Source organism: Streptomyces sp. NPDC051738, assembly GCF_044453205.1.
Classification (GTDB): Bacteria; Actinomycetota; Actinomycetes; order Streptomycetales; family Streptomycetaceae; genus Streptomyces.
Genome location: NZ_JBITCM010000025.1, coordinates 1 through 56,058, shown reverse-complemented (window position 1 = coordinate 56,058; position 56,058 = coordinate 1). Strand labels below are relative to the sequence as shown.

The window sequence follows — 56,058 nt, the reverse complement described above, 5'->3', positions numbered from 1 at the left end:
CGGACGGGTTGGAGATACGGATGTCCCGGTCGAGGGTGAAGGGATCGAACCCGGTGACAAGGACCCGCTTGATCCCCGTGCCTCCCTCAGTCCCCTTGCCCCCCTTGATCCCTTCGCTGCCGTGCGGGTAGCGAATGTCCCCCTGCCCGCGCGAGCCCCGCTCCAACGCGTCCAGCAGCGCCCCCCGCTGACCGTCACTCAACCCGAACCCCGGCTCCCAGGTCCGCACCTCCCGCGTCATCGACAACCGCGCCCAGTACAACGGCCGATCGTCGCCCCGGCTCAGATCACCGCCCGCCGGTCCCCGGCCCTGCACCCGGTCGACGGCCCGCCGCCACAGCGCCGACCCCTCGCGTACGACGACGAGGCGGGCCTGCGCGTAGGAGCGCGCGGCACCGAGGTCACGGGCGAACTCCGCCGTGGCGGCGTCGAATCCGGAGCGGCGCAGGATCTCCTGCGGGACCGCCTTGTCGAGGCGCTGTTCCTCGACGGTCGGCGTGGGCGCCGTCTCGGCGGCGGCCGCCCCGGTCGTCGGGGCCGAGAAGCCGGCCAGCAGGGCGAGGCCGAGGACGCCGATCCGAACACGTATGGAATTCAAGGGAGTTCCGGTCCTTCCGTCACGGTGGGGGGTGAGCAGTGCGTGCGTGGTGCGGGACGCGGGAAGTATCGCGTGGCGGGAGTGGTCTACGCCATGGCCCACGAGGGGGGGGGCGCGACCGGCACGGCCCGCCCGACACCCCCGGCCGGAGGCCCCCGCCGCCGTCAGTCCGGATCCGTCGGGCTCTCGCCCAGCAGCCTGAGGAAGTCGCGGAACGCCCCCGGCATGTCCACCGACTCGGGGTCCAGGAGCCACTGGTACTGCAACCCGTCCATCACGGCGACCAGCAACGGAGCCGTACGCTCCGGCGTCAGCCCGTTCGGGAGCCGGTCGCCGTACTCGGCGCGCAGGACCTTCGCCATGCTCGCCCGCACGCGCGTGTAACGCTCGGTGAAGTACTCGCGCGCCGGGTGCCCCTCCGTTACGCTCTCGCCGAGCAGCGCCGAGAAGGTCTGGATGATCGCGGGGCGCATCGCGTTGTACTCGACGAGTGAGGCGAGCAGGTCGACCCGCCACCGGGTGTCGGGCACGGCGTCCCACTGGTCCCGCTCCTGGAGCACGGCGACGAGCAGCGCGTCCTTGGTCGGGAAGTAGTGCAGCAGCCCCTGCTGGGTGAGCCCGACCCGCTCCGCGACCGCGCCCATGCTCGCCCCCCGGTAACCGCGCTCGGCGATCACCTCCAGCGCCGCCCGGACGATCTCGGCACGGCGCGCCCCTTTTTGCGGCTAAACCGCCGCCGCTCTCGCGGACGTGGTTGCTCGCCGTGGGGGGTTCCTCAATTGATGGTTGCGGTTTCGAGGCCTTCGCAGGTGCCGAGGAAGGATGGAGACACGCCCGGACTCAACGAGGAGGCACCGCGATGGCGGGAACCCGCACCCAGGCCGACGCAGCACGCGAGGCGGTCGTCGAGGCCGCTCTCGCCCGGCTCGACCTCGACGCGAAGGCGCGGCTGCTCTCCGGCCAGGACACCTGGACCCTGCCCGCGCTCCCCGAGATCGGCCTGCCCTCCCTTGTCATGTCCGACGGCCCGATCGGCGTCCGGGGTGTCCGCTGGACCGCCGACGACCCGTCCGTCGCGCTGCCCTCACCCACCGCCCTCGCCGCCACCTGGGACCCCGAACTCGCCCGCAGGGCAGGGGTGTTGCTCGCTCAAGAGGCCCGCCGCAAGGGCGTCCATGTGCTGCTCGCCCCGACCGTCAATCTGCATCGCTCCCCGCTCGGCGGCCGGCACTTCGAGGCGTACAGCGAGGACCCGTATCTGACGGGGGTGATCGGCGCGGGCTATGTGAGCGGCGTCCAGTCCGGCGGCGTCGGCACCACCGTCAAGCACTTCGTCGCCAACGACGCCGAGACCGAGCGCTTCACCGTGAACAACACCGTGAGCGAACGCGCCCTGCGCGAGCTGTACCTGGCGCCCTTCGAGATCATCGTCGAGAACGCCCACCCCTGGGGCATCATGACCGCCTACAACACGGTCAACGGCACGACCATGACCGAGCACCACCACCTCGTGAACGAGGTCCTGCGCGGCGAGTGGGGCTTCGACGGCTACAACGTCTCCGACTGGACGGCAGCCCGCAACACCGTCGCCGCCATCGAGGGCGGCCTCGACGTCGCCATGCCCGGCCCGCTGACCGTCTACGGCGAACCCCTCGCCCAGGCCGTCCGAGACGGCAAGGTGGCCGAGGCCAAGGTCGACGACGCCGTACGCAATGTGCTCCGGCTGGCCGCCCGCGTCGGCATCCTGCGCGGCGCCGAACCGGTCGTCACCGACCTGCCCGACGCCGTCGACGGCACCGCACTGGCCCGCGAGATCGCCCACCGCTCCTTCGTCCTGGTCCGCAACCAGGGCGCCCTCCCGCTGCGGCCGAACGGCACGGTCGCCCTCATCGGCGCCGCCGCCCGCGACGCCCGCGTCCTCGGCGGCGGCTCCGCCACCGTCTTCCCCGACCGCATCGTCTCCCCACTCGACGGTCTCACCGCCGCCCTCCCCGAGGGCGCCGTCAGCTACGCCGTCGGCGCCGACCCGAACACCGAACTCGGCGTCGCCGACAAGGGCTTCGAGCTGCGCGCCGTCTGCCGGGACGCGGACGGGAACGTCATCGGCACGGGGTCGGCGCCGAACGGGCTGATCCAGTGGATGGGCTCCGACCTCCCCGAGGGCGTCACCCACGACACCCTGCACACCGTCGAGCTGACCGGCACCTTCACCCCGCGCGACACCGGCCCGCACACCTTCGGCATCAAGGGCATCGGCTCCTTCACGCTCACGGTCGACGGCACGACGTACTACGACGACGTCCAGCGCCCCGCCAAGGACGACCCCTTCGCCGCCTTCTTCGGCGCCCCCGTACCCCGCGCCCGGCCCGAACTCACCGCCGGCGAACCCGTCGACGTATCCCTCACCCACGCCGTCGAGTTCCCCGAGGACACCCCGATGAAGGTGGTCGGCTTCACGCTCGCCCACCAGGAGCCCCAGCGTGACGCCGACGAGCTGATCGCCGAGGCCGTCGAGGCCGCCCGGGGCGCCGACACGGCCGTCGTCGTGGTCGCCACCACCGACCGCGTCGAGTCGGAGGGCTTCGACCGCACGGACCTGACACTGCCCGGCCGCCAGGACGACCTGGTCCGCGCCGTCGCCGCCGCCAACCCGAACACCGTCGTGGTCGTCAACTCCGGCTCCCCGGTGGAACTGCCGTGGCGCGAGGACGTCGCCGCCGTGCTGCTCAGCTGGTTCCCCGGCCAGGAGGGCGGCGCGGCCCTTGCGGACGTCCTCACGGGCGCGCGGGAGCCGGGCGGCCGACTGCCCACCACCTGGGGCTCCCTGGCCGACGCCCCGGTCAGCCAGGTCGTCCCGTCCGCCGGTGAACTCCCGTACACCGAGGGCGCCTTCATCGGCTACCGCGCCTGGGAGAAGGCGGGCCGCCTCCCGTCGTACCCCTTCGGGCACGGCCTCGGCTACACCGACTGGACGTACGAGTCCGTCGAGGCCGAGGGTACGACGGTCACGGTCCGCGTCCGCAACTCCGGCGAGCGCCCGGGGCGGGAGGTCGTGCAGGTCTATCTGGCGCCGGTCGAGCCCGACGCCGACCGCCCGGCGCGGTGGCTGGCCGGGTTCGCGGGTGTGGAGGCGGGGCCGGGGGAGACGGCCGAAGCGGTGATCGACCTTCCGCGCCGTGCCTTCGAGACATGGGACGAGACGGCCAATTCGTGGACCTATGTGAAGGGTTCGTACGAGATCCAGGTGAGTCGCTCGATCACCGACCGCCGAGTGACGGCGACGATTAACGTCTGACCCGGGAGAAGTACCCCAGGAACAGTCCCGGTCCGGGTCCTGACGCCCGGGCCGGGGCTTCTGGCGGCAACTCAGCGGGCTGAGAAGCCGTACACCGTCTCCGAACGGAACACCTCACCCGGCCGCAGCACCGTGCTCGGGAACTCCGGCCGGTTCGGGGAGTCCGGGAAGTGCTGCGTCTCCAGCGCGATCCCGTCGCCCGGGGCGAACGGCTCGGTCAGATGGTCGGCCGTGTAAAGCTGGAGGCCGGGCTCGGTGGTCGCCACCGTCAGCGCCCGCCCGGTCGACGGGTCGTACAACTCCGCGACCTGCTCCGGGCTCCCCGTCACCCCCTTGTCGAGCACGAAGTTGTGGTCGTACCCCGCGCCCACCTTCCGAGCCTCCCGGAAGTCGAAGCGGGTGCCCGCGACCTCGTCCAGGGAACCGGTCGGGATGAGATCCGCGTCGACGGGGGTGAACCGGGAGGCGGCCAGCCGCAGTTCATGGCCGCCCGCGCTGCCGGACCCCGCCCCGGCGAGGTTGAAGTAGCCGTGGTTGGTCAGGTTCACCACGGTCGGCGCGTCCGTCACCGCCTCGTACGCGATCCCGAGCGCGCCGTCGGACGACAGGGTGTACGTCGCCGACACCTCCAGCCGCCCGGGGAAGCCCTCCTCGCCGTGCGGACTGACCCGGCTGAGCCGCACCCCGTGCTCGACCGGCGTCACCTCCCACACCCGCTTGTCGAAGCCGTGCTCTCCGCCGTGCAGGGAGCCTGGCGGGTTGTTGGGTTCGAGGGCGTACGTCACGTCGTCCAGCGGGAAGCGACCGCCCGCGATCCGGTTGGCGTACCGCCCGATGAGGGCGCCGAAATAGGGCCCCGGGTGGGACAGATAACCGTCGAGGTCGGCGAAGCCCAGGACCACGTTCGCCGTACGCCCGTCCCGGTCCGGCACCTCCAGCGACTGCACGATCCCGCCGTACGACAGCACCCGTACCCGCACGCCCGCGCGCTCCAGGGTCCAGCGCCGGATCTCGGTGCCGTCGGATAGTGTGCCGAAGTGTTCGCTCATGAGCGAAACACTAGTTCGTGACGGTCCGGTAGGCGATCTCGGCCAGCCGCGCCTGACCGTCCACACTCGGGTGGAACCAGTCCCACTGGCTCAGTTGCCGGGCGCCGAAGCGGAACTCGTACACCGCGCCGTCGTCGAAACGACACCGGCGGTCCTTCTCACAGATCTCCTCCAGCACCTTGTTGTACGCCTCGACCCGCCCCTGCACCGACGCGCGCCGCTGGTTCGCCGTCGTGGTGAGGGAGTCGGGGTCACCGAGCATCGACGGGCAGATGCCGAGCTTCCACACCTGCTTGCTCAGCGGGTTCGTACGGCCCTGCTCCCACAGCCGCTTCAGATCCGGCACGCTCGCGACGTACACCTGCGCCTTCGGCAGGGCGTCCCGCAGAGTGCTCATGGCGTCCTCGAACTGGGTCCGGAAGTCGGCTACCGAGGTCATCGCGTCGGCCGTGTCCCGGCAGGCGTCGTTGGCCCCCGCCATCACCGCAACCAACTCCGGCTTGTGCGTCACCGCTCGGCCCATCTGCCGGGCCACGTCCGCCATCCGCGCCCCGGTCACCGCGTAGTTCCAGCTCCGCTCGGCCGCCTTCGCCTTCCCCAGCAGCCGTACGGCCAGACTGTCGACCTGCGCACTGCTGCCCGTCGCCCACGAGACCTCGGGGCAGTCCGACAGGACCGTACAGGCGTCGAAACCGGTCGTGATGGAGTCGCCCACGGCCGCGATCGACGCGGGGCTGCGGTCCCAGGCCGGGGTCGGCTTCGGCGACGGCCGCGCGCTCTGCGCCTCGGTGCCGGACGGGGCGGGGGAGTTGCCGCCGACGGCGTCACACCCGGCGACGCCCAGCACGGCCCCCGCGGTCACGGCGGCGAACACAGCACGCGCAACGTGCCGACGCTTCCGCATACCTGGTCCATCCCCTCGTAAGCCCCGTCATGGTTTCCAACCAATAACAACGCACAAGGGTTCCCACCCGGCTCATGCAACGGCTCACACCCGTACAAGCGTCCTGCCGGGTGAATGGCGGACGTTTGGCGGCATCGGGAGCGACGGTACGTCACACTCCTTGCGCCGCCGCACGGTAGCCTCGCCATCAACGTGGCTGCCCGGCCACGATCGTCCGCCAGTTCGCAAGATGTCCGCTCTGCCCGGAGGTACCGGTGACGACACGTGGAGTTCTGTACGTGCACTCCGCGCCGCGCGCGCTGTGCCCGCACGTCGAATGGGCCGTCGCCGGCGTCCTCGGCACGCGCGTCAACCTCGACTGGATCCGGCAGCCCGCCGCGCCCGGCACCTGGCGCTCGGAGTTCAGCTGGCAGGGCGAGGTCGGCACGGCCTCCAAACTGGCGTCGGCCCTGCGCGGCTGGCACTTGCTGCGCTTCGAGGTCACGGCCGAGCCCTGCCCCACGGCCGAGGGCGAGCGCTACAGCTGCACGCCCGACCTGGGCATCTTCCACGCGGTGACGGGCATCCACGGCGACATCCTGATCCCCGAGGACCGCTTGAGGGCGGCCCTGGCCCGCTCACAGCGCGACGAGACCGACCTGGAAGCGGAGATCGCCAAGCTCCTGGGCAAGCCGTGGGACGACGAGTTGGAGCCGTTCCGGTACGCGGGCGAGGGAGCCCCGGTCCGCTGGTTGCACCAGGTGGTCTGAAGCTCGGACACATGAAGGGCCCCCACCTTTTCGGGTGGGGGCCCTTCATGTACGTATGGACGCTTCTCAGATGGTCCTGAACGCCAGCACCACGTTGTGCCCACCGAACCCGAACGAGTCGTTCAACGCGGCGATCCGCCCATCCACCGGCAACTTCCGCGCCTCACCACGCACGACGTCGGCATTCGCCTCGGCCTCCGGGTCGAGGTTCTCGACGTTGATGGTCGGCGGAGCCACCCGGTGGTACAGCGCCAGCACCGTCGCCACCGTCTCGACACCACCGGCACCACCCAGCAGATGCCCGGTCATCGACTTGGTCGCGGACACCGCCATGTGATCGGCATCGTCGCCGAACACCTTCCGCAGCGCCTTCAACTCGGCGATGTCACCGGCAGGCGTAGACGTCGCGTGCGCGTTGACGTGCACGATCTCCGCCGGGTCGAGGTCGTTGCGGTCCAGCAGGTTCTGCAGGGCCTGCGAGATGCCGCGCCCCTCGGGCTCCGGCTGCACGATGTCGTGCGCGTCGGCGGAGATGCCCTGCCCGACCGCCTCGGCGTACACGCGCGCACCGCGCTTCGCGGCGTGCTCGGCGGATTCCAGGACGACGACACCGGCGCCCTCACCGAGGACGAAGCCGTCGCGGGCGACGTCGTAGGGACGCGACGCGCCCTGCGGGTTCTCGTTGTTCTTGGACATCGCCATCATGTTGCCGAACGCGGCGATCGGCAGCGGATGGATCGCCGCCTCCGTGCCACCCGCGACGACGATGTCGGCGCGGCCGGTGCGGATCATCTCGATGGCGTAGCCGATGGCCTCGGCACCCGACGCGCAGGCGGAGACCGGCGTGTGCACGCCCGCACGGGCGCCCACGGCCAGACCCACGTTGGCGGAGGGGCTGTTCGGCATCAGCATGGGGACGGTGTGCGGGGAGACGCGGCGTACGCCCTTCTCCTTGAGCACGTCGTACTGGTCGAGCAGCGTCGTCACGCCGCCGATGCCGGAGGCGATGACCGCACCGAGGCGGTCGGGGTCGACGGTCGGGTCCTCGCCGGCCTTGGCCTCGAACCCGGCGTCCGCCCATGCCTCCTTGGCCGCGATCAGCGCGAACTGCGCCGAGCGGTCCAGTCGGCGGGCCTGCGGCCGCGGGATGACCTCGGTCGGCTCCACGGCGACCGGCGCCGCGATACGGACCGCCTGCTCGGCGGCCCACTCCTGCTCCAGGGGCTTGACGCCGGAACGTCCGGCGACCAGGCCCTCCCAGGTAGAGGCTACGTCGCCACCCAGCGGTGTGGTTGCGCCGATACCGGTGACGACCACGGTGCGATTGGTCGAGCTCACGGGAATTCTTTCTCCAACGGAATGGGGATTCAGCGGCGCCACCGCCGGGTGGCGGGGCAGTTCAGCCCGAAGGCCTGATCGGTGGGATCAGCCCTGGTGCTTGAGGATGTAGTCGGTCGCGTCGCCCACGGTCTTGAGGTTCTTGACGTCCTCGTCGGGGATCTTGACGTCGAAGCGCTCCTCGGCGGCGACGACGACCTCGACCATGGACAGCGAGTCGACGTCCAGGTCGTCGGTGAAGGACTTGTCCGACTGGACGTCCTCAACCGGGATGCCGGCGATCTCGTTCACGATGTCGGCGAGACCGGCGACGATCTCTTCCTGAGTGGCGGCCATGTTGGCGCTCCTTCGTAGTTGTTCAGGGTTGTTCAGCGAGCTGGCGCCCGCCGCGGCAGCGGCAGGTGGTGCCTTTTCCCGTACCGGTTCGCATGATCCGGCACGGAGTGCCTAGGGGAGAGTAACGACCGTGGCGGCGTATGCGAGACCCGCCCCGAATCCGATGACCAGTGCGGTGTCGCCGCTCTTCGCCTCGCCGGTCGCCAGGAGCCGCTCCATCGCGAGCGGGATCGAGGCGGCCGAGGTGTTGCCGGTGGTGCGCACGTCGCGGGCGACCGTGACGTGCTCCGGCAGCTTGAGTGTCTTCACCATCGAGTCGATGATCCGCTCGTTGGCCTGGTGCGGAATGAAGACGTCCAGGTCGTCCGGGGTGATCCCGGCCGCGTCCAGCGCCTGCTGGGCGACCTTCGCCATCTCGAACACGGCCCAGCGGAACACCGCCTGGCCCTCCTGCGTGATCGCAGGGAACTTGTCGACCGCGCCATCGCGGTAGTCCGTCCACGGCACCGTCTGCCTGATCGCATCGGACTTGTCGCCTTCGGAGCCCCACACGGTCGGGCCCATGTGCGGCTCCTGGGACGGGCCCACGACGACCGCGCCGGCACCGTCGCCGAACAGGAAGGCCGTCGCCCGGTCCTCCAGGTCGGTCAGGTCGGACAGCCGCTCCACGCCGATGACGAGGACGTACTCGGCGGAGCCCTCGACGATCATGCCCTTGGCCAGGGCGAGGGCGTAGCCGAAGCCCGCGCAGCCGGCGGAGATGTCGAAGGCGGGGGCCTTGTTCGTGCCGAGCTTGTCGGCGATCTCCGTGGCGACGGCCGGGGTCTGCTTGAAGTGCGAGACGGTCGAGACGATCACGCCGCCGATCTGCTCGATGGAGATCCCGGCGTCGGCGATCGCCTTGCCGGACGCCTCGACCGACATCGCGGCGACCGTCTCCTCGTCGTTCGCCCAGTGCCGCGTCTCGATGCCGGAGCGCGAACGGATCCACTCGTCGGACGAGTCGATCGTCTCCAGGATCACCTCGTTGGGCACCACCCGGGTCGGACGGTAGCCGCCGACACCGAGGATGCGCGCGTACGGGGCGCCCTTGCTGGGCTTCAGCTTCGACATGCTCTCGGGCTCCTTGTCAGGCACTGTGCTCTGCGATGAGCTCGCGAGCCGCGTCCAGGTCGTCGGGGGTCTTCAGCGCCAGGGTCTGCACGCCGGGCAGCGCACGCTTGGCCAGACCGGTCAGGGTGCCGCCCGGGCACACCTCGATCAGGGCCGTGACGCCGAGCGCCTTGAAGGTCTCCATGCACAGGTCCCAGCGGACCGGGTTGGCGACCTGCCCGATGAGGCGCCGCAGCACCTCGGCGCCGGTGGCGACCGCCTGACCGTCCTTGTTGGACACGTAGGTCAGCTTCGGGTCGGCGGGGGCGAGCCCCTCGGCGGCCTCGGCCAGCTTGTCGACGGCGGGGGCCATGTGGAGCGTGTGGAAGGCACCCGCCACCTTCAGCGGGACGACCTTGCGCACGCCCTCGGGCTTGTCCTCGTTCAGCGCGGCGAGCTGCTCCATCGTGCCGGCGGCGACGATCTGGCCGGCGCCGTTGATGTTCGCCGGGGTCAGGCCGAGCTTCTCCAGGTGCGCGACGCTCACCTCGGGGTCGCCGCCGAGCAGCGCCGACATACCGGTCTCGGTGATCGCGGCGGCCTCGGCCATGGCCAGGCCACGGGCGCGCACCAGCCGGACGGTCTCCTCGTCGGGGAGCACCCCGGCGAGCGCGGCCGCGGTCAGCTCACCGACGCTGTGCCCCGCGATGGCGCCGACCTTGCGCGGCAGCTCGGCGGGGTCGTCGAACAGCGAGTACGCGGAGGCCAGTCCGGCGGCCACCAGCAGCGGCTGCGCCACCGCGGTGTCGCGGATCTCCTCCGCGTCGCCCTCGGTGCCGTAACGGACGAGATCGAGCTGCACGGCGTCGGACCATGCCTCCAGGGCACCGCGGACACCGGGCAGTTCGAGCCAGGGGGTGAGGAAGCCGGGCGTCTGGGCGCCCTGGCCGGGAGCGACGAGTACGAGCACTCTCACACTCTCTCTTGGGGACGGCCGACGCCGCCCGTGGGGACAAGGACGAAGAACACGAGGGGGTTTTGTGGGCCCCCGACAAAAGCCTAGAGCTGGAGATCGCCGTCGACCAGACGCCCCAGGATCAGCGCGATGCGCAGAGTGAACGCGGAGCGTACATCGGACGGCGACCAGCCGGTGACGTCAGTCACACGTCGAAGCCGGTAGCGCACGGTGTTGGGATGCACGAAGAGCATCCGCGCCGCGCCCTCCAGACTGCTCGCCTGTTCGAGATAGACGGACAGCGTCTCCAGAAGAGCCGACCCGGCCTCCTCCAGCGGTCTGTAGATCTCCTCCACCAACTGCTCGCGCGCGCTGGGATCGCCCGCGATGGCGCGCTCCGGGAGCAGATCGTCGGCGAGCACCGGCCGCGGGGCGTCCTGCCAGGCGGTGCACGCCTTCAGCCCGGCCGCCGCGGCCTGCGCGGACCGGGTGGCGGCCAGCAGATCGGGTACGACGGGCCCCGCGACGACCGGCCCGGCGGCGTACGGCCCGATCAGCGACTTGGCCACGGCGATCGGATTGTCGCTGCCGCCCGCGATGACGACGAGCCGGTCCCCGAGCACCCCGGTGAGCACCTGGAGCTTGGCGTGCCGGGCGGCCCGCCGGATCGCCTCGACGGTCAGCTCGCTGTCCCCGTCGGGCGCCGTCCCGAGCACCACGCACACATGCTCGGGCGAGTTCCACCCGAGGGCGGCGGCCCGCGACACGGCACCCTCGTCGGCCTCGCCGCTGAGCACGGCGTTCACGACGAGCGACTCAAGACGCGCGTCCCAGGCACCGCGTGCCTCGGCGGCCTGGGCGTAGACCTGGGCGGTGGCGAAGGCGATCTCCCGGGCGTAGACGAGCAGCGCCTCCCGCAGCACGTTCTCGTCGCCGGGCGCCGCCACCTCGTCGATGGCCGACTCCATGACCTCGATGGTCGTCCGGACCATCTCGACGGTCTGCCGCAGCGTGATGGCCCGGGTCAGCTCGCGCGGGGCCGTCCCGAAGACGTCCGTGGAGATCGCCTGCGGCGCGTCCGGATGCCGGAACCACTCGGTGAAGGCGGCGATACCGGCCTGGGCGACGAGACCGATCCAGGAACGGTTCTCCGGGGGCATGGCCCGGTACCACGGCAGTGTCTCGTCCATCCGCGCGATGGCCTGCGCGGCGAGAGAACCGGCTGACTTCTCGAGCCGCTTCAGGGTCGCGGAGTGCGCGTGGACGTCGTGCACGGAGGCTGGGGACTTACTGGCTTCGGGTTCGGGCACGGGGACAAGACTGCCTTATCCGGACGCGAGCGCGTGCCAGAGGGGTCGCGGGTGAGCTCCTCGGCAGGTCCCGGACAAGGTCCCCGATGGGTCTACGGTGGTGCCCGTGATGGACGTACGGCGCGCCGCGGAGCGCTACCCCGGAGGGGATGAGGCAGCGGGCATCGCGTCACGCCACGCCTTCTCCTTCGGCCCGCACTACGACCCCGACAACCTCCGCTTCGGCGCGATGATCGCCTGCAACGAGGAGCGGCTCGCCCCCGGCGCCGGCTTCGACGAGCACCCGCACAGCCACACCGAGATCGTCACATGGGTGGTCGAGGGCGAGCTGACCCACCGAGACTCCACCGGCCACGAGACCCGGGTCCGCCCCGGGGACGTCCAGCGGCTCAGCTCGGCGGGCGGCGTACGGCACGTGGAGCGCAACGACGCCGAGACGCCGCTGACCTTCGTGCAGACCTGGCTGGCCCCGCTGTCGCCGGGCGGCGACCCGTCGTACGAGATCGTCCACGGCATCGCGGACTCGACGCCGTACGCCGTCCCGGAGGCGGGCGCGATGCTCCATATACGGCGGCTGGGGGCGGGGGAGCGGACGGCGGTGCCGGACGCGGCGTATGTGTACGTGCATGTCGTGCGCGGTGAAGTGCGCCTGGACGGCGAGGAGTTGGCGGCCGGCGACGCGGCGCGCGTCACGGACGCCAAGGACGTGGAGGCGGTGGCGGTGAGCGCGGCGGAACTGCTGGTCTGGGAGCTGGCCGGATAGGCGTGGGGCCCGAGGTGCCGCAGTGGTCCAGGGGGCGTCCAATGGCCCGCGCTGGGCGTCAACGGCAAGGTGCCCATCGAGAGCTATGTGCCGATGATGATGTTCGCCATCATCTTCGGGCTGAGCATGGAGTACGAGATCTTCCTGCTGTCCCGGGTGCACGAGGCGTGGCTGCGCACCGGGGACGCGAAGGGCGCGGTCGCGCACGCGCTGGAGATCACCGCGCGCGTGATCACCTGCGCGGCGCTGATCATGGTGAGCGTCTTCGCTGCCTTCATCATCGGCGACAACATCGTGGTCAAGATGCTGGTCCTGGGCCTCGCCGTCAGCGTGCTCATCGACGCCACCGTGGTCCGGCTGCTCATGGTGCCCGCCGTGATGACCCTGCTGGGCCGGCACGCCTGGTGGACGCCCCGGTGGCTGGACAGGATCCTGCCGCACATCGACACGGAGGGAACGGGCGAGGAACTCGGCGCCCTCCCGGAGCCCGGGGCGGACCGTCAGGGCGGCTGACCGCGCCTACCGCCCGACCTCGGCGAGCACCGCGTCCGTGAACGGCGGCCACACCTCGACCGCCCACGGCCCGAAGGCCCGGTCCGTCAGCGCGACACAGGCCGCGCCCGCCGCCGGGTCGATCCACAGGAACGTACCCGACTGCCCGAAGTGCCCGAACGCGCGCGGCGAGGACGCCGAACCCGTCCAGTGCGGCGACTTCCCGTCACGGATCTCGAAGCCGAGGCCCCAGTCGTTCGGGTTCTGGTGCCCGTACCCCGGCAGCACGCCCTTCGTCCCCGGGTACTGCACGGTCATCGCCTCGGCGACCGTCCTCGGGTCCAGCAGCCGCGGCGCCTGCACCTCCGCCGCGAACCGCAGCAGATCCTCGACCGTCGACACCCCGTCCTTCGCGGGCGAGCCCTCAAGACTCGTCGACGTCATCCCGAGCGGCTCCAGCACCGCCTGCCGCAGATACTCCGCGAACGGAATGTCCGTCGCCTTGGCGACATGGTCCCCGAGCTGCTCGAACCCGGCGTTGGAGTACAGCCGCCGCTCCCCGGGCGGGGCCGTCACCCGGTGCTCGTCGAAGGCCAGCCCCGAGGTGTGCGCGAGCAGATGCCGCACCGTCGCCCCCGCCGGCCCGGCCGCCTCGTCGAACTCGACCGCACCCTCCTCGTAGGCGACGAGCACGGCGTACGCGGCCAACGGCTTGGTGACCGAGGCGAGGGGGAAGCGGTGGGCAACGGGGCCGTGGGTCCCGAGGACCGTCCCGTCGGCCCGCACCACACCCGCCGCTGCGGTGGGAACCGGCCAGTTCTCGATCAACGCGAGGCTCTGCAAGGACATGGGAACGACCCTATGCCGCTCAGAGCGTCAGAATCATCGTGGGGTCCGGCTTGTGGACGAAGCCGAGGGAGGCGTAGAGCGGCTCGGCCTCAGCGGACGCGGTGAGCATCACCTGCCCGGCGCCCCGCTCGCGGAACCACGCCAGCAGTTCGTCCATGCACGCACGCGCGTACCCGCGACGCCGCGCCTCGGGATCGGTGGCGACGCTGAAGACGTACCCGGCCAGCCCGTGCGGATTGCCGGCCTTCCCGATCCGGTAGTCGACGGTCCCGACCACCAGCGCGGCCAGCGCCTCCGGCCGGTCCGGGTGGTCGACGACGAACGCGGCGAAATCCCCGTCCGCCTCGCTCAGCTTCCCTCTCAGCACCGGAAGGGACGCCGTATGCCACTCCGTGGAGCCGTCCCCACCGGGCAGCGAGTCGATCATCACCTGACGCAGACGCAACACTTCCTCCGCGTCCTCGGGCGTGGCACGTCGTACAAGACTCATACGCCGCACGCTAACCACGGCGATCACGCCACGTCCCCCGCTTTTCTTACCGTTTCCGCTTGCTTGGAGCGCACTCCAAGGCCATAGCGTTGAGCACATGACGGTGATGGAGACCACGAGTACCAGGACCGACAGCTGCGCCGCCCCGCCCCACCCGCACCGGCGCCCGGAAGGCCAGGACAGCTACACGATCAGCGAGGTCGTCGTCTTCACCGGTCTGACGGCCCACACCCTGCGCTGGTACGAGCGGATCGGCCTCATGCCGCACGTCGACCGTTCCCACACCGGCCAGCGCCGCTACTGCAACCGCGACCTGGACTGGCTCGACCTCGTCGGCAAGCTGCGGCTGACCGGCATGCCCGTCGCCGACATGGTCCGGTACGCCGAGCTGGTGCGCGAGGGCGACCACACCTTCGGCGAGCGGTTCGAACTCCTCGAAGAGACCCGCCGCGACGTCCTCGCCCGGATCGCCGAGCTGCAGGACACGCTGGCCGTACTCGACCGGAAGATCAGTTTCTACGCGGACGCGGGGCGTCTGTACGAGCAGGACAAGTACCAGCAGGACAAGCACCAGCAGGAGAAGACGGAGCAGGCCGGATGACGAACAGCAGCAGGATCGCGACCGCACGACTCGGCGCGCAGGGCCCCGAGGTGGGCGTCCAGGGCCTCGGCTGCATGGGCATGAGCTTCGCGTACGGCCCCTCGGACGCGGACGCGTCCAGGGCGACCCTGGAACGCGCACTGGAGCTCGGTGTCACCCTCTACGACACGGCGGACGCGTACGGCGCGGGCGAGAACGAGAAGTTCCTCTCCCCCTTCTTCAAGGCGCACCGCGACGAGGTCGTCATCGCCACGAAGTTCGCCCTGGCGATCCACCCGGACGACCCGACGAAGCGGATCATCCGCAACGACACGCCCTACATACGGCAGTGCGTCGAGGCCAGCCTGAAGCGCCTGGACGTCGACGCCATCGACCTCTACTACATGCACCGCCGCGACGTGAACGTCCCCATCGAGGAGACCGTCGGCGTCATGGCCGAGCTGGTCAGCGAGGGCAAGGTCAAGCACCTGGGCCTGAGCGAGGTGACGGCCGGCGAACTGCGGGACGCGCACGCCGTGCACCCGATCGCGGCCGTCCAGTCCGAGTGGTCGCTCTTCAGCCGCGACATCGAGGCGAACGTGGTCCCGGCGGCCCGCGAACTGGGCGTGACCCTGGTGCCGTACTCCCCGCTGGGCCGCGGCTTCCTCACCGGTTCCTTCGCCAAGGCCGAGGACCTGACCACGGACGACTTCCGCCGCCAACAGCCCCGCTTCACGGGCGAGAACGCGGCGGCGAACGCCGCCCTGCTGGACCCGATCCGCACGGTCGCCGAGTCCCACGGCGCCTCCCTGGGCCAGATCGCCCTGGCCTGGGTCCAGCAACAGGCGGCCGTACACCACCTCCCGGTCATCCCGATCCCGGGCACGCGCAAGCCGGCGCGGGTGGAGGAGAACACGGCGGCCGCCCGAATCGCGCTGACCGAGGACGAGTTGGCCCTGCTGGAGCCGATCGCATCGAAGGTGGCGGGCAACAGGTACACGGACATGTCCTTCACCTCGGCGGGCAGGGAGTAACGCCCCTCGGCGGGCAGGAGTATCGCCCTTCGAAGGGCGGGGAGTAACGCCCCCGCCCTTCCAGGCGCCGGGATCTGCAACGCCCTAAGGGGCGCGGGGAACTGCGCGACCAGCCACAACCGGCCCGCAGCCAACCGACAACCGCCCCCGGCAGACGCGTAGTCCTACAACTCCGCCAACAACTGGGCCTTCTTGGAGGAGAACTCCTCATCCGTCACCAGCCCAGCCTGATGAAGTTCCCCCAGGTGACGAATCCGCTCGGCGATATCGGCAGGATCCCGGCGCGGCACAGCCGCAGCCGGGACAGCCGCCCCACCCGCGGAGCGAACCGCCGCCAAGACAGCGGCAGCGAACGGCAACGACTCATGCACCGGCCCATACCCCAGCCCGAACACCACGGTCGCCGGATCCTGATCCGCCTGCACCGCCTGCCCCTCGCCCGAGTCCCGCCGCAACAGCCGTAGATGGCCCTCGAACACCTCCGGCGACCGCCACTCGACCCCACTCAGCTCGGCCACCGAAAAGCTCTGGTCCCCGGCCTTCCACTTCGCCGAGGACGCCCCCGTCCAGAACCACCGGAACCGAACGACGCTCCCGTCGAAGGACGCCTTCCCGTCATACGCCTTGAACTGCAACGGCACTTCGGGCGCGGCAACGAGGAACTCTTCCGTCGGTCCGGACTCCGTCAGCTGCGCCCGCAACTCGTCGGCGTAGTACTCAGCGAGAGCGTCCCGCTCGGCCGGCAGCACCAGCCGATAAGGATCCCCGCCCTCCTTCAGCTGCCCGGCCGCCGCCTCCATCAACGGATCGGCGCCCGCCCGCAACTCGATGCGCAGCGCGACGGTCCCGCGCTTCCCGGGCGACAGCGTCACCCCGGCGATCGCATCGAGGGGAACACGTCGTTCGCCCAAAGCCTGAAAGAGCTTGGGCGTTCGAATCCCCCGTTCGTAACGGATGAGCACGGAGTCGGACTCGAACTCCCAGGCGGCATGAAATCCGGCCAGTACGTCACCCATGCGGCTCATCGTATGCGGCACGCGCTCCTCCGTCGCCACCCCGCGCAGACCGCAGTTCCTGCGCTTCTACGCGCGTCCGGCCGACGCCGTGTCGGACAAACCCGCCCGACAGGCCTCGGCATCGTCAGCACACCGCACCGACCCGTACGCGCCAACCCCGATCTCGGCGAAGTTCGCCACGCTGTCCGTACCCGGCTCGAAATAGCCGCCGTGTCCCTTCGCCTCCCGGGCCGACAGCACCCGCGCCCCGAACACCGCCGACACCGGGTCCTCCCCGTGTCCCAGCCCGCCGACCTCCAGATACGGCACGTCCTGGACCCAGTCGTCCGCGTCCCGCATCGCCCACACGCGCGCGGACGTGCGCAGATGGGAGGCCTTGGCGACCCGCATGCCGGGGCTGCCGGCCACCGCTATGTCGGCCACCCGCTGGGGCAGCGTGCGCGCGGCCAGGCCGCACAGCACCGAGCCGTAGCTGTGGCAGAACAGGGAAACCGGTGAGCCGCCGGGCAGCCCCCGCACCAGCGCGTTCAGGCGTACGGCCCCGGGCGCGGCCCGCATCGCGGTCGCCGAGTCGATGCCGAGGCCGTCCGGCGCGGTGTAGTCGGCCCAGGCGATCACGGCCGTACGCGTCGAAGGGCTCGCCGCGCGCTCGGCCGCGTACAGGGACTCCGCCATGCCGACGGGGGCCGAGTACTTGCGGCTGGTGCGCTGGAAGTTCAGCAGGTTGGTGTCGACGCCGGGGACGACGACCGAGATCCGCTCGGCCTTCGTCAGGTCGCCGAACACCTCCGCGGCGCGCCCGGAACCCTCCGGGTCGAAGGCGAGGATGTGCCGGTCCGCGTGCATCATCGCCTCGAAGCGGTGCATACGGCGGCCCGCCTCACGCTGCCCGTCCAGCGTGAGCCCGCTGTCGTGCATGCGTTTGCGCTCGACCGTGCGCGCCTCGTCCAGCGCGATGCGGTTGGCGCGGTAGCGAAGCTCGACGGGGGCGCCGTTCATGTTGCCGACCGCGAGCGGGTAGCGGACGGCGAGGGTGCCGCGCTGCTGGTCGGTGAGCGAGGCGAAGAAACGGGCGAGCCGGGTGGGGGAGGAGTCCGCGGCCGGCAGCCGGTGTCCGGCGATGCTGCCGTGCTCCCAGGCGCTGAGCGAGGCCTGGAGCGGTGGGGTGCTCCGGTGATGGCGCAGGGCGGTCCAACCGGTGGTCGCCAGCATCACGAACACCACGGCCAGCGCGAGCAGTGCGCGCCAGACGTTCAGCTGCGGGGACGTGTCGAAGGAAGTCACTGGGAGGACACACTAGGAGAACGAGAGGGTCTCGCGTTAACCAAGTGACAGGTATCACGTTTCGATCACGGCCGCGTGAACGTGCCCATGACCTCAGCGTGTTCGCCAGCTCTCACTGAGTGCGGGACCCACCTGTTCGAGATGCGAGACGGTCAGTGCCCGCATGGCGTCGAGGCTGAAGTCCTCGCCCGTACTCCACTGACGCTCCGTCAGTCGCATCACCCCGCCGAAGACGGCCACCGCCAGCCGGGGCCGCGGATCGGCGTCGATGTCGACACCCTCGCGCTCGGCGAGGATACGCGCGATCGCCTCCTCGATCTCCACCGAGCGCCGCAGATGGGCGGCGAGCAGGACCGGCGTCGACTCGACCACCTGGTACATGCGCAGATACAGCCCGATCGGTACGACGGCCTCGATCACGTCGTTGAGTGTGTCCCAGCTCTCCAGTACGGACTGCCGCAGCGCCTCCATGGGTGCCTCGTGCGGCGGGCGCTCGCGCACCGCCTCCAGGAAGTGCGCGACCGTGATGTCCTGCAGGGCGAGGGCGGCCTCCTCCTTGCCGGCGAAGTAGCGGAAGAAGGTGCGCTGCGAGACGTCGACGGCGTCGGCGATGTCGTCGACGGTCGTGTGCTCGTAGCCCTGGGTGGTGAACAGCTCCAGCGCGGTGCGCAGCAGCGCGTCCCGGGTGCGCTGTTTCTTGCGTTCGCGCAGTGTTTCCATGGGTGTCAGTTACCGACTTGTGAATTGGTTTGTCAATTGTCAGTGGCTGTCATTAGCCTCGAACACATGACTAGTCAGACCACCATCGAAACGACGGGGTCGGGGGGCAAGGCACCAGCAGCTCCGTCGGACGCCGGGCCGGCCAAGGGGTTGCGCGGACACCCTTGGTTCACCCTGATCACCGTCGCAGTGGGGGTCATGATGGTGGCCCTCGACGGCACCATCGTGGCCATTGCCAACCCGGCCATCCAGAAGGACCTCGGCGCCACCTTCGCCCAGGTGCAGTGGATCACCAACGGCTACTTCCTCGCTCTCGCCGTCTCCCTGATCACCGCCGGCAAGCTCGGCGACCGGTTCGGGCACCGCCAGACCTTCCTGATCGGCGTGGTCGGCTTCGCCGCCGCCTCCGGTGCGATCGGGCTGTCCAGCAGCATCGGCGCGGTCGTCGTCTTCCGCGTCCTCCAGGGCCTGTTCGGCGCGCTGCTGATGCCGGCCGCGCTCGGCCTGCTGCGGGCCACCTTCCCGGCCGAGAAGCTCAACATGGCCATCGGTATCTGGGGCATGGTCATCGGCGCGTCCACCGCGGGCGGTCCGATCCTCGGCGGTGTCCTCGTCGAGCACGTCAACTGGCAGTCGGTGTTCTTCATCAACGTGCCGGTCGGCATCCTCGCCGTCGTCCTAGGCGTCGTGATCCTGCTCGACCACAGGGCCGAGAACGCCCCGCGCTCCTTCGACGTCTTGGGCATCGGCCTCCTCTCGGCCGCGATGTTCTGCCTCGTCTGGGCCCTGATCAAGGCCCCGGAGTGGGGCTGGGGCTCCGGCCAGACGTGGCTGTTCATAGCCGGGTCGGTGCTGGGCTTCGCGCTCTTCGCCTTCTGGGAGACGAAGGTGAAGGAGCCGCTGATCCCGCTGGCGCTGTTCCGCTCCGTCCCGCTGTCGGCGGGCGTCGTCCTGATGGTCCTGATGGCCATCGCGTTCATGGGCGGCCTGTTCTTCGTGACGTTCTACCTCCAGAACGTCCATGGCATGAGCCCGATCGACGCGGGTCTGCACCTCCTGCCCCTCACCGGCATGATGATCGTCGGCTCCCCGCTCGCGGGCGCGATGATCACCAAGCTGGGCCCGCGGATCCCGCTGGCGGGCGGCATGGCGGCCACCGCGATCGCCATGTACGGCATGTCCACGCTGGAGACGGACACCGGCAGCGGCATCATGTCGCTCTGGTTCGCCCTGCTCGGCCTCGGCCTAGCGCCGGTCATGGTCGGCGCGACGGAGGTCATCGTCGGCAACGCGCCCATGGAGCTGTCCGGCGTGGCCGGCGGTCTCCAGCAGGCCGCGATGCAGATCGGCGGCAGCCTCGGTACGGCCGTCCTGGGCGCCGTGATGGCCTCCAAGGTCGACAGCGACCTCGCCGGCAACTGGACCTCCGCGGGGCTTCCGCCGCTGACAGCGGCCCAGGAGGCGCAGGCCTCCGAGGCGGTCCAGGTGGGCGTGCCGCCCCTGGCTCCGGGCACCCCGGACGCCATCGCCGCGAAGATCACGGACGTCGCGCACGACACGTTCATCTCGGGCATGAGCCTGGCGTCGCTGGTCGCGGCGGGGGTGGCGGTCGTGGCGGTGTTCGTGGCGTTCCTCACGAAGCGGGGGGAGAACGCGGAGGCGGGCGCGGGCGCCGCGCACATCTAGCCCGCGGCTGGCTGGGCCGGTGCGGCTGCGCCGTAGGGGCCGAGGCCGGCTGCGGACTGCGGGGCGTGGGGTGGCTGGTCGCGCAGTTCCCCGCGCCCCTTGGGTCGGCACGCCGGCGTCGGCCCAAGCCGCACCGGCCCCGCACCATCGCTTTTCGACGCCGGTCCCGTCATTTCAGCCCGTTGGGGGTGCCCCCTCTGGGGGAGTTTGAGGACGAGGCCCCTTCAGGGCCGATGCGGGGGTCCGGGGGCGGCAGCCCCCGGGGACGGGACGGGTAGGGGCGGCGGGGGCGAACAACCCTCGACGCTCGCCCCCGACAGCGAGGCGACCTCCGCCCGCAGCGCGCGGACCTCCTCCGTCAGTACCCGTATCGCCTCCGTCTGGCGGCGCTCCTCCACGTCGTCCATCTCGAACCGCGCTATGAACCACGCGGCGATGTTCGCGGTCACCACACCCAGCAGCGCGATTCCCGACAGCATCAGGCCCACCGCGAGCATCCGCCCCACGCCCGTGGTCGGCGCGTGATCCCCGTAGCCGACGGTCGTCATCGTCGTGAACGACCACCACACCGCGTCACCCAGCGTCTTGATGTTCCCGTTCGGCGAGTCCCGCTCGACGGACAGCACCGCCAGCGACCCGAACATCAACAGCCCGACCACCGCACCGGCGACATACGTCGTGAGCCGCACCTGCGACGCCATCCGGGCACGCTGCCCGACGAGCAGCAGCGTGGACACGAGCCGCAGCAGCCGTAGCGGCTGGAGCAGCGGCAGTACCACCGCGCACAGGTCGAGCCAGTGACCGCGTACGAACTCCGCGCGCCGCTCGGCGAGGACGAGCCGGACGACGTAGTCCAGCGCGAACGCGCCCCACACCACCCACTCCACCGCGAGGCACGCGGACACCACCTCATCGCCCGCGTCGGGGTCGACGATCGGCACGGCATAGGCCACGGCGAACGCCAACGCCAGAGCGAACAGCGGCCGCTGGGTACGCCGTTCCCAACGGACTTGTGCGGGAGCTTCCTTCATGGCCGCATCGTAGGAAATGTGAAGGGGCGGTGTGCCCGCAGGTCACCCACGGGCACACCACCCCATCGAGCCGTTGACGCCGGAGCCGCAGTTACGCGTCGCCGCCCGCGGCACCCGGGTCCGCCGCCGAGACGTCCAGCAGCTGGTACCGGTCGATCGCCTGCTTCAGCGCCGAACGGTCCACCTTCCCCTCCTTCGCCAGCTCCGTCAGCACCCCCACCACGATCGACTGCGCGTCGATGTGGAAGAAGCGGCGCGCCGCACCGCGGGTGTCGGCGAAGCCGAAGCCGTCCGCGCCCAGCGACTGGTACGTCCCCGGCACCCAGCGGGCGATCTGGTCCGGCACCGACCGCATCCAGTCGGAGACGGCCACGAACGGCCCCTCGGCGCCGCTCAGTTTGCGCGTCACCCACGGCACGCGCTGCTCCTCCTCGGGGTGCAGCAGGTTGTGCCGCTCGCACTCGACGGCCTCGCGCCGCAGCTCGTTCCAGGAGGTCGCCGACCAGACGTCGGCCTTGACGTTCCACTCCTCGGCGAGGATCTTCTGCGCCTCGACCGCCCACGGAACCGCCACACCGGACGCGATGATCTGCGCCGGGATCGACCCGGCCGTGCCCGCGCCGACGCGGTGGACGCCCTTGAGGATGCCCTCGACGTCGACGTCCTCCGGCTCGGCCGGGTGCTGGATCGGCTCGTTGTAGACGGTGAGGTAGTAGAAGACGTCCTCGCCGTGCGGGTGTTCGGCCGAACCGCCGTACATCCGGCGCAGACCGTCCTGCACGATGTGCGCGATCTCGTACGAGTACGCCGGGTCGTACGCGACACAGCCCGGGTTCGTCGAGGCGAGCAGCTGCGAGTGGCCGTCCGCGTGCTGCAGGCCCTCGCCGGTCAGCGTCGTACGGCCGGCGGTCGCGCCCAGCACGAAACCGCGCGCCAGCTGGTCCGCCATCTGCCAGAACTGGTCGCCGGTGCGCTGGAATCCGAACATCGAGTAGAAGACGTAGACGGGGATCAGCGGCTCGCCGTGGGTGGCGTACGCCGAACCCGCCGCGATCAGCGAGGCCGTACAGCCCGCCTCCGAGATGCCGTCGTGCAGCATCTGGCCCTGCGGCGACTCCTTGTACGCGAGCAGCAGCTCGCGGTCGACCGACTCGTACTGCTGGCCAAGCGGGTTGTAGATCTTCGCGCTCGGGAAGAACGAGTCCATGCCGAACGTGCGGTACTCGTCCGGCGCGATCAGCACGAACCGCCTGCCGATCTCCTTGTCCCGCATGAGGTCCTTGAGGAGCCGGACAAAGGCCATGGTCGTCGCGATCGACTGGTGGCCCGAGCCCTTCTTCACGGTCGCGTACGTCTTGTCGTCCGGCAGCGCCAGCGGCTTGGAGCGCACGACACGCGTCGGGACGTAACCGCCGAGCCCCTTGCGGCGGTCGTGCATGTACTGGAGCTCCTCGGAGCTGCGCCCGGGGTGGTAGTACGGCGGGAGCCCGCTCTCCAGGTCCTTGTCGGCGATCGGCAGGTGCAGCCGGTCGCGGAAGCGCTTGAGGTCGTCGACCGTCAGCTTCTTCATCTGGTGCGTGGCGTTGCGGCCCTCGAAGTTGGGACCGAGCGTCCAGCCCTTGATCGTCTTGGCGAGGATCACCGTCGGCTGGCCCTTGTGGGCGCGGGCGGCCGAGTAGGCGGCGTAGATCTTGCGGTGGTCGTGACCGCCGCGGCCCAGGTGCAGGATCTGGTCGTCGGTCATGCCCTCGACCATCGCGCGCAGCCGCTGGTCGTCACCGAAGAAGTGGTCGCGGATGTAGCCGCCGGTCTCGGTGGCGTACGTCTGGAACTGACCGTCCGGCGTGGTGTTCATCCGGTTGACCAGGATGCCGTCGCGGTCCTGCGCGAGCAGCGGGTCCCAGGTGCGGTCCCAGATGAGCTTGATCACGTTCCAGCCGGCGCCCCGGAAGATCGACTCCAGCTCCTGGATGACCTTGCCGTTGCCGCGCACCGGGCCGTCCAGGCGCTGCAGGTTGCAGTTCACGACGAAGGTCAGGTTGTCCAGGCCCTCGCGCGCGGCGATGGACAGCTGGCCGAGCGACTCCGGCTCGTCCATCTCGCCGTCGCCGAGGAACGCCCACACATGCGACTTGGAGGTGTCCGCGATACCGCGCGCCTCCATGTAGCGGTTCATCCGCGCCTGGTAGATCGCGCCGATCGGGCCGAGGCCCATGGACACGGTCGGGAACTCCCAGAAGTCCGGCATCAGCCGCGGGTGCGGGTAGCTGGACAGCCCGTACGGCGCCTTCGACTTCTCCTGCCGGAAGGCGTCGAGGTTCTCCTCGTTCAGCCGGTCCAGCAGGTACGCGCGCGCGTAGATGCCCGGAGAGGCGTGGCCCTGGAAGAAGACCTGGTCGCCGCCGTCGCCCTCGTCCTTGCCGCGGAAGAAGTGGTTGAAGCCCACGTCGTAGAGCGAGGCGGAGGAGGCGAAGGTGGCGATGTGGCCGCCGACGCCGATACCGGGGCGCTGCGCCCTCGACACCATGACCGCGGCGTTCCACCGGGTCGCGTTGAGGATCTTGCGCTCGATCTCCTCGTTGCCCGGGAAGAAGGGCTCGCTCTTGGTGGGGATCGTGTTGACGTAGTCCGTGCTGCGCATCTCGGGCACGGCCACACGCTTCTCGCGGGCCCGCTCGATCAGCCGAAGCATCAGGTAGCGGGCCCGCTCACGGCCGCGCTCGTCCACGGCGGCGTCGAGGGAGTCGAGCCACTCCTGGGTTTCCTCGGGGTCGAAGTCAGGAACCTGACTCGGAAGGCCGCCAATGATGATCGGGTTGCGATCGGATCCGGAAGCCACGCTGTTCCTTACCTGTCAGAGGGCTGTGTTTCTGGGGATTCTGAGTGCCTGCACCGCTCCCCATCGTGTACCTAGGGGGGCCAAACGTCATCTCTACTGTGGGGTAACAGGGGGCTTTGTAAACGGCTGACTGCCCACGCATGGTTCCCAAACGCACAAAGGGGGCAGATTGGTGTGGCACGCGTCACCTTGAGACGATGATGGTGTGCCTGAAGTTGCGGTGACACGTTCCGGAACGTCACCGTTTCGGCGGTCTGAACGGCCGGGTACTTGCGCGATCCGTCCCGCCCGTGTGGACTACGGCCAATGCTTCGCGCACGCGCGTGGCTGAGTTATTCCCAAGACATGATCAGGAGGCAACCCGTGAGCGCGACCGCGGACCACGCGGAGGAGCGGACGAGCCCTGCCGTCAGGCTGGGGTTCCAGCCCGAGCAGGTGGTCCAGGAGATCGGCTACGACGACGACGTAGACCAGGAACTCCGCCAGTCCATTGAGGAAGTCGTCGGCAGCGAGCTCGTGGACGAGGACTACGACGACGTTGCCGATGCCGTGGTGCTGTGGTTCCGCGACGAGGACGGCGACCTGACGGATGCGCTGGTGGACGCCACCACGTACATCGAAGAGGGTGGCTCGATCCTGCTGCTCACGCCGAAGACCGGACGTGACGGCTACGTGGAGCCCAGCGACATCTCGGAAGCCGCGACCACGGCGGGTCTGTCGGCGTCCAAGAGTGTCAGCGTCGGCAAGGACTGGAGCGGCAGCCGGCTGGTGACGCCCAAGGCAGCCAAGTCCAAGAAGTAACCGGTGACGGTGCCGGGCCGGGCCGACAAGCCCGGCCCGGCCTCCTGCACGGGCCGCGGTGGCCGCTGCATAGGGTGGGTTCCACCCGAACAGCCCCACCGAAGGGACATCCACGCGATGGCGATCCAGGTCGGCGACAAGGCCCCCGACTTCGAGCTCAAGGACAACCACGGCAGGGCCGTGAAGCTCTCCGACTTCCGTGGTTCAAAGAACGTCGTCCTGCTCTTCTACCCCTTCGCCTTCACCGGCGTGTGCACCGGCGAGCTGTGCGAGGTGCGCGACAACCTGCCGCAGTTCGCCGACCGCGACACCCAGGTGCTCGCCGTCTCCAACGACTCCATCCACACCCTGCGCGTCTTCGCCGAGCAGGAGGGCCTGGAGTACCCGCTGCTCAGCGACTTCTGGCCGCACGGCGAGGTCAGCCGCGCCTACGGCGTCTTCGCCGAGGACAAGGGCTGCGCGGTGCGCGGCACCTTCGTCATCGACAAGGAGGGCGTCGTCCGGTGGACGGTCGAGAACGCGCTCCCGGACGCCCGTGACCTCAACGAGTACGTCAAGGCACTCGACACCCTCTGAACCCTCTGATCCCGACCCGATCCCGACACCTGTGATTCTTCGGTATCAAGGCCTGCGACCTACGGGAACCCGTCACTAGGATCGAGTCGTTGATCCGATATCAAACGCACGGCGGGGCTCCCCGCCCCTGGAAACCAATGGAGGACTCGTGGGAGTCAGCCTCAGCAAGGGCGGCAACGTATCACTGAGCAAGGAGGCGCCCGGTCTCACCGCGGTCATCGTCGGTCTGGGGTGGGACATCCGCACCACGACCGGCACCGACTTCGACCTGGACGCCAGCGCGCTGCTGCTGAACCCGGAGGGCAAGGTCGGCAGCGACGCGAACTTCGTCTTCTTCAACAACCTCAAGAGCGCCGACGGCTCGGTCGAGCACACCGGCGACAACCTCACCGGTGAGGGCGAGGGCGACGACGAGCAGATCAAGATCAACCTCGCGGGCGTCCCGGCCGACGTCGAGAAGATCGTCTTCCCGGTCTCGATCTACGACGCCGAGAACCGCCAGCAGTCCTTCGGCCAGGTGCGCAACGCGTTCATCCGCGTCGTGAACCAGGCCGGCGGCGCCGAGATCGCGCGCTACGACCTCAGCGAGGACGCGTCCACCGAGACCGCGATGGTCTTCGGCGAGCTGTACCGGCACGGCGCGGAGTGGAAGTTCCGCGCCATCGGCCAGGGCTACGCCTCGGGCCTGCGCGGCATCGCGCAGGACTTCGGTGTGAACGTCTGAGTTCGAATCCGAGGGTGGCCGTCCAGGACACCACTGGCTGGGTCCGGCGCCGCATCCGTTTGGGTGCGGCGCCGGATGCGCAGGACAACCAAAGAAGCAATACGCGGGGAGGACCAGCATCATGGGCGTCACGCTCGCCAAGGGAGGAAACGTCTCCCTGTCCAAGGCCGCACCGAATCTCACCCAGGTGATGATCGGGCTCGGCTGGGACGCACGCTCCACCACCGGAGCCGACTTCGACCTCGACGCCAGCGCCCTGATGTGCAACAGCGGACGGGTCCTGGGTGATGAGTGGTTCGTCTTCTACAACCAGCTCAAGAGCCCGGACGGCTCGGTGGAGCACACCGGGGACAACCTCACCGGCGAGGGCGACGGCGACGACGAGTCGCTCCTGATCGACCTCTCCAAGGTGCCGGCCCACTGCGACAAGATCGTCTTCCCGGTCTCCATCCATATGGCCGACGAGCGCGGCCAGACCTTCGGCCAGGTCTCCAACGCCTTCATCCGCGTGGTCAACCAGGCCGACGGCCAGGAGCTCGCCCGCTACGACCTGAGCGAGGACGCCTCCACCGAGACCGCCATGATCTTCGGCGAGGTCTACCGCTACCAGGGAGAATGGAAGTTCCGGGCGGTGGGACAGGGGTACGCGTCGGGCCTGAGGGGCATCGCGCTGGACTTCGGGGTCAACGTCTCATAACGCGATATGAGCAAAAGCCGGGGCCCGGTGGGGTGCGAAGGGGAGCCGACTAGACTTCGGCTTCAAAAGTTCGTAAAGCCGAGTGCGGCGCGGGGGAGCCCCGTACACACAGGATTGGGTAGCCAGTGGTTCTGAAAACCTTCGGTTGGTCGTTCGCGGTCACCGCGCTCGGCCTGGTTGCAGCGGTCCTCTTCGGGGGGTGGACCGCTTTCGGCATCGTGGCGATCCTCTCTGTCCTCGAGATCTCGCTGTCCTTCGACAACGCGGTGGTCAACGCCGGAATCCTGAAGAAGATGAACGCCTTCTGGCAGAAGATCTTCCTCACCATCGGCATCCTGATCGCCGTCTTCGGTATGCGACTGGTCTTCCCCGTCGTGATCGTCGCGGTCAGCGCCGGCCTCGGGCCGATCGAGGCGGTCGACCTCGCGCTCAGCGACAAGGACCAGTACCAGCAGCTCGTCACCGACGCCCACCCGGCGATCGCCGCGTTCGGTGGCATGTTCCTGCTGATGATCTTCCTGGACTTCATCTTCGAGGACCGGGACATCAAGTGGCTGGGCTGGCTGGAGCGCCCGCTGGCCAAGCTCGGCAAGGTCGACATGCTGTCGGTCTGCATCGCGCTGATCGTTCTGCTGATCTCGGCGCTGACCTTCGCGACCAACGCCCACCAGCACGGCGGCGCGCACGTCGACAAGGCGGAGACGGTTCTGCTCTCCGGTATCGGGGGCCTGATCACGTACATGATCGTGGGTGGTCTCTCTGGCTACTTCGAGGACAAGCTCGAAGAGGAGGAGGAACGCGAGCACGAGGCGGAGGAAGAGGCCGTGCGGGCCGGTAAGCCCCGCTCGGCGGTCGCCCTGGCCGGCAAGGCCGCGTTCTTCATGTTCCTCTACCTCGAGGTCCTGGACGCGTCCTTCTCCTTCGACGGCGTGATCGGCGCCTTCGCCATCACCAACGACATCGTCCTGATGGCGCTGGGTCTCGGTATCGGCGCGATGTACGTCCGGTCGCTCACCGTGTACCTGGTGCGTCAGGGCACCCTCGACGAGTACGTCTACCTGGAGCACGGCGCCCACTACGCGATCGGCGCGCTCGCCATGATCCTGCTGGTCACCATCCAGTACGAGATCCCCGAGCTCATCACCGGCTCGATCGGTGTGATCCTGATCGGCTGGTCCTTCTGGTCCTCGGTGCGCCGCAACCGTGCGCTGGCGGCAGCGGAGGGAAAAGCGGAGACCTCGGACGAGAAGACTGAGGTCTCGTCCGGGGTGTGACACCCCTGCGGGTGAGGAACGCTCTGAGCGGGGCGGCCGGGCCTCCGGCCGCCCCGCCGGTTTTTCCAGGTGACCGCGGTTCCCTCGTGGTGAACGCGGTTCTTTCGTGGGACGTGGGGGCGGAATGGGCTTCTTGGACGGACTCTGGCGGGGCCGGGCGGCCGAGTTCGACTCGGGCAGCGCGTCGTCGAACTCGATCGAGCTGACGAAGCGGCACGACCGGGTTTCGCTCACCAAGCAGGGCGCGGCGACCGGTCATCTCCGGGTCAACCTGGCCTGGCGTATGCGGACGTCGGACATCGGGGGCTCGCAGCGGGAGAGCCTGCTGCGGCACCCCTTCAAGGCGCTCAGGCCGCCGGAGGTGCTCGGTCACAGCCAGAGCATGGTCAACGTGGACCTCGACCTCGGGTGCCTGTACGAGCTGGCCGACGGCACGAAGGGGGTCGTCCAGCCGCTGGGCGGGTTCCTCGGGGACGTCAACGCGCCGCCGTACGTGAAGCTCAGCGGGGACGACCGGTTCGGGTCGGCGTCAGGGGAGACGATGTACGTCAACCTTGATCATCGGGAGGCCATCAAGCGGCTGCTGGTCTTTGTGTACATCTACGACCAGACGCCGGCGTTCGACCGTACGCATGCGATCGTCACGCTGTATCCGAGCAATGGGCCCCGGATCGAGATAGGTCTCGATGAGCGGCATCCGCAGGCCAGGTCCTGCGCGGTGGTGATGATCGAGAACGTGAAGGGGGAGCTGTGGGTGCGGCGTGAGGTGAAGTTCGTCTACGGGTTCCAGGCCGAATTGGATCGGTTGTTCGGGTGGGGGTTGCAGTGGGGGCGCGGATACAAGACGAAAGCGGAACGCTGACGCTGGGTCTTGGCCGAGGCGCCTGAGAGCTCGGGGCCTTGTGTTGTGTGGCGGCTGCGAGTCGGTTGTGGTTGATCGCGCCCACACGGCGGAGCCGCACATCGATACAGCCCCGCGCCCCTGGAGGGCGTGTCCCTTACCGGCCGATGAACTGAGGGCCCTGTGGCGGCAGGCGGAAACCCTCGTGGTGGGGGACCGTCACCGGGGGCGGGTAGCCGTAGCCCGACTGGGCCGTGGCCGGCTGGCTGGTCGGCTGGGGGTAGCCGTAGGCCGGCTGGGTCGGTGGGGGCTGCTGGGGGTAGCCGTAGGCCGCCTGGGGCGGGACCGTGGTCGTCGGCTGCTCCGGGGGGAGCGGCTGGGAGACCTCGGGTGCGGGGGCGGGGCCGTCCAGGGTGTCCGACTCGTCCACCGAGATGCCGAAGTCCACGGCCAGGCCCCTGAGACCGTCCGAATAGCCCTCGCCCAGGGCGCGGAACTTCCAGCCCTCGCCGCGGCGGTACAGCTCGCCGCAGATCAGCGCGGTCTCCTGGCCCGTCTCCGGCTTGATGTCGAAGTACGCCAGCGGATCGGCGTCGGCGGCCGTCGCGTCGTACAGCAGGATGCGCAGATCCCGTACGCGGTCGAAGGCGACGCCGTCCGCCGAAGCGACCAGCAGAATCTGGCCGACGCCGGACTCGACACCGGCGAGATCTGTCTGGATGGTGTCCGTGAGGCCCTCGGTGAGCCGCTTCTTGCCGAGTCGCCAGACCTTCCCGGAGGGGTGCCGGGGCTGGTTGTAGAAGATGAAGTCCTCGTCGGAGCGCACACGACCTTCGGGGCCGAGGAGCAGAGCCGAGGCGTCGACATCCGGGACCCCCTGCCCGGGCGTCCAGCGCAGCACGGCGCGTACCGTCGTGGCTTCGAGCGGGACGTTCGACCCCTTCAACATCGCGTGCGTCATGTCGTCAATCCTGCCCTCTCCGTCCTGCTCACGACAACGCGGGGGTACGACGGGCCGTGCGCGGGCGTGTTTGTCCGCGTTACCAGAAATTCATGCCCTGCGGGAACCCCTGACATGGGTATCTACGTACTATTACCGGCCACCTGTGAACGGATCACAGGGACCACTGAACCAGCACGGGGGAGTTCTATGCGTCATTTCGGGCAGATCGCCCCAGAGGTGCGACAGCGCCTCTTCCATCGGGAGCCGTGCGAGTTCTCCGCCGACTCCCCGGCCCGGCTGCTCGCCGTGGCCCTGGGCGCCACGCTCTACAGTCCGGCAACCCGGCCGCGGCTGGCCGACGACATCCTCAAGCAGACCGCACGAGGCGTGGTCTCGATGGTGCTGTGCCTGGAGGACTCGATCGGTGACGAGGACGTGGCGGAGGGCGAGGAGAACCTGGTCCGGCAGTTCACCGACCTCGCCGGACGGGAGGGCGTCGGCGATCTGCCGCTGCTCTTCGTTCGGGTCCGTACGCCCGAACAGATCCCCGATCTCGTACGCCGGCTCGGCCCCGCCGTCCGGTTGCTGTCCGGATTCGTACTGCCGAAGTTCACCGAAGAGCGCGGCATGCCCTTCCTGGAGGCCCTCGCGAGCGCCGAGGCGGCGAGCGGGCGACGGCTGTTCGCCATGCCGGTGCTGGAGTCGCCCGAGCTGCTCTACCGCGAGTCGCGCGTGGAGACCCTGGAGGGCATCTCCCGCGCCGTCGACAAGTACCGGGAACGGGTGCTGGCGCTGCGGCTGGGCGTCACCGACTTCTGCTCGTCGTACGGGCTGCGCCGCGCCCCCGACATGACCGCGTACGACGTCCAGATCGTCGCCTCCGTGATCTCCGACGTGGTGAACATGCTGGGCAGGGCCGACGGCACCGGGTTCACGGTGACCGGGCCGGTATGGGAGTACTTCCGGGTGCAGGAACGTATGTTCAAGCCCCAGCTGCGCCGCAGTCCCTTCCTGGAGGGCCAGGCCGAGGAGTTGCGCGAGGCCCTCATCGAGCACGCCATGGACGGCCTCCTGCGCGAGATCACGCTCGACCACGCCAACGGCCTGCTCGGCAAGACCTGCATCCACCCCTCGCACGTGCTGCCCGTGCACGCACTGTCCGTGGTCAGTCACGAGGAGTTCAGTGATGCCCAGGACATCCTGCGGCCCGAGCGCTGCGGCGGGGGTGTACTTCGGTCGCAGTACACGAACAAGATGAATGAAGTGAAGCCGCATCGCGCCTGGGCCGAGCGGACCGTGCTGCGGGCCGAGGTGTTCGGCGTGGCCAACGAGGACATCGGCTTCGTGGAGCTGCTCGCCGCCGGGATTCCGGCCTGAACGGGCCACCGGTTTCTGTCCACCGGGTCACCGGTTTCTATCCATAGGGACGCATGAACAACGCAGTGAACGACGGGGTCTGGTCCGGCAGCTGGGTCGCCGAGCGGCTCGGAGTCCAGCTCGTGGGCGACGACGAGCTCACGGAGATGCTGGGGCTCGCCCTGCGCCGTAACCCCAAGCGGGCGCATCTGCTGGTCTCCAACGTGCTCGGCAAGCACGTACCGCAGTCACCGTCCGTGGTGTACGGCGCCGGCCTCGCCCTCGGCCGCCGGGTGCGGGAACTTCTCGGCGCCGAGGAGGCGGCCGGCGCGGTCGTCCTCGGCTACGCGGAGACGGCGACCGGGCTCGGCCACTCCGTCGCGGACGGTATCGGCCTCGCCCCGTACCTGCACTCCACCCGCCGGCCGGTCGCCGGGGTCGCCCGCGCGGGCGGCTTCGAGGAGTCCCACTCGCACGCCACGTCCCACCTGCTGCTGCCGGAGGACCCGACGCTGCTGGTCGGGGACGGGCCGCTGGTGCTGGTCGACGACGAGTTCTCCACGGGGAACACGGTGTTGAACACCGTGCGCGATCTTCATGAGCGGTATCCGCGGCGGCGGTACGTCGTGGTGGCGCTGGTGGATATGCGCTCGGCGGCGGACGCCGGGCGGCTGGAGGAGTTCGCGCGGGAGATCGGCGCGCGGGTTGATCTGGTGGCGGCGGCTTCGGGGACCGTACGGCTGCCGGAGGGGGTGTTGGAGAAGGGGCAGGCGTTGGTGGCGCGGTACGAGGCGGAGAGTGCCGCGCGGGGTCCTGTGTCGTCTGCGGCGCCGTCGGGGCTGGTCGCGCAGTTCCCCGCGCCCCTGGAGGGCGAGGCAGGCGCCGCCGGCTTTGAAGGAGACGGTCGTACTACCCCCCTAGGGGCGCGGGGAACTGCGCGACCAGCCCCCTCCGGCCCGCACCCGGACGACAACCGCACCCACCCCCACATCACCCGCATAGACCTGCGCTGGCCCCAGGGCCTCCCCGACGGCGGCCGGCACGGCTTCACCCCGGCGCACCGGGAACGGCTGGAGGCCGCCCTCCCCGCCATGGCTGCCCGCCTGGCAGAGGCCCTCCCCGCCGACGCGCACCGCGTGCTCACACTCGGCTTCGAGGAGCTGATGTACACCCCGCTCAGGCTCGCCCGCGAGCTGGAGCAGGTCGCGGGCGTCGAGGTCCGCTACTCCACCACCACCCGCTCACCCGTCCTCGCGGTCGACGACCCCGGCTACGCGATACGCACCCGCCTCGTCTTCCCGGCCCACGACGACCCGGCCGACGGCCCCGGCGAGCGCTACGCCTACAACGTCGCGGGTGCCGGCTTCGACGCCGTCATAGCCGTCGTCGACTCGATCGCCGACACCCCCGAACTACACGCCCCCGACGGCCTGTTGGCCCAGCTGGCAGCCCACGCTCCACAGGTCCTGCTGGCGGTCGTACCGTCGTACGTCCCCGGACCCCTGGCCATCCCCGAAAGGCACTCCATGCTGCCCGAGCCCCTCCGCGGCCCCGCCTTCTCCTCGTACGCCCCCGAAGAGGTCGGCTGGCTGCTCCAGGACCTCTCGGACGTGACGCTGGAGGCGCCGACCGAGGAGCGCGAGGAGGCCATCCAGAGCGGCGGCGCGCACTACGCCGAGTCGCTGCCGGTGGAGTACCAGCCCAGCGAGCAGTACCAGGCGCTGTTCCACACCGCGCTGGAGGAGTCGGCGGCACGGCTGGCGCAGGCAGTCGGCGCGGTCACCGAACTCGTCCTAGCCGAACGCTCGCCGCGCCCCGTCCTCGTCTCCCTCGCCCGCGCCGGCACCCCCGTCGGCGTCCTCATGCGCCGCTGGGCCCAGTTCCGGCACGGCCTCGAACTCCCGCACTACGCCGTGTCCATCGTGCGCGGCCGCGGCATCGACGCCAACGCGCTGCGCTGGCTGGCCGAGCACCACGACCCACGGGACATCGTCTTCGTCGACGGCTGGACCGGCAAGGGCGCGATCACCCGCGAACTGACCGCTGCGATAGGGGAGTTCGAGGCCTCCGACGGCATCACCGGCTTCGACCCGGAGATCGCCGTACTGGCCGACCCGGGCTCGTGCGTGCGGACGTACGGCACCCGCGACGACTACCTCATCCCCTCCGCGTGCCTCAACTCCACGGTCTCCGGCCTCATTTCGCGTACGGTCCTGCGCGCGGACCTGGTCGGCCCGCACGACTACCACGGCGCGAAGTTCTACCGCGAACTCGCCGGCACCGACGTCTCCGTGGCCTTCCTGGACGCCGTGGAGGCCCGCTTCCCGGAGGTCCTGGACGCGGTCGACGCGACGGCCAAGGAACTGCTGTCCGCCGACCGCGCGCCGACCTGGGAGGGCTGGGCGGCCGTCGAGCGCATCAGCGAGGAGTACGGCATCCACGACGTGAACCTCGTCAAGCCGGGCGTCGGCGAGACCACGCGGGTGCTGCTGCGCCGGGTGCCGTGGAAGATCCTGGCGCGGGCCGGAGCCGGCGCCGACCTGGACCATGTCCGACTGCTGGCCGAACAGAGAGGGGTTCCGGTGGAAGAGGTCGCCGAACTGCCGTACACCTGCGTGGGGTTGATCCACCCCAAGTACACGCGGGGCGCGACGGGCGCCGACGGCAAGGCGGTGAACGTCTGATGCCGGTACTGGTGGCGAGCGACCTCGACCGTACGCTCATCTACTCCGCCGCGGCCCTCGCGCTGACCATGCCGGACCCGCGGGCGCCCAGGCTGCTGTGCGTGGAGGTGCACGAGAGCAAGCCGCTGTCGTACATGACCGAGACGGCGGCCCAACTGCTGACCGACCTCGGCGACGCGGCGGTCTTCGTGCCGACGACGACCCGCACCCGCAAGCAGTACCAGCGCATCAATCTGCCGGGCCCCGAGCCGAAGTACGCGATCTGCGCCAACGGCGGCCATCTGCTGGTCGACGGCGTCTCCGACCCCGACTGGAACGCACACGTCCAGGCCCGGCTGGCCGAACAGTGCGCGCCGCTCGCGGAGGTGCAGGACCACCTGATGGCGTCGGCGTCCCCGGCCTGGGTGCGCAAGCACCGGATCGCCGAGGACCTCTTCGCCTACCTGGTCGTGGAGCGCGAGCTGCTGCCCGAGGAGTGGGTGAAGGAGCTCGCGGTGTGGGCGGAGAACCGCGGCTGGACGGTGTCGCTCCAGGGCCGCAAGATCTACGCCGTCCCGAAGCCGCTCACCAAGAGCTCCGCCATGCGTGAGGTCGCCCGACGCACGGGCGCGGACCTGACACTGGCGGCGGGCGACTCCCTCCTCGACGCCGACCTGCTGCTGGCCGCCGACCAGGGCTGGCGCCCGGGGCACGGTGAGCTGGCGGACGCCGACTTCACCGCCCCGGCGATCAGCGCGCTGCCGGAGCGGGGCGTGCTGGCGGGTGAGCGAATCCTGCGGGAGTTCTTGAAGGCAACCCGCACGGAAGCGCCCTAGTCTTTTAGGGGCGCGGGGCTGTATCAATATGCGGCTCCGCCGCATGGGCGCGACAAGCCCCCACGCACCCGCAGCAAACAACGCACCGGTCTTACCTAGCCGCAGCAGCCCCCACCACAACACCCACCGCCCCCGCCGCCGGCAGGCCTCGGCGCCGCGGGGGCGCTGGCCGTACCGCCCACAGCCACCGTCGACAGAAGCTTCACCGTGTCCTCATGCCCCGCAGGGCAGCTCGCGGGCGCGGAGGACTCCGCCATCGGACGGCTCAGTTCGAACGTGTCGCCGCAGCTGCGGCAGCGGTACTCGTAGCGAGGCATGCGCACAGGTTAGCCCGGTCAGTGGGCGCCGCCGCGTTCCTCGCGGATCTGCGCGACGACCCGGGCCACCGTCTGCCGTACCGCCTCCATCTCGGTCAGGAAGTGCCAGTAGTCCGGATGGCGCCCCTCCAGCGTGCCGATCGCCCGCTCCAGCCGGGCCACGGAGTCGTCCAGGGGGCGCGCGTGCCGCGGGTCGGGCGTGTTCCGGCCCGCCATGGCGAGGCGCTGGGCGTCCCGTATCGCGAAACGGGTCCGGTCGATCTCCTGCTGCGGGTCCTTCTGCACGGCGTTCAGCCGGCGCAGCCGGTCCCCGGCGGCGGACACCGACTCGTCGGTACTGTTCAGCAGCGCACGGACCGTCGACAGCAGTGCGGTGGCGTCCGGCCAGCGCTGGTCGTCGCGCGCGGCCTGGGCCTCCTTCAGCTTCAGCTCCGCCTGCCGTACGTTCTCCCCGGCACCGTCCGGCACGTTCTGCAGGTCCTGCCAGCAGGCCGCCGTGAACCGCCGCCGCAGCTCGCTCAGCATCGGCTCGACCTGCCCGGCACGAGTGGTGAGCGCCTGCGCGCGCGTGCGCAGCGAGACCAGCCGGTGGTCGATCTCGGCCGCCCGCTCCGGCAGCCGCTCGGCCTCCACCCGGACCGCCTCGGCCTCCCGCGCGACCCGCTCGGCACGCTCCAGCGTCTGCGGGACGCCATGCTGCCCGGCGCCCTGGTTCAGCTTGGTCAGCTCCGGGGCGAGGGCGGCGAGCCGGGCCGCGAGGTCGTCCGCCTTCAGCGCCGACGCCCGTACGGCATCGAGGGCGTTCGAGGCGGCGAGCAGGCCCTGGCGGGCGCGCTCGACGGCCGGGGCGAGACGGGCCAGCTGGGTCTCGGCCTTGCCGAGCAGCGGCCCGAGCCCGTCCGCGAACCGGTCCAGCTCGCGCTTGACGTTGTCGAGCTCGTCCTTGGCCCTGGTCAGCTCGGTACGCGCGTGTGCGGCGACCGAGGCCTCCAGGTCGTCACGGTCGAGGTCGTGGGCGTCGACCGCCTGGATGTACTGGTGGCTGGCCTCGTCGATACGCCGCCCGAGCGCCTCGAAGTCGGTGAGCGCACGGCGGGCGGCGGGGGTGGCGTCGACGGCCGCGATCGTCTCGATCGAGATCCGCAGATCCCGCTGGGCTGTGTCCAGCTCGTAGAACGCGGCCGCAGCGGCATCCTTCGCGGCCTGCGCCTCGGCCCGCTGACTCTCGCCCCGCCCACCGAACCAGCGCCGGGTACCGCCACCGGCGAAGGCGGCGGGGAGGGCGAGGGCGGCGACGAGCGGGAGGGCGACGACCAGGGTGAGCGTGTCACGGAGGACGTGAAGCGAGCCGGGCGAAATCCGGCGTACGGCCTGACTTACGGGCTGACGCGCGGCCGGATGATCGGGCTGTTGGACCTCCCGCGCGAGACGGCGCTGGCGCCGGCGCTGTGCGCGCGGCACTGACGGCGAGTACGGCTGCGGAGGTGTCGCCGTCACATCCCTCTCCCGTGCTGTCATTCACCCTGCCCGGTGTCATTCTCCCACCGGTTTAGGACGAACACACGGGCCGGTTAGTTCGCGGTTCGGACCGTGACTTTTCCGTCGTCGGTGCGGGCGGAGACCACATGGGGGCTCGTCTTGTCGCGGGGCACGGACACGTCCACCGAACCGTCACCGGTCTCGGTCGTCACGGCGTACCTGGCACGCGGCAGCTCGATCGTGAGGGAGCCGTCGCCACTGTGGGTCTCCACCAGGTCCGGTACGGCGCCGAGTTCGAGCCGCACCGAGCCGTCAGCGGTCTTCGCCTTCACCTCCCGCGAGGAGACATCGGAGACCCGCACGGAACCATCACCCGTCTCCAGGTCCAGCGGACCGCTGGAGTCGGTGACATGCACGGACCCGTCCCCCGTGTGAATGCGCAGCGCGTCCCGGAACCCGCTCGCCCGCACGCTCCCGTCCCCGTCCTCGACCTTCACGGTGACCCCGCGCGGCACCTCGATGCGGTGCTTGGTCGAGCAGTTGGCGATCACGCCCGAGCACTTCTCCCGCAGCACCAGCCGGTCGTCCTCCATCGCCCACGTCACCTTGGGATCCGATCCGACCGCGACCGACCCCTGAAACCACCGGGTGACCTCCACCGAGCCCGCCTTGTTCCCCTCAGCGGCGACGATCTCCAGCGCCGAGTCGTCGGAGTCGACGGTCAGCGTCCGCCCCTCCAACGCGAAGGACCGGCGCTCAGGCTCCGTATCGTCCGAGGCAGAGGCCCCACAGGCGGCCACTCCGGCAACGAGCATCACGACGACTCCGGCGACGGTGACGGTGCGGCCGGGACGGGTACGGGCCATGACGATCTCCCCCTGGGACTTGCCTGGGACCGACCCCGCGGCCCAGGACTTCGATGGTCCTTCGACCGTACGGACCCCGGGCCCGCCGCGGGATCCGGGCCGCTCCCGGATCCAAGGTGGGGATAACCCCAGGAGTCCTCCGGACTTCCCTGGACTTCCCCGGACTTCCCGGACCGTCCCGACGGGTTTGCGGGACATGGCCCCTGGCAAGGTAGGCTGTCGACTCATTCTCGGGTGCGTAGCTCAGGGGTAGAGCGCCTGCCTTACAAGCAGGATGTCGGCGGTTCGAAACCGTCCGCGCCCACCACAGCAGAGGACCCCGCCGTTCGCGGTCGGGGTCCTCTGCGTTTTCAGTTCCCTTCCGCCGTCGGCGCCTCATGGGCGTGCTTGAGCTTCATGCGGGCGTCGACGCGCTCCGTGCCGGCCATCTCCGCCCAGAAGCGGTGGCCGCTGACGAAGACGGCGAGTTCGTGTTCGCGTCGGCGGAGCTTCTCCACCTCGGCCTGTTCGTCCTCCGTCCAGCCGGGGGAGGCGGGGCGCTCGACCTTGCGCCAGCCGTTGTCGTCGCTGAATCCGTCCAGGGGCGCGACCGACCAGGGCAGCCGCCTCAGCAGGGCCGACAGCTCGGCCCGGACCTGATGCAGCTCCTCCTGGCCGGCGAGGAGGTCACTCGGGAAGTCATAGGGCGTAGCCACGGCGCAATGCTACGCCTGTTCGAATTTGGGTTGCGAGCGTCTTTGGGGGGTTCATGCGAACGGGTGTCTGGGCGTGGCTCATGGTGCTCTACGCCACCCTCGCCCGAGCGCCCCGGCCAGCCGAGTCCGGCGAAACCCGGTAGCTCTTCGGGGCGGGCTCTGCATAAGTTCGGCGGCATGGTTGACGACTGCTTCGGGCATCCACGACTCGCCGCGATCTACGATCCGCTCGACCCCGACCGCAGTGATCTCGATGCCTACCTCCGGATGACGGAAGAGTTCGGGGCGCACCAAGTTCTGGACATCGGTTGCGGCACGGGGGTGTTCGCACTTCTCCTGGCCGACCGCGGAGTTGATGTCGTCGGCATCGATCCCGCCCGGGCCTCCCTCGACGTAGCCCGGGCCAAACCGGGCAGTGAGCGAGTGCGCTGGATCTGCGGTGACGCGACAGCCCTCCCGCCGCTGAAGGTCGACCTCGCGACTATGACAGCGAATGTCGCCCAGGCCATCGTTGATCCGGACATCTGGCAGAAGACGCTGCGGGGAGCCTACGAGGCACTACGGCCCGGCGGGCATCTGGCCTTCGAGACCCGTGATCCGGCCAGGCGCGGCTGGGAAGAGTGGATCCGCGAGAACTCCTACCGCGTGACGGAGATCCCGGGCGTCGGTTCCGTCGAGAGCTGGGTCCAGCTGATCGAGGTGAGCCGGCCCCTGGTGACCTTCCGCTCGACCTACGTCTTCGCAGCCGACGGACAGGTGCTGACCTCGGATTCGACGCTCCGCTTCCGAGAGCGCGAAGAGGTCGAGACGGACCTGGCCGCCCACGGCTACGTGGTGCAGGACGTGCGCGATGCGCCTGACCGGCCAGGCAGAGAGTTCGTCTTCCTCGCACGACGCCCCTGATCCCCGGCGATCCACCTCACTCTGACGCCCGCGCGGTGTTGTCGTGGTGGTCGGGCTCGTGGGAGTCAGGGAATTCGTGGGTCGGCGGCGGGCTCTGGTGGGCCTGAAGTATCCGTCCCAGGCGGGCCAGTGGGGACAGGGCCATCAGTACGGGAGACAGCAGCATGCCTGTGGCCGTGACCAGGAGGCTGGTGCGCAGGCCCCACTCCTCCGCGAGGAATCCGCCGAGGAGTGAGCCGAGTGGGGTCAGCCCCATGCCGACGAACGTGATCGTCGCGGCCGCACGAGCCTGCATCCCGTCCGGAGTGACCGCCTGCCGGACGGCCATGACCGTGACATTCACCAACTGGCCGCCGGTGCCGAACACGAAGTTGATCGCAAGGAGGACGGGAATCGTCAGTGCGGGGGAGCCGTGCAGCGCGGGTACGCACATGTACGCGCCGTCGCCGAGTGCCGCCGCGGACACGAGCACCGCACCGTAGCCGAACCGGCCCGGCAGACGGGCGGCCAGCACCGAGCCCAGGAGCGCGCCCGGACCCGCGGCCGCGAGCGACAGCCCGACGGCGGTGCCCGACAGGTGCAGTTCCCGAGGGAGGAAGAGCAGGTAGACGGTCATCGTGGCCGCCAAGGAGAACTGGAAGGCGGCCGAGGCGAGGCACACGGCCCGCAGCGAGGTGTCGCCCGCGACGAAACGGAGGCCCTCATGGATCCGCCGCCATATGCGAGGGGGCCGTGCCGAGCCTTCCAAGCCTTCCAAGCGCGGGCCTTCCGGGCCTCCTGAGCCTTCCGAGCCTTCCGAGCGCTCCGGGAGCGATTCGGTCCGACGGATCCGTCGGATCGACAGGAACGACAGCGCGAAGAACAGCGCGCTGGAGGCGGCGGCGATCGGCGCCGACAGCAGTGACACCAACGCACCGCCGAGGGCGGGACCGCCGATCTGCGCCGCGGACCGGCTGCCCTCCAGTGCGCTGTTGCCCCGCACCAGCTGATCGCGTTTCACCAGCCGTACGAGAGAGGTCTGGTAGGCCACGTCGAAGAACACCGACAGGGTCCCGACGGCGAAGGCGACCGCGAGCAGCGCGGGCAGCCCGAGCCAGCCGAGGATGCCGGCCAACGCCGCGGCGCCCAGGGCCAGGGTCCGGCCGGCGTCCGTCAGCACCATCACCGTGAGGGTCCGCCATCTGTCCACCCACGCGCCGACGAAGAGCGAGAGCAACAGGATCGGCGCCTGCCCCACCGCGCGCAGGACGCCCAACTGGCCGGCACCGGCGTCGAGTGTCAGGACGGCCAGGAGCGGCAACACCAACAGGCTTGTGTGTTCGCCGAGTTGGGAGGCCGTCTGGCCCACCCAGAGTCTACGGAAGTCGCCGTCCCGCCACAGGCTTGACGGGGCAGGTCGACTGGAATCGGATACAGAGGAGGAGGAAGAAGAAGCGGACGGCACGGGGATCCCTTGGGTTGCCGACGACGAGGCCCGTCCCCCGGCGCGCAACAGGCGCACCGATGGTTCGGGCAGGAGAAGGCTCGCTGTGCCGCAACATCAAGGGCAGCACGCGATGACAGGCCGATCACGGCCTACAACGTCAACGCGCGCTCGGAAGACCGACCATGTTCAAGCTCCTCGTGGGGCACTCGCCGTACCCGAATCCGAACCTCGGATCTGAACCTCGGATCCGAACCCCGGATCCGAATCTCGGATCGGAGTCTCGATTCCGAACACTAGCCTTCGGCGGCCAGGCAGGAAAAACGGTTTCAGTCCAGGTCGGACATGTCGAGTACGAAGCGGTAGCGGACGTCGTTGCGTCGGAGGCGGTCGAGGGCCTCGTTCACTCGCGCCGAGGGGAGCAGTTCGATGTCGGCGGTTATGCCGTGCGCACCGCAGAAGTCCAGCATGGCGGCGGTCGCCGGCCTTCCGCCGCTGCCCGCGGAGCTGAGCTTCTTGCGGCCCACGAGCAGGTCGGTGGTCTCCACGGTGACGGTTCCCAGGTGCCCGAGGTGGCTGAGCGTCCCGTCCATGGCGACCAGGCGCAGGTAGGGGCCGAGATCGTGCGGGGCGGAGATCGTGTCGACGACGACGTCGAACCGGTCGCGGGCGTCGGCCATCTGTTCCGGGTCCGTCGAGACGATGAGGCCGTGGGCGCCGAGGCGGCGAGCGTCGTCGGCCTTGCCCGGTGAGCGGCTGATCACCGAGGTGTCGGCGCCGAGCGCCACGGCGATCTTGACCGCGAGGTGGCCCAGGCCGCCCAGTCCCGCCACCGCGACGCGGGTTCCCGGCCCTACGCCGAGGGTGTGCAGCGGCTCCCAGACCGTGATCCCGGCGCAGAGCAGCGGAGCTGCGGCGGCCGGATCCAGGCCGGCGGGGAGAGGGTGGGCGAAACGGTCGCGGACTACGTACTCGCGGGAGTAGCCCCCTAGCGTGGCCGATCCGTCGTGCCGGTCGATGCCGTCGTAGGTCAGGGTCGGGAAGGCGTGGCAGAAGTTCTCCTGGCCGGCCCGGCACATGGTGCACTCGCCGCACGAATCGACGATGTTGCCCACGGCTACCGGGTCGCCGACGGTGAAGCGGGTGACCGCGGGGCCGGTCTCGGTCACCACGCCCGTGAACTCGTGCCCCGGCACCGATTCCAGGGTTCCGGCCGGCAGCGGAAGCCGACCGCGGTCAGGAGTCCGGTGTGTCGGTCCTCGTCGATGGCGTCGACCAGGACCTGGATGTCGACACAGTCTTTGGCTGCAAGGCCCGGCACAGCAGTGGATCCGACGTGGTCGACTGCGCGGGCATGGTCGCCGAGGGCGCCGCGCAGTGTCCTGGCCAACTGCTCGAAGTCCACCGCCCATTGTGGTTGGTAGTCCAGCACCGCCACCGGAGCCGATTCATCGGGAAAGGGCATGCCTACAGCATGGCTTGCGCCGTTCAGTCTGCGATCAGTCTGCGATGGCTGATCCAACGTGCTGGCGGACCGAGCGGTGCTTCGGGCAGGCTCTCGCGCATGGTCTCGGTATTGCAGAACGTGGCGATCGACTGCGCGGATGCCTACAAACTGGCTCGGTTCTGGAGTGAGGTGCTCGGTTGTCCGCTGCATCAGGAGGACAAGCCAGGTGATCCGGAGACCGAGGTGATGCTGCCGGAGGGCCCGCTGCTGCACTTCAACCAGGTGCCGGAACCGAAGACGATCAAGAACAGGCTTCATCTGTGCCTGCGTCCGAAGACGACGCGCGAGGAGGAGGTCGAGCGGCTGCTGAACCTCGGGGCCACCCTCGTCGACGATCGCCGGGAACCCGATGGTGCCGGCTGGGCTGTCCTCGCGGACCCTGAGGGCAATGAGTTCTGTGTTCTGCGCAGTGCGGCCGAGCGCGCGGCGATGTCTTCTTGAGGCACACAGGTACACAGGTACACAGGCGCAACGGCGCGGCCGGATGCCTGCGGTACCTCGTCGCGTCCATGCGGTGATGGCCGCGACGAGGATGGTCGCTTCGTAACGCGCCGCGAGCTTGTGGTCGCTAGGGGGCGAGCTCCCTCAACTCCCGTACCAGGCGGGCCGTTACCGGCGCGGGTACCCCGTGGCGGTCCGCCGCGCGCAGCAACGCGCCGCCGATGGCGTCCAGTTCGAGGGGGCGGCCCGCCTCGGCGTCCCGTTGCATCGAGGACTTCGTGCCCGGCGGGCAGGCGTCGTAGCGGGCCAGGGACTGGGCGGGGTCGGCGGGGCCGCCGGAGGCGTGGCTGATGGCCGCCGTCTCCTCGACCAGGGCGATCAACTCCTCACGGTGGCGGGTGCGTACCTCGCCGAGGGGGAGGGCGTGGCGGGTGGTGAGCAGGGCGAAGGGGGCCAGGAAGGACATCTTCGCCCAGAGGGTCGCCGTCTCGTCGGGGAGGACGCGGGTGGTGGGGCCGGCCGCGGCCAGGGCCTGCGCGAGGGCGTCCAGGCGGACGCGGGGTGCCGTGTCGCCGGCGAGGTCGATCTCGGCGAACGGGCTGGCGTGCTCGATCTCCCCGGGGGCGACGCGGGTCGACTCCGCGCGGATGACGGCGGGGGCGACGCGGTCGGGGCCGTATCGGGCGCGCAGGGCCTGCGGGTGTTCCACGCCGTTCAGGAACGGTACGACGAGGGCGTCGCCCAGTGCGGTGGGCGGGACGCGGGTCAGGGCCGTGTCGAGGGCGGTGGCCTTGACCGTGATCAGGCAGGCGTCGACCGGTTCGCGGAGCTCGGTGTCCGCCTCGACCTCGGCCGTGAAGTCGCCGAACAGGCCGCTGCGGACGCGGATTCCGGTCGTACGCAGGGTCTCGGCGGTCTCGTCGCCGGCCAGGCAGATGACGCGGTGGCCGGACCTGGACAGAAGCGCGGCGAGCAGGCCGCCTATGCCGCCCGGGCCCAGTACGGCGACGGTGAGCCGGCCGTTCGCCGCCGTGCCGTTCGCCATCGTCTCGTTCGCCGTCGTGTCGTTCTCTGTCGTGCCGGTCGGCGTCTCGCCGTTCGTTGTTTCGCCGTTCGCCATCATGCGATTCCTCTCGTCGGTCGGCCCCTCAGCGGTGGCCGCCTCTGAGGTGATCATGGCAGGCGGACCCCTCTCCGGGGGAGACTGGGCGCATGTGCCGCAGTATCAAGACGCTTCGTCCGCCCGTGTTGCCCGAAGAGGCGACTGAGGAAGAGATCCGGGCCGCCGCCCTGCAGTACGTGCGCAAGGTCTCCGGCTTCCGGGCCCCGGCCGCCCACAACCGCGAGGTCTTCGACCACGCCGTCGACGTGATCGCGCAGGCCACGGCCGATCTGCTCGACGGGCTGGAGGTGAGGGGGGCCGGGGTGGCGCGCAAGGCCGGGTAGCGCCGGGGCGGGCGAGTGCTCCCCGGGGACAGTAGGCGCGGAGCCGTCCCGGGAGTGGTGCAGGTCTGGCCGTCCCGGAGGTGGCGCAGGCTGCTCGCCCCCCGAGGTGGTGCGTGGTCCGCACCCCCGCAGTCGACCTGCGTCCCGTCGGCCTCTGAGGTGGCCCGAGGCCCGCCGATCCCACGGCTGGCGTGCAGCCCGCCCACAGCCGACCCGCGCCTCACCACAGCCGACCCGAGGCCCAACCCACCCCCTACGCCGGCGTCCGCCGCATCAGATACGTCGCCACCGCCCCGGCTCCGAACAGAGCCGCTACCGACACCCCCGTCGCCAGCCACGTCGCGCCCAGCCACTGGGCGCCGAAGTAGCCGAGGGCGACGCTGTAGGTCGCCCAGGTGAGGCCTGCCAGGGCGGACCAGGGGAGGAAGTCGCGGGTGCTGCGGTGGGTGGCGCCGGCTCCCAGGGAGACGACCGAGCGGCCTGCGGGGGCGAAGCGGGCCAGGACCACCAGGGCTCCGCCGCCCCGGGCCAGGGCCGTGCCGAGACGTTCCTGCGCTGCTGTCAGGCGGCGGGAGCGGGCGATCGCGCGGTCGAGCCGGGCGCCGCCGCGGCGGGCGAGGCGGTAGGCGACGAGGTCGCCGAGGACGGAGGCCGTCGCGGCGCAGAGCGTGAGGGCCAGGATGTCCGGGACCTCGCCGGGGACCCGGCCGGTCGCGGCGCCCGAGCCCGCGGCCGCCGCCGTAGCGGCCATGATCACCAGAAGGCCGCTGGGCAGGACCGGCAGGAACACGTCCAGCAGGACCGACAGTCCCACGACCACATAGATCCATGGGCCCGCCGTAAGCGAACCCACGTCCTCGAATCCATCGAGCACCGCAACTCCCCGTTAACCCCCGTGGCCAGACCGTGCCGCGACGTCCTGGGGGAGCGGCAGGGGCGGCCTATGACAGCCATACAGCGTACGCGTGGGGTGTGACAGGAGCTTCATCGGGGGCTCGTGGGATCGGCACAGCATGTTCACCCGGCTGTCCCCGAACAGCCAACGGCAGCCAGGTGGTCGAGTGCGGCCAATGACCGTCAATGACCGTCAACGTCAACGTCAACGTCAACGTCAACGGCGCCCGCCCCGCATCGGCCTGAAGCCTCGCGGGTGCGGGCGCCGCCCGGGTCACAAGCCGCAGCTGTCAGGCCGCCACCGGCGTCTGGTCCGTCGCCGTGCTGCTCTGTGCGCCGGAGCGCTTGGCGAACAGTCGGTCCAGGCCGAACGCGCCGGAGCCGGTGAAGATCAGCAGGAACATGGCCCAGCAGTACATGGCGGCGCCTTCGCCGCTGTTCTCGATGGGCCACAGCGCCTGGGGCTGGTGGACCTTGAAGTACGCGTAGGCCATGGCGCCGGAGGATATGAACGCCGCGGCGCGCGTGCCGAGGCCGAGCAGGACCAGGCTGCCGCCGACGAGCTCGATCACGGCGGCGTACCAGCTGGGCCAGGCGCCGGCCTCCGGGGTCTCGCCGCCGAAGGTACCGAAGAGCGAGTTGGCGCCGTGGCAGGCGAAGAGCAGGCCGACGGCGATGCGGAACAGGCCGATGGCATACGGCTGGGCGCTGTTAAGGCGTCCGGTCATGTGGGGGACTCCCTCGGTCTGACTAGTTGGCCGTTTCCGATAAGGAACGGCGTGGGGACGGATACTGATCGGTAGCCCCACGTTAGGCAAGCCTAATCAATACTTGCAAGTTCAACATTTGGCCAAAGTTCGACCTCATTTCCCCCATCTGTCCCGGCAGTAACCGCACGTAGCGCCGCCCGTGCCACCGCGTCAGCATCCGAAAGAGTGACCGAATCCACACCCGGTCGCGCTCCCGCCGCAGTCACCCAGTGCACACCCTCGGTGGGCACCCCGAACGCGAACCGCCGCGGATGCGCCCGGCCCTGACGGTCGATCAGACGGTACGGGCGTTGTGTTACGTCCAGCCCGCCGGTCTCGTAACCGTCGACGGTGTGCGGCCGGCACTGCCCGGTCTTCAGCAGCCGGGCCAGCAGGTCGTCGGCGCTGCGCCGCAGGTCCGGCTCCGGAAGGCGCGCCTCGACCAGCGCCGTCGCCCGGACCGCCGAGCCCGGCACCTCCGGGGAATGCGCCACCCAGGCCCCGTCCTCCTCCCGCACCTCCAGCCGCGGCCCGAGCACCTCCACCACACCCGCCTCCATCAAGGCCACCAGCTCCTCCACGCGTCGGCGCGGTGGGCCGATGGACAGGAAGGCGTTGAGCGGGGTGTACCAGCGGTCCAGGTGATCCCGGCGGGAGGTGCCGGTGAGGCCGCCGTGGTCGACGATGAGCCGCAGCTCGTTGCGCAGGTCGCGCAGTACGTCGAGGGCCGACTTCAGCGGGCCGTCCACATTGCCCCGGGCGGCCTGCGCCGCGTCCTCGCGCAGATACGCCCGCAGCCAGTCGCGCCACTGCCCGGGATCCGCGAACGCACGTCCCGTATACGGCCGGGAGACCCGGTCCCAGCTCCAGCGCTCGCCCTCCGCCACACCGAACTCGTCGAGCAGGCAGGCCTCTTGGGCGTGGCGGTGCGGGACGGCGAGGAAGCGCTCGGTGAAGTCCGACCGCCGCCGTTCCTCCGGTATCAGCGCCGCGTAGTACACCGTCTCCACCTCCTTCGCCACGAGCGGCCATATCTCCGTGAGGAAGTCCGGTGCCTCGCCCGCCTCCGCGCGCTTGCGGAATCCGGCGATCACCTCGGAGGTCAGGACGAACGGGAGATGGCGGCCGTACGGCCCCTTCGCGTTGTCGCCGCGTGCCTGGTACGGGATGCCCCGCCGCGAACCGGCGTACAGGCGCGGCTCGTTGCCCGAGGGGACGTAGCGCAGTCCCTTCACTCCCTCGGGGGCGGGTACGAAGGCGCCGCCGCGGCCCGTCGTCAACAGGGCCATGTGGTCGAAGAAGTTGAGGCCCAGGCCCCGCAGCAGCACCGGTTCGCCGGGGGATACGGCGGAGAGGTCGACGTCGGCCGGGTTCGCCGGCGGCACGTAGTGCAGGCCGTGCCGTTCGGCGTACGCGGCGATGTGGCGCTGGGTCGTGTCGGCGGCCGTCGGCAGATGCCCCTGGGCGAGGACCACGGCGGACAGGCCGGGCAGGGTGCGGCCGTCGTCGAGGGTGAGGACCTGGCGGCCGTCGGGGGCGTCGTCGAGCCGCACCGCACGGGTCGCGTACGTCTCGACGCGGATCGCGGGCGGCGCCTCGCGCACGACCTTCGCGAACACCCACTCCAGGTACCGGCCGTAGTGGGCGCGCGTCGGATACTCGTCCGGGCCGAGCGCCCCGCCCGCCCAGTCGTAGAGGCTCGGGCCGGACCGGATCGGGCCCGAGCAGTCCACGCTGTCGTCGGTGAACAGCGTTACCTGCGAGGACACGGTGTTCATCAGCAGCTCCGCCGACTGCGCGGTCCGCCACACGCGCCCCGGCCCGGGCGGCGCCGGGTCGATCACATGGACCGTGAGGCGCGCCCCGGGCGGGAGGAGTTCTGGAGCGGAGGCGCAGAGGCGTTCCAGGACGCTGGTGCCGCGGGGGCCGGCGCCGACCAGGGCGACGGAGACCGTGGGGGACTCCGGGGTCGGTGCGGAGGGCGGTGCAGTCAAGGGGGTGACTCCCGGGCGTGTGGGGCGCATTGGAGCGAGCCGTCGGCCGGATGGAAGCGGACGGTCCGGCTCATCATGCCGTCGGGAGCGGGGCGAACCGAGCCCGGGGGTCGGTGACTGTGGGATGCATCACGTGCATCACCGGTCATGGTGGACACAAGCGGTTGGAACAGGCGGAATACGGGGCGAGTTCGCCTGAGAGCTCGGGGCTGCCGGTTCGTTGGCGACTGCGGGTCTCGTGTGGCTGGTCGCGCAGTTCCCCGCGCCCCTTGAGGTTGGCTGCGATGCGGCCGACCCAGGGGCGCGGGGAACTGCGCGAGCAACCCTCCACAACCCGCGGCCGCCATCGACCCGATAGCCCCGAGTTCTCAGGCGGCTCCCCATCCGCCCCCCTCTACGGAGCAAGCTCCGTTTCCACCACCGTCCGCAGCCGTGCCCCCGCCCCCCGGGACCCTCGGGGCCCCTGCGCCGCCCGTGCCTGCTCCAGCCGCAGCCGCGCCGAACGTCCGCGCAGGGTCAGTGTCATGAGCTGGTTGCCGAACCAGGGCCCGCCGGTGCGGCGCCAGTCGATCGGCGGCTGTGGACAGGCACCGTGCCCGGCGAACCGGCGGCCGAGCCAGCGGCCCACCCCGCTCCAGCCGAACCGGAAGCCGAGCTGGATCGCCACGTGGATGGCGTTGTGGACCGGCGAGCAGGTCAGCTGGAAGACGCGGGCCTCGGGCCCCTCGCCCTTCGGCCAGGCAGGCTCGGCCACGTACGCGTGGTGCACATCCCCCGACAGCACGCAGACCGTCGCCGGCGCCTCGGCCCCCGACCCGGCCTCGGTGATCAGGTCCGCCAGCGCGTCGAAGGACGGCGGGAACGCCGCCCAGTGCTCCAGATCGGCCCCCCGCCGCAGCTTCTCCCCGAACCGCGCCCAGCGCTCCCCGCGCTCGCCCCGGCACAGCGCGGCGCTCCACGACTCGGCGTCGTGCACCAGGTGCGGCAGCAGCCACGGCAGCGACGTACCGATGAGGAGGTGGTCGTACGAACCACGCGCGTCGAGCGTCTGCTCGCGCAGCCACCGCGCCTCGCCGGGGTTGAGCATGGAGCGCGCGCCCTCGTCGAGCACCCGCGCGGCCCGGGTGTCCACCATCAGCAGCCGGACCCGGCCGAAGTCGCGCCGGTAGCTCCAGCGGACGGAGGCCGGGGCGGCGTCCGCCTCGCAGGCGAAGGAGCGCAACACGTCGGTGCCGTCGGGGGTCGCGCGCACGTCGGCGTAGAGCGGGTCGACGGCCAGCTCGGTCGGGGAGAGGTTGCCGAGGTGCTGGTGCACCCAGTACGACATCAGGCCGCTCAGCAGCCGCTCCCGCCACCACGAGGTCGCCCGCATGTCGGCGAGCCAGGCGGCGGAGGTGTTCCAGTCGTCGACGATGTCGTGGTCGTCGAAGATCATGCAGCTCGGCACGGTGGACAGCAGCCAGCGCACCTCGGGGTCGAGCCAGGACTCGTAGTAGAGGCGGGTGTACTCCTCGTAGTCCGCGACCTCGTGGCCCGGCGGGTCGGTCAGATCGCGCCGGGCGGCCAGCCAGCGCCGGGTCGCCTTGGAGGTCTCGTCGGCGTACACCTGGTCGCCCAGCAGCACCAGTACGTCCGGCCGCTCACCCTCCGGGTCGGCCGCGATCCGGTCGGCCAGCGTGTCCAGGGCGTCCGGCCCGACGGGGTCCTTGTCGCCGGCCGGGGGCGCGGCCCAGCGGCAGGAGCCGAAGGAGAGGCGGACGGTCTCGTCGGTGGAGGGCGTGCGGATGGCGGAGGGCGGGAACGGGGAGCCGGGAAGCGGCCACACGCGGGTGCCGTCGAGGAGGACCTCGTACGACTGCGAGGTCCCCGGAGACAGGCCGGTCACCGGGATCAGGGCGTAGTGGTGGCCCGCGATCTGGAAGGTGCCGGATGTGCCGTGGGCGCCGTCCGCGCCGCGCACCTCGGCCGTGCACGGACGGCTCGCCTCGACCCAGACGGTCGCGGACGAGCCGTCGACGTACCTCAGCAGTGGTCCAAGCCGCAGTTCGGCCACGTGATCGCCCTCCTCCGTCGCCCCGTACGGTACGGAACGACGGAGGGGAACGGCGAGGTTCCGCAGATCACGGTTTGCCGAACTCCGGCGGTGCCGGGTCAGTGATCCGGCGGTATCGCGTCAGTACTGCGTCAGTACCTCGTCAGCAGCTCGCGAGGTAGTTCGTGAGGGCGGACTTCTCGGCGGAGTCGACCGAGAGGTCGTAGTAGTACTTCACCTGCACCCAGGCGCGGACGTAGGTGCAGCGGTACGAGCTGACCGACGGCATCCACTCGGCCGGGTCCTGGTCGCTCTTGGACTGGTTGACGTTGTCCGTGACGGCGATGAGCTGCGGGCGGGTCAGGTCGTTGGCGAAGGACTGGCGGCGGGCGGTGGTCCAGCTGTCCGCGCCGGAGTCCCAGGCCTCGGCCAGCGGGACCAGGTGGTCGATGTCGAGGTCGGAGGCGGCGGTCCAGGTGGCGCCGTCGTAGACGGAGTACCAGCTGCCGCTGGTGGCGGCGCAGGAGGAGTCCTGGACGACGTCCGTGCCGTCGCGCTTGAGGACGACCTCGCGGGTGTTGCAGCTGCCGGACTGGGTGATCCAGTGCGGGAAGAGGTCGCGGTCGTAGCCGGTGCGGTCCTCGGTGGCCACGGTGAGCGAGGCGAGGTAGGTGCGGGCGGTGGCGGCGCTGACGGGGGTGGGGAGCGCGGCGGAGGCGGTCGGACCGTTGAAGAGTCCGACGGAGGCTATGACACCGGTCAGCGCCGCGAGTATGCTGACGCGTCGACGCGCGTAGAACTTCGACATGCGAACTCCCTTGGGAGGTGGGGGTGTTGGCGAGCGGGCGAAGGAATGCTCGCGACGCCGTGTTGCGGGGAGGTGTGCGTCGGGTAAGAAGTTAATGACGCGTGCATGACATAACAAGGTTTACGGCGAAACGATCTCGTATGATGGTGTGTGCAGAAGGGGAGTAGCTCTTCGCCGGACCGTCGACATACTGCTCAGCTCGTCTGAGCCGGCGCCCGGAGGCAGGCCTCGATCACGGGGTCGGCCAGCGAGACCTTCGGCAAGCAGTGCACGCCCGTGCCCTATGGCACGGGTGCCGTGTGTGCTGCCGTGCCGAGGTGTCGTAGCGCAGTGACAATTCTCTCGGTGGGGCAGCCCCGACCGATTGAGGAACCTTGATCAGCTTCACCGTGACGGCGGTCGTCTTCGGCGTCGTCTTCCTGGCCGAACTGCCCGACAAGACCGCGCTCGCCGGGCTCGTCCTCGGCACGCGCTATCGCGCCTCGTACGTCTTCGCCGGTGTGGCCGCCGCCTTCGCGGTGCATGTCGCGCTGGCGGTGGCGGCCGGCAGCGTGCTGACGCTGTTGCCGCAGCAGATCGTGCAGGCGCTCACCGGCGTGCTCTTCCTGGGCGGCGCCGCAGTGCTGCTCATGAAGAAGGACGAGGACGAGGACGAGATCCGCAAGCCGGAGAACCAGTCCTTCTGGAAGGTGTCCGGGGCCGGCTTCATGCTCATCCTGGTCGCCGAGTTCGGGGATCTCACGCAGATCATGACCGCGAACCTCGCGGCGCGGTACGACGATCCGCTGTCGGTCGGCCTCGGTGCGGTGCTGGCGCTGTGGGCCGTGGCGGCGATCGGGATCGTCGGCGGGAAGGCGCTGATGCGGCGGGTGCCGTTGAAGCTGATCACCAAGGTGGCGGCGTTGGTGATGCTCGCGCTGGGTGCGTGGAGTCTGTGGGAGGCGGTCGCCGGCTGAGTCGGCGGTGGCGGGGGTGGCTGACCCCCTGTCCAGCTGAACTGTCGGTGAACGGTTTCTGGAGACGGTGGCGCAACGGGGATCTATTTTGTACCGTGGAGAAACAAAGTGGCTCCCGCCCGTTTTCCCTGACCGGCGGGCGGGACCACCTTGTTTCTCCGGGGGCCACCCGTGTAACCCCCGCGCCCCTCGCCTTGGAGCTGCCGATGCCCACTGTCCTCACCGCCCGGGCCCTCCTTCTCGACATGGACGGCACGCTCGTCAACTCGGACGCCGTCGTGGAACGCATCTGGCGTCGCTGGGCCGACCGGCACGGGCTGGACCAGGACGAGGTGATGAAGGTCGTGCACGGGCGGCAGGGGCACGCCTCTATGGCGCTGCTGCTGCCCGACCGGCCGATGGAGCAGAACCACGCCGACAACGCGCGCATGCTCGCCGAGGAGACGGCGGATGTGGCGGGCGTGGTGCCGATTCCCGGGGCGCCGGAGTTTCTGGCGTCGTTGCGGGGGTTGCCGCATGCGCTGGTGACGTCGGCGGATGTCCCGCTGGCCACGGCGCGGATGGCTGCCGCCGGGCTGGGGATGCCGGAGGTGCGGGTCACCGCGGAGTCGGTGGGGGCGAGCAAGCCGGATCCCGAAGGGTTTCTCAAGGGGGCGGCCGAGCTTGGGGTCGCGCCGGGGGAGTGTGTGGTGTTCGAGGACTCCGCTGCGGGGATTCAGGCGGGGCGCTCCGCGGGGATGCGGGTGGTGGGCGTCGGGCCGAGGGCCGGTTCCCATGGGCCGGACGTGGTGGTGGCGGACTTGCGGCAGGTGCGGGTTGAGGCTGTGGCGGGTGGGGGGATTCGGGTGATCGTCGCCTGAGAGCTCGGGGGGTTCGGGTTCGACGGCGGCTGCGGGTCGTTTGTGGCTGGTCGCGCCCACGCGGCGGAGCCGCAAATCGATACAGTCCCGCGCCCCTGGGTTGGCGGCAGCTCAGCCAACCTCAAGGGGCGCGGGGAACTGCGCGAGCAACCCTCCACGACCCGCAGCCGCCGTCGAACCCGACCCCCCCGCTCTCAGGCGGTCGTCTCCGACTCCAGCATCTGCCTCGTCGCCAGGTCGTACACCCCGTACCCCTCCTCCGGCTGGATCCCCCGCGCCCACTGGTACCTGGTCACCGCGTCCTCGACGCCCTCGTTGTAGTTGCCCCGGGCCTCCCTCGTGTAGAGACCGAGTTGGGTCAGACGGAGTTCGAGCTCCGTGACCTCGGGACCCCGGTCGCCACGGCGCAGCGTCGCGGGTGTGGGCTCGCGCGCGGCGGCGGACTCCTCCTGGGAGGCGGTGGCTTGCGGTGTGGAGGGGGTCGTCGTCGGTTCCGTCGAGCGGGACGGGCTGGGGGACTCGCTCGTCCTCGACGGTGACGGCGACGCGCTCTGCGTGGGGGACGCGGAGGCGGAGGACGGTGCCGACCGTGTCGCCGGTCCGGCCGGTGACGGCTCCTGCGCCCCCTCGCTCGTCGACGGGGCCGGGACGCTTGCCCGTACCTCGTCCGGCAGTGCCGTGTCCCGCGTCGGCTTCTCGTAGCTGAGCAGTCCGCTCGCCAGGCCCGCCGCCGCCACTACGGCCACCAGCGCCCCGCCCACGCCGAGCAGTGCCGTACGGCGGTGCCGGCGAGCCCGGTGCGGGGTGGCGTCGCCGTCGTCCTCGTCGTTGCCCTCGTAGTCGTAGGGCGGCGGAGTCGTCTCCGGCTCGAACAGGCTCAGGTCCTGGGCGCTCGGCGTCGGAGCCGGCGTCGGTTCGACAGCGGGCGGTACGGGCCGGAGCGGCATCGTTGCGTCGGCGCCGCCCTCCAGTTCCACGTATGGACGTATCCGCAGCGGATCGAAATCCTCCGCCGCGGCCGCCTCCGCCGTACGGGCGTCTCGCAGGGCCTCGGACGCGCGGGGGCCGCAGCCGCACGACGGGGTGTTGTCGGCCGCTCTCGGTACCCCGCACTCCGGGCACCGGCGGCCCTTCGGGTGCCCCGGGTCGTCCGGACCCTGCGCTCCCGCTGTACCCCTCGGCTCGCTCACGTGTTCGTCCCTCCCCTCGCGAACTCCCCAGATTATGCAGACCTTCCTCACGCCGTCTCCGGAAGCCCCCGGAACTACATATTCCAAAGGGACTCGACAGGCCATAACCGGGCGAAGCGATCACGATGGGAGTGCCTAGGAGGTGTAACGACAGTCTCGGGAGGTCTTCATGGGCGGGGATGCGCACGGTATGACGGGAAATGTGCGTGACGCGCAGCCGCCGAGGCGGGGAGTCAGGACGCACGAGAACGTGCCCGGCAACGTCCTCGTCTCCATCGGCGCGCTGCTGCTCGGCATGCTGCTCGCCGCCCTCGACCAGACCATCGTGTCGACCGCGCTGCCGACGATCGTCAGCGACCTCGGCGGACTGGAGCATCTGTCGTGGGTCGTGACCGCGTACCTGCTGGCGTCCACCGCCGCGACCCCGCTCTGGGGCAAGCTCGGTGACCAGTACGGGCGTAAGCGGCTCTTCCAGATCGCGATCGTGATCTTCCTCGTCGGGTCCGCGCTGTGCGGCATGGCGCAGGACATGGCTCAGCTCATCGCGTTCCGGGCCGTTCAGGGGCTCGGGGGCGGCGGGCTCATGGTGCTGTCCATGGCGATCGTCGGCGACATCGTGCCGCCTCGGGAACGGGGGCGGTACCAGGGGCTGTTCGGTGCGGTGTTCGGGGCCAGCAGTGTGCTGGGCCCGTTGCTGGGCGGGGTGTTCACCGAGCATCTGAGCTGGCGGTGGGTGTTCTACGTCAATCTGCCCGTCGGGGTCGTGGCGCTGGTCGTCATCGCCGGTGTGCTGCGGATTCCGCACAAGTCGACGCGGCATGTCATCGACTACCTCGGTACGTTCCTCATCGCGTCCGTCGCGACCTGTCTGGTGCTGGTGGCGTCCCTCGGCGCGACCACGTGGGGCTGGGCGTCGGTGCAGACCGTCGGGCTGGCGCTGCTCGGGGTCGTGCTCGCTGTCGCGTTCGTGGCCGTGGAGCGGGCGGCTGCCGAACCCGTTCTGCCGCTGAAGCTGTTCCGCGTGCGGACCTTTGTGCTGTCCGCGGTGATCAGCTTCATCGTCGGGTTCGCCATGTTCGGCGCGATGACCTATCTGCCGACGTTTCTGCAGGTCGTGCAGGGGGTCAGTCCGACGATGTCCGGGGTGCACATGCTGCCGATGGTCTTCGGCATGCTGTTGGCGTCGACGGCGTCCGGGCAGATCGTCAGTCGTACCGGGCGGTGGAAGGTGTTCCCGATCGCCGGGACAGGGGTCACCGTGCTGGGGCTGCTGCTGCTCCACCAGCTCGACATGGGCAGCTCCACGGGCGCGATGAGCGTGTACTTCTTCGTGTTCGGGCTGGGGCTCGGGCTGGTCATGCAGGTGCTCGTGCTGATCGTGCAGAACGCCGTGTCGTACGAGGATCTCGGCGTCGCCACCTCCGGGGCGACGTTCTTCCGGTCCATCGGGGCCTCGTTCGGCGTCGCCATCTTCGGCACGGTGTTCGCGGGGCGGCTCGACGACAAGCTCGGGGAGGCGTTCGAGGGGGTTCGGCTTCCGTCCGGGGTCACGCTGGAAGGGCTGGAAGCCGATCCGCGGGACATCGCGCAGCTGCCGGCGGCGCTGCGGTCGAGTGCGTTGCAGGCGTACGCGTCCTCGATCACGGACGTGTTCCTGTACGCCGCGCCTGTCGCGCTTGTCGGGTTCGTGCTGGCCTGGTTCCTGCGGGAGGACAAGCTGCGGGGGTCCGTGACCGCGCCCGATGTCACCGAGACGCTGGCCAGCAATCCGGTCGAGCGGTCGTCGTACGACGAGGTGTGCCGGGCGTTGTCGGTGCTCGGGACGCGCGAGGGGCGGCGGGAGGTGTACCGGGAGATCACCGAGCGGGCCGGGTACGACCTGTTGCCGGCGGCCAGTTGGCTGCTGCTGCGGATCAAGAAGTACGGCTGGGTGGAGCCGGCGGTGCTGGCGGAGCGCAGCGCGGTGCCGCTGAACGTGGTCCTCGATGCGGCGCGGCAGGTGGAGGGGCGGGGGTTGGCCTCGCGTGAGGGGCTCGATCTTGTGCTGACCGAGCTGGGCGGGGAGGTTGCGGAGCGGTTGGCTCGGGTGCGGGAGGAGTCGTTGGCGGAGTTGTTGGGGGACTGGTGGGGGCCGGATCGGCCTACCGATTTGATTCAGCTGGTGAGGGAGTTGAATTCGGAGTTGTGTGGGTCTGATCGGGAGCAGCCGGGGGCCTCCGGCGGTTGAGCGGGGGTGCCTGCGGCGGCCTGTGGCTGTTTGGTGGGGGTGCGCGTAGCGCCTGGGGTTCGGTGGGTGGGTCGGGGCCGGGGGGGGGGGGGGGGGGGGGGGGGGGGGGGGGGGGGGGGGGGGGGGGGGGGGGGGGGGGGGGGGGGGGGG

52 protein-coding genes, 1 tRNA gene and 1 pseudogene (1 of these 54 only partly in view) are annotated in these 56,058 nt (G+C 70.3%); 23 read left to right on the top strand and 31 right to left on the bottom strand.

The features are described from left to right. Both ACIA8X_RS40130 and ACIA8X_RS40125 read right to left on the bottom strand, forming a co-directional pair. Positions 1-598 carry the 5' end (the start) of a pyroglutamyl peptidase gene (locus tag ACIA8X_RS40130; protein WP_393441799.1) on the bottom strand. It extends 698 nt beyond the left edge of the window, so only the first 598 of its 1,296 coding nucleotides appear in the window; it begins with the start codon at positions 596-598; its stop codon lies off the left edge, out of view. A gap of 164 nt (positions 599-762) precedes the next feature. Beyond that, positions 763-1,296, bottom strand: a complete 534-nt coding sequence (locus ACIA8X_RS40125) for a TetR/AcrR family transcriptional regulator (protein WP_393443195.1) — start codon at positions 1,294-1,296, stop codon at positions 763-765. 161 nt (positions 1,297-1,457) lie between these two features. Between ACIA8X_RS40125 and ACIA8X_RS40120 the strand changes: the two genes are divergently transcribed. Next, positions 1,458-3,893, top strand: coding sequence for a glycoside hydrolase family 3 protein (locus ACIA8X_RS40120; RefSeq protein WP_393441801.1), 2,436 nt, complete (start codon positions 1,458-1,460; stop codon positions 3,891-3,893). A gap of 71 nt (positions 3,894-3,964) precedes the next feature. On the opposite strand, the gene ACIA8X_RS40115 is transcribed toward ACIA8X_RS40120, so the two are convergent. Together ACIA8X_RS40115 and ACIA8X_RS40110 are read right to left on the bottom strand one after the other, a co-directional pair. Then, a complete protein-coding gene (locus ACIA8X_RS40115; RefSeq protein WP_393441804.1) occupies positions 3,965-4,942 on the bottom strand; it encodes an aldose epimerase family protein in 978 nt (325 codons plus the stop codon). A gap of 10 nt (positions 4,943-4,952) precedes the next feature. After that, positions 4,953-5,846, bottom strand: a complete 894-nt coding sequence (locus ACIA8X_RS40110; protein WP_393441806.1) for an SGNH/GDSL hydrolase family protein — start codon at positions 5,844-5,846, stop codon at positions 4,953-4,955. 254 nt (positions 5,847-6,100) lie between these two features. On the opposite strand from ACIA8X_RS40110, the gene ACIA8X_RS40105 reads away from it, so the two are divergent. Beyond that, entirely contained in the window at positions 6,101-6,595 is a 495-nt protein-coding gene (locus tag ACIA8X_RS40105) for a DUF3145 domain-containing protein (RefSeq protein ID WP_393441809.1), read from the top strand. A 66-nt stretch (positions 6,596-6,661) separates the two neighbouring features. Here the strand turns inward: ACIA8X_RS40105 and fabF are convergent, their stop codons facing one another. The 5 genes from fabF to ACIA8X_RS40080 form a co-directional block, all read right to left on the bottom strand. Beyond that, positions 6,662-7,933, bottom strand: coding sequence for a beta-ketoacyl-ACP synthase II (fabF, locus tag ACIA8X_RS40100; protein WP_393441812.1), 1,272 nt, complete (start codon positions 7,931-7,933; stop codon positions 6,662-6,664). Positions 7,934-8,020: 87 nt separating this feature from the next. After that, entirely contained in the window at positions 8,021-8,269 is a 249-nt protein-coding gene (locus tag ACIA8X_RS40095; RefSeq protein WP_093907866.1) for an acyl carrier protein, read from the bottom strand. A gap of 111 nt (positions 8,270-8,380) precedes the next feature. Then, positions 8,381-9,382: a ketoacyl-ACP synthase III gene (locus tag ACIA8X_RS40090; protein WP_393441815.1), complete on the bottom strand. Its 1,002-nt coding sequence runs from the start codon at positions 9,380-9,382 to the stop codon at positions 8,381-8,383. Positions 9,383-9,398: 16 nt separating this feature from the next. Next, positions 9,399-10,331, bottom strand: coding sequence for an ACP S-malonyltransferase (locus tag ACIA8X_RS40085; protein ID WP_399460377.1), 933 nt, complete (start codon positions 10,329-10,331; stop codon positions 9,399-9,401). A gap of 89 nt (positions 10,332-10,420) precedes the next feature. Further along, positions 10,421-11,626: a PucR family transcriptional regulator gene (locus tag ACIA8X_RS40080; RefSeq protein WP_393441821.1), complete on the bottom strand. Its 1,206-nt coding sequence runs from the start codon at positions 11,624-11,626 to the stop codon at positions 10,421-10,423. Positions 11,627-11,735: 109 nt separating this feature from the next. Here ACIA8X_RS40080 and ACIA8X_RS40075 point away from each other — a divergent pair, with 109 nt between their 5' ends. Together ACIA8X_RS40075 and ACIA8X_RS40070 are read left to right on the top strand one after the other, a co-directional pair. Continuing rightward, positions 11,736-12,389, top strand: a complete 654-nt coding sequence (locus ACIA8X_RS40075; protein ID WP_393443197.1) for a pirin family protein — start codon at positions 11,736-11,738, stop codon at positions 12,387-12,389. 39 nt (positions 12,390-12,428) lie between these two features. Then, positions 12,429-12,902 (top strand): annotated as a pseudogene (locus ACIA8X_RS40070) (MMPL family transporter); the annotation flags it as partial. 6 nt (positions 12,903-12,908) lie between these two features. Here the strand turns inward: ACIA8X_RS40070 and ACIA8X_RS40065 are convergent. Continuing rightward, positions 12,909-13,730 carry a serine hydrolase domain-containing protein gene (locus tag ACIA8X_RS40065; protein WP_393441823.1) on the bottom strand — a complete coding sequence of 274 codons (822 nt, stop codon included), beginning with the start codon at positions 13,728-13,730 and terminating at the stop codon, positions 12,909-12,911. A gap of 19 nt (positions 13,731-13,749) precedes the next feature. Beyond that, a complete protein-coding gene (locus tag ACIA8X_RS40060; RefSeq protein WP_393441825.1) occupies positions 13,750-14,220 on the bottom strand; it encodes a GNAT family N-acetyltransferase in 471 nt (156 codons plus the stop codon). 97 nt (positions 14,221-14,317) lie between these two features. On the opposite strand from ACIA8X_RS40060, the gene ACIA8X_RS40055 reads away from it, so the two are divergent. Continuing rightward, a complete protein-coding gene (locus ACIA8X_RS40055; RefSeq protein WP_399460376.1) occupies positions 14,318-14,821 on the top strand; it encodes a MerR family transcriptional regulator in 504 nt (167 codons plus the stop codon). Further along, complete coding sequence (locus ACIA8X_RS40050; protein ID WP_393441830.1) at positions 14,818-15,834, top strand: aldo/keto reductase; 1,017 nt, start codon at positions 14,818-14,820, stop codon at positions 15,832-15,834. The genes ACIA8X_RS40055 and ACIA8X_RS40050 overlap by 4 nt, the downstream gene beginning before the upstream one ends. A 164-nt stretch (positions 15,835-15,998) precedes the next feature. Here the strand turns inward: ACIA8X_RS40050 and ACIA8X_RS40045 are convergent, their stop codons facing one another. From ACIA8X_RS40045 to ACIA8X_RS40035, 3 genes are all read right to left on the bottom strand, one after another. After that, the gene (locus ACIA8X_RS40045) at positions 15,999-16,859 is read right to left on the bottom strand and encodes a DUF4429 domain-containing protein (RefSeq protein ID WP_393443199.1); all 861 of its coding nucleotides are present in this window, start codon (positions 16,857-16,859) and stop codon (positions 15,999-16,001) included. A gap of 57 nt (positions 16,860-16,916) precedes the next feature. Next, entirely contained in the window at positions 16,917-18,134 is a 1,218-nt protein-coding gene (locus ACIA8X_RS40040; protein WP_393441831.1) for an alpha/beta hydrolase, read from the bottom strand. 93 nt (positions 18,135-18,227) lie between these two features. Beyond that, entirely contained in the window at positions 18,228-18,854 is a 627-nt protein-coding gene (locus tag ACIA8X_RS40035) for a TetR family transcriptional regulator (RefSeq protein ID WP_393441833.1), read from the bottom strand. A 66-nt stretch (positions 18,855-18,920) separates the two neighbouring features. On the opposite strand from ACIA8X_RS40035, the gene ACIA8X_RS40030 reads away from it, so the two are divergent. Further along, positions 18,921-20,540 (top strand): MFS transporter, encoded by a 1,620-nt coding sequence (locus ACIA8X_RS40030; protein WP_399460375.1) that lies wholly within the window; start codon positions 18,921-18,923, stop codon positions 20,538-20,540. 224 nt (positions 20,541-20,764) lie between these two features. Here ACIA8X_RS40030 and ACIA8X_RS40025 read toward each other — a convergent pair whose 3' ends face one another. Both ACIA8X_RS40025 and aceE read right to left on the bottom strand, forming a co-directional pair. Then, complete coding sequence (locus ACIA8X_RS40025; RefSeq protein WP_393441837.1) at positions 20,765-21,571, bottom strand: potassium channel family protein; 807 nt, start codon at positions 21,569-21,571, stop codon at positions 20,765-20,767. Between the two features lie 91 nt (positions 21,572-21,662). Further along, positions 21,663-24,410 (bottom strand): pyruvate dehydrogenase (acetyl-transferring), homodimeric type, encoded by a 2,748-nt coding sequence (gene aceE / locus ACIA8X_RS40020; RefSeq protein ID WP_393441839.1) that lies wholly within the window; start codon positions 24,408-24,410, stop codon positions 21,663-21,665. A gap of 363 nt (positions 24,411-24,773) precedes the next feature. Here aceE and ACIA8X_RS40015 point away from each other — a divergent pair, with 363 nt between their 5' ends. The 6 genes from ACIA8X_RS40015 to ACIA8X_RS39990 all read left to right on the top strand — a co-directional run bounded on the left by ACIA8X_RS40015 (position 24,774) and on the right by ACIA8X_RS39990 (position 29,344). After that, positions 24,774-25,211: a DUF3052 domain-containing protein gene (locus ACIA8X_RS40015; RefSeq protein WP_177001149.1), complete on the top strand. Its 438-nt coding sequence runs from the start codon at positions 24,774-24,776 to the stop codon at positions 25,209-25,211. Positions 25,212-25,328: 117 nt separating this feature from the next. Further along, positions 25,329-25,787 carry a peroxiredoxin gene (locus ACIA8X_RS40010; protein ID WP_393441843.1) on the top strand — a complete coding sequence of 153 codons (459 nt, stop codon included), beginning with the start codon at positions 25,329-25,331 and terminating at the stop codon, positions 25,785-25,787. 148 nt (positions 25,788-25,935) lie between these two features. Then, positions 25,936-26,511 carry a calcium homeostasis/redox stress adaptation protein gene (locus ACIA8X_RS40005; protein ID WP_345010743.1) on the top strand — a complete coding sequence of 192 codons (576 nt, stop codon included), beginning with the start codon at positions 25,936-25,938 and terminating at the stop codon, positions 26,509-26,511. 121 nt (positions 26,512-26,632) lie between these two features. Further along, positions 26,633-27,208, top strand: coding sequence for a TerD family protein (locus ACIA8X_RS40000; protein ID WP_093907882.1), 576 nt, complete (start codon positions 26,633-26,635; stop codon positions 27,206-27,208). A gap of 125 nt (positions 27,209-27,333) precedes the next feature. Beyond that, positions 27,334-28,482 carry a DUF475 domain-containing protein gene (locus ACIA8X_RS39995; RefSeq protein ID WP_393441846.1) on the top strand — a complete coding sequence of 383 codons (1,149 nt, stop codon included), beginning with the start codon at positions 27,334-27,336 and terminating at the stop codon, positions 28,480-28,482. 124 nt (positions 28,483-28,606) lie between these two features. After that, on the top strand, positions 28,607-29,344 hold the full coding sequence (locus tag ACIA8X_RS39990) for a Tellurium resistance (RefSeq protein WP_393441848.1): 738 nt from the start codon (positions 28,607-28,609) through the stop codon (positions 29,342-29,344). A 136-nt stretch (positions 29,345-29,480) separates the two neighbouring features. On the opposite strand, the gene ACIA8X_RS39985 is transcribed toward ACIA8X_RS39990, so the two are convergent. Continuing rightward, positions 29,481-30,284, bottom strand: coding sequence for a TerD family protein (locus tag ACIA8X_RS39985; protein ID WP_393441850.1), 804 nt, complete (start codon positions 30,282-30,284; stop codon positions 29,481-29,483). Positions 30,285-30,473: 189 nt separating this feature from the next. Between ACIA8X_RS39985 and ACIA8X_RS39980 the strand changes: the two genes are divergently transcribed. The 3 genes from ACIA8X_RS39980 to ACIA8X_RS39970 are packed head-to-tail and all read left to right on the top strand — an operon-like array spanning position 30,474 to position 35,121. Beyond that, positions 30,474-31,643: an HpcH/HpaI aldolase/citrate lyase family protein gene (locus ACIA8X_RS39980; protein WP_399460374.1), complete on the top strand. Its 1,170-nt coding sequence runs from the start codon at positions 30,474-30,476 to the stop codon at positions 31,641-31,643. A gap of 53 nt (positions 31,644-31,696) precedes the next feature. Then, complete coding sequence (locus ACIA8X_RS39975; protein WP_399460373.1) at positions 31,697-34,306, top strand: phosphoribosyltransferase; 2,610 nt, start codon at positions 31,697-31,699, stop codon at positions 34,304-34,306. Next, entirely contained in the window at positions 34,306-35,121 is an 816-nt protein-coding gene (locus ACIA8X_RS39970; protein WP_393441856.1) for an HAD family hydrolase, read from the top strand. The genes ACIA8X_RS39975 and ACIA8X_RS39970 overlap by 1 nt, the downstream gene beginning before the upstream one ends. Positions 35,122-35,216: 95 nt before the next feature. On the opposite strand, the gene ACIA8X_RS39965 is transcribed toward ACIA8X_RS39970, so the two are convergent. The 3 genes from ACIA8X_RS39965 to ACIA8X_RS39955 all read right to left on the bottom strand — a co-directional run bounded on the left by ACIA8X_RS39965 (position 35,217) and on the right by ACIA8X_RS39955 (position 37,783). Further along, positions 35,217-35,438 (bottom strand): zinc ribbon domain-containing protein, encoded by a 222-nt coding sequence (locus ACIA8X_RS39965; RefSeq protein ID WP_393441858.1) that lies wholly within the window; start codon positions 35,436-35,438, stop codon positions 35,217-35,219. 18 nt (positions 35,439-35,456) lie between these two features. Then, complete coding sequence (locus ACIA8X_RS39960; RefSeq protein ID WP_393441860.1) at positions 35,457-36,935, bottom strand: hypothetical protein; 1,479 nt, start codon at positions 36,933-36,935, stop codon at positions 35,457-35,459. A 74-nt stretch (positions 36,936-37,009) separates the two neighbouring features. Further along, on the bottom strand, positions 37,010-37,783 hold the full coding sequence (locus ACIA8X_RS39955) for a DUF4097 family beta strand repeat-containing protein (protein ID WP_399460372.1): 774 nt from the start codon (positions 37,781-37,783) through the stop codon (positions 37,010-37,012). A 232-nt stretch (positions 37,784-38,015) separates the two neighbouring features. Between ACIA8X_RS39955 and ACIA8X_RS39950 the strand changes: the two genes are divergently transcribed. Continuing rightward, positions 38,016-38,090 (top strand) — tRNA-Val (locus ACIA8X_RS39950). A 43-nt stretch (positions 38,091-38,133) separates the two neighbouring features. On the opposite strand, the gene ACIA8X_RS39945 is transcribed toward ACIA8X_RS39950, so the two are convergent. After that, complete coding sequence (locus ACIA8X_RS39945; RefSeq protein WP_393441864.1) at positions 38,134-38,478, bottom strand: hypothetical protein; 345 nt, start codon at positions 38,476-38,478, stop codon at positions 38,134-38,136. Between the two features lie 177 nt (positions 38,479-38,655). Here ACIA8X_RS39945 and ACIA8X_RS39940 point away from each other — a divergent pair, with 177 nt between their 5' ends. Continuing rightward, positions 38,656-39,381: a class I SAM-dependent methyltransferase gene (locus tag ACIA8X_RS39940; protein WP_399460371.1), complete on the top strand. Its 726-nt coding sequence runs from the start codon at positions 38,656-38,658 to the stop codon at positions 39,379-39,381. 16 nt (positions 39,382-39,397) lie between these two features. Here the strand turns inward: ACIA8X_RS39940 and ACIA8X_RS39935 are convergent, their stop codons facing one another. From ACIA8X_RS39935 to ACIA8X_RS39925, 3 genes are all read right to left on the bottom strand, one after another. Continuing rightward, positions 39,398-40,825 carry an MFS transporter gene (locus tag ACIA8X_RS39935; RefSeq protein WP_399460370.1) on the bottom strand — a complete coding sequence of 476 codons (1,428 nt, stop codon included), beginning with the start codon at positions 40,823-40,825 and terminating at the stop codon, positions 39,398-39,400. A 308-nt stretch (positions 40,826-41,133) separates the two neighbouring features. Beyond that, entirely contained in the window at positions 41,134-42,000 is an 867-nt protein-coding gene (locus tag ACIA8X_RS39930; RefSeq protein WP_399460369.1) for an NAD(P)-dependent alcohol dehydrogenase, read from the bottom strand. Then, positions 41,970-42,269, bottom strand: a complete 300-nt coding sequence (locus tag ACIA8X_RS39925; RefSeq protein ID WP_399460368.1) for a GrpB family protein — start codon at positions 42,267-42,269, stop codon at positions 41,970-41,972. The genes ACIA8X_RS39930 and ACIA8X_RS39925 overlap by 31 nt, the downstream gene beginning before the upstream one ends. 99 nt (positions 42,270-42,368) lie before the next feature. Here ACIA8X_RS39925 and ACIA8X_RS39920 point away from each other — a divergent pair, with 99 nt between their 5' ends. Then, positions 42,369-42,752, top strand: coding sequence for a VOC family protein (locus ACIA8X_RS39920; protein WP_399460367.1), 384 nt, complete (start codon positions 42,369-42,371; stop codon positions 42,750-42,752). Positions 42,753-42,879: 127 nt separating this feature from the next. On the opposite strand, the gene ACIA8X_RS39915 is transcribed toward ACIA8X_RS39920, so the two are convergent. Next, positions 42,880-43,797, bottom strand: coding sequence for a ketopantoate reductase family protein (locus ACIA8X_RS39915; protein WP_399460405.1), 918 nt, complete (start codon positions 43,795-43,797; stop codon positions 42,880-42,882). A gap of 167 nt (positions 43,798-43,964) precedes the next feature. Here ACIA8X_RS39915 and ACIA8X_RS39910 point away from each other — a divergent pair, with 167 nt between their 5' ends. Continuing rightward, positions 43,965-44,198 (top strand): DUF2277 domain-containing protein, encoded by a 234-nt coding sequence (locus tag ACIA8X_RS39910; protein WP_093907896.1) that lies wholly within the window; start codon positions 43,965-43,967, stop codon positions 44,196-44,198. 253 nt (positions 44,199-44,451) lie between these two features. On the opposite strand, the gene ACIA8X_RS39905 is transcribed toward ACIA8X_RS39910, so the two are convergent. The 5 genes from ACIA8X_RS39905 to ACIA8X_RS39885 form a co-directional block, all read right to left on the bottom strand. Then, complete coding sequence (locus ACIA8X_RS39905) at positions 44,452-45,072, bottom strand: DedA family protein (RefSeq protein ID WP_393441872.1); 621 nt, start codon at positions 45,070-45,072, stop codon at positions 44,452-44,454. Between the two features lie 310 nt (positions 45,073-45,382). Next, the gene (locus ACIA8X_RS39900; RefSeq protein ID WP_393441874.1) at positions 45,383-45,820 is read right to left on the bottom strand and encodes a DoxX family protein; all 438 of its coding nucleotides are present in this window, start codon (positions 45,818-45,820) and stop codon (positions 45,383-45,385) included. Positions 45,821-45,912: 92 nt separating this feature from the next. Continuing rightward, positions 45,913-47,865: an FAD/NAD(P)-binding protein gene (locus ACIA8X_RS39895; protein ID WP_393441876.1), complete on the bottom strand. Its 1,953-nt coding sequence runs from the start codon at positions 47,863-47,865 to the stop codon at positions 45,913-45,915. Positions 47,866-48,229: 364 nt separating this feature from the next. After that, entirely contained in the window at positions 48,230-49,888 is a 1,659-nt protein-coding gene (locus ACIA8X_RS39890; RefSeq protein ID WP_393441878.1) for an alkaline phosphatase D family protein, read from the bottom strand. Positions 49,889-50,030: 142 nt separating this feature from the next. Beyond that, on the bottom strand, positions 50,031-50,675 hold the full coding sequence (locus ACIA8X_RS39885; protein WP_393441880.1) for an HNH endonuclease family protein: 645 nt from the start codon (positions 50,673-50,675) through the stop codon (positions 50,031-50,033). A 374-nt stretch (positions 50,676-51,049) separates the two neighbouring features. On the opposite strand from ACIA8X_RS39885, the gene ACIA8X_RS39880 reads away from it, so the two are divergent. Both ACIA8X_RS39880 and ACIA8X_RS39875 read left to right on the top strand, forming a co-directional pair. Then, positions 51,050-51,631, top strand: coding sequence for a TMEM165/GDT1 family protein (locus ACIA8X_RS39880; protein ID WP_393441882.1), 582 nt, complete (start codon positions 51,050-51,052; stop codon positions 51,629-51,631). A 206-nt stretch (positions 51,632-51,837) separates the two neighbouring features. Further along, positions 51,838-52,491 carry an HAD family hydrolase gene (locus ACIA8X_RS39875; RefSeq protein ID WP_399460366.1) on the top strand — a complete coding sequence of 218 codons (654 nt, stop codon included), beginning with the start codon at positions 51,838-51,840 and terminating at the stop codon, positions 52,489-52,491. Positions 52,492-52,685: 194 nt separating this feature from the next. Here ACIA8X_RS39875 and ACIA8X_RS39870 read toward each other — a convergent pair whose 3' ends face one another. Continuing rightward, the gene (locus tag ACIA8X_RS39870; RefSeq protein ID WP_393441886.1) at positions 52,686-53,681 is read right to left on the bottom strand and encodes a peptidoglycan-binding domain-containing protein; all 996 of its coding nucleotides are present in this window, start codon (positions 53,679-53,681) and stop codon (positions 52,686-52,688) included. 169 nt (positions 53,682-53,850) lie between these two features. Between ACIA8X_RS39870 and ACIA8X_RS39865 the strand changes: the two genes are divergently transcribed. Next, on the top strand, positions 53,851-55,908 hold the full coding sequence (locus ACIA8X_RS39865) for an MDR family MFS transporter (RefSeq protein WP_393441888.1): 2,058 nt from the start codon (positions 53,851-53,853) through the stop codon (positions 55,906-55,908). Positions 55,909-56,058 lie beyond the last annotated feature (150 nt).

What these genes read in the sequence shown, in the direction of transcription:
- ACIA8X_RS39955 (WP_399460372.1), bottom strand. Translation starts at nt 37,783, where the DNA reads ATGGCCCGTACCCGTCCCGGCCGCACCGTCACCGTCGCCGGAGTCGTC.
- ACIA8X_RS40030 (WP_399460375.1), top strand. Translation starts at nt 18,921, where the DNA reads ATGACTAGTCAGACCACCATCGAAACGACGGGGTCGGGGGGCAAGGCA.
- ACIA8X_RS39990 (WP_393441848.1), top strand. Translation starts at nt 28,607, where the DNA reads ATGGGCTTCTTGGACGGACTCTGGCGGGGCCGGGCGGCCGAGTTCGAC.
- ACIA8X_RS40120 (WP_393441801.1), top strand. Translation starts at nt 1,458, where the DNA reads ATGGCGGGAACCCGCACCCAGGCCGACGCAGCACGCGAGGCGGTCGTC.
- ACIA8X_RS40045 (WP_393443199.1), bottom strand. Translation starts at nt 16,859, where the DNA reads ATGAGCCGCATGGGTGACGTACTGGCCGGATTTCATGCCGCCTGGGAG.
- ACIA8X_RS40110 (WP_393441806.1), bottom strand. Translation starts at nt 5,846, where the DNA reads ATGCGGAAGCGTCGGCACGTTGCGCGTGCTGTGTTCGCCGCCGTGACC.
- ACIA8X_RS40025 (WP_393441837.1), bottom strand. Translation starts at nt 21,571, where the DNA reads ATGAAGGAAGCTCCCGCACAAGTCCGTTGGGAACGGCGTACCCAGCGG.
- ACIA8X_RS40060 (WP_393441825.1), bottom strand. Translation starts at nt 14,220, where the DNA reads ATGAGTCTTGTACGACGTGCCACGCCCGAGGACGCGGAGGAAGTGTTG.
- ACIA8X_RS39920 (WP_399460367.1), top strand. Translation starts at nt 42,369, where the DNA reads ATGGTCTCGGTATTGCAGAACGTGGCGATCGACTGCGCGGATGCCTAC.
- ACIA8X_RS39970 (WP_393441856.1), top strand. Translation starts at nt 34,306, where the DNA reads ATGCCGGTACTGGTGGCGAGCGACCTCGACCGTACGCTCATCTACTCC.
- ACIA8X_RS39895 (WP_393441876.1), bottom strand. Translation starts at nt 47,865, where the DNA reads ATGCGCCCCACACGCCCGGGAGTCACCCCCTTGACTGCACCGCCCTCC.
- ACIA8X_RS40010 (WP_393441843.1), top strand. Translation starts at nt 25,329, where the DNA reads ATGGCGATCCAGGTCGGCGACAAGGCCCCCGACTTCGAGCTCAAGGAC.
- ACIA8X_RS40065 (WP_393441823.1), bottom strand. Translation starts at nt 13,730, where the DNA reads ATGTCCTTGCAGAGCCTCGCGTTGATCGAGAACTGGCCGGTTCCCACC.
- ACIA8X_RS39925 (WP_399460368.1), bottom strand. Translation starts at nt 42,269, where the DNA reads ATGCCCTTTCCCGATGAATCGGCTCCGGTGGCGGTGCTGGACTACCAA.
- ACIA8X_RS39940 (WP_399460371.1), top strand. Translation starts at nt 38,656, where the DNA reads ATGGTTGACGACTGCTTCGGGCATCCACGACTCGCCGCGATCTACGAT.
- ACIA8X_RS39965 (WP_393441858.1), bottom strand. Translation starts at nt 35,438, where the DNA reads ATGCCTCGCTACGAGTACCGCTGCCGCAGCTGCGGCGACACGTTCGAA.
- ACIA8X_RS40075 (WP_393443197.1), top strand. Translation starts at nt 11,736, where the DNA reads ATGGACGTACGGCGCGCCGCGGAGCGCTACCCCGGAGGGGATGAGGCA.
- ACIA8X_RS39875 (WP_399460366.1), top strand. Translation starts at nt 51,838, where the DNA reads ATGCCCACTGTCCTCACCGCCCGGGCCCTCCTTCTCGACATGGACGGC.
- ACIA8X_RS39910 (WP_093907896.1), top strand. Translation starts at nt 43,965, where the DNA reads ATGTGCCGCAGTATCAAGACGCTTCGTCCGCCCGTGTTGCCCGAAGAG.
- ACIA8X_RS40055 (WP_399460376.1), top strand. Translation starts at nt 14,318, where the DNA reads ATGACGGTGATGGAGACCACGAGTACCAGGACCGACAGCTGCGCCGCC.
- ACIA8X_RS39900 (WP_393441874.1), bottom strand. Translation starts at nt 45,820, where the DNA reads ATGACCGGACGCCTTAACAGCGCCCAGCCGTATGCCATCGGCCTGTTC.
- ACIA8X_RS39885 (WP_393441880.1), bottom strand. Translation starts at nt 50,675, where the DNA reads ATGTCGAAGTTCTACGCGCGTCGACGCGTCAGCATACTCGCGGCGCTG.
- ACIA8X_RS39915 (WP_399460405.1), bottom strand. Translation starts at nt 43,797, where the DNA reads ATGGCGAACGGCACGGCGGCGAACGGCCGGCTCACCGTCGCCGTACTG.
- ACIA8X_RS40050 (WP_393441830.1), top strand. Translation starts at nt 14,818, where the DNA reads ATGACGAACAGCAGCAGGATCGCGACCGCACGACTCGGCGCGCAGGGC.
- ACIA8X_RS39980 (WP_399460374.1), top strand. Translation starts at nt 30,474, where the DNA reads ATGCGTCATTTCGGGCAGATCGCCCCAGAGGTGCGACAGCGCCTCTTC.
- ACIA8X_RS40095 (WP_093907866.1), bottom strand. Translation starts at nt 8,269, where the DNA reads ATGGCCGCCACTCAGGAAGAGATCGTCGCCGGTCTCGCCGACATCGTG.
- ACIA8X_RS40115 (WP_393441804.1), bottom strand. Translation starts at nt 4,942, where the DNA reads ATGAGCGAACACTTCGGCACACTATCCGACGGCACCGAGATCCGGCGC.
- ACIA8X_RS39985 (WP_393441850.1), bottom strand. Translation starts at nt 30,284, where the DNA reads ATGACGCACGCGATGTTGAAGGGGTCGAACGTCCCGCTCGAAGCCACG.
- ACIA8X_RS39975 (WP_399460373.1), top strand. Translation starts at nt 31,697, where the DNA reads ATGAACAACGCAGTGAACGACGGGGTCTGGTCCGGCAGCTGGGTCGCC.
- ACIA8X_RS39865 (WP_393441888.1), top strand. Translation starts at nt 53,851, where the DNA reads ATGGGCGGGGATGCGCACGGTATGACGGGAAATGTGCGTGACGCGCAG.
- ACIA8X_RS40090 (WP_393441815.1), bottom strand. Translation starts at nt 9,382, where the DNA reads ATGTCGAAGCTGAAGCCCAGCAAGGGCGCCCCGTACGCGCGCATCCTC.
- ACIA8X_RS40000 (WP_093907882.1), top strand. Translation starts at nt 26,633, where the DNA reads ATGGGCGTCACGCTCGCCAAGGGAGGAAACGTCTCCCTGTCCAAGGCC.
- ACIA8X_RS40035 (WP_393441833.1), bottom strand. Translation starts at nt 18,854, where the DNA reads ATGGAAACACTGCGCGAACGCAAGAAACAGCGCACCCGGGACGCGCTG.